This window comes from Streptomyces sp. UF-297, from assembly GCF_058245575.1.
Genome location: NZ_JBSIBZ010000022.1, coordinates 55,332 through 110,598 on the forward strand (window position 1 = coordinate 55,332; position 55,267 = coordinate 110,598).

The window sequence follows — 55,267 nt, forward strand, 5'->3', positions numbered from 1 at the left end:
GGTGGAGGGCAGCGGCGCGCCCTTCCGCCGTACGTCGGTCTGGTCGACCCTGACCGCGATCGTCTCCGAGCCCCTGCCCGCACCCAGACGGGCCGGCCCCCTCACCCCCGTACTGCACGCCTTGATGGCCAAGGACCCGACCGCCCGCCCGACCGCAGCCCAGGCACGGGCCATGCTGGAGGCGGTCGCCGAGGGCCGCGACCCCATGTCCAGCGGCGCGGCCCACGGCTCCCCAACGGCCCCGGACCTCCTCCGCACGGCCCCGCCCGCCCCCTCCTCCGCGCAGCCGCCTTCGCCCGTGCCTCAACCGGCGCCTCCCGCAACGGACTTCGGCCCGTCGGCGGGTGGCGGCCCATCGGCCGGGACCGGATCGCCGCAGTACGGCACGGGTGCGGGGGCCGTCGGCGGGCAGGCCGGTGCGGGGCCGCAGCCCGGCGGCGGGGTGTACGGAACCGGCCCGCAGCCCGGTGGCGGATCGTACGCAACGAGCCCGCAGCCCGAGGCCGGACAGGTCGGCGCGGGCTCGCAGCCCGAGGCCGGGCAGTACGGGGCCGGTCAGCAGTCCGGTGGCGGCCAGTTCGGCGTGGGCCAGCAGTTCAACGGCGCGTCGTACGGAACCGGCTCGCAGCCCGTCAGTGGTCAGTTGGGCGCGGAGTCGCAGACCCACGCGAGGCAGTTCGGGGCGGGTTCGCAGGCCGACGCCGCCCAGGTCGGCGCGGGCCAGCAGGCCGCCGCCGCGCCGTACGGCACCGGCCCGCAATCCGTAGGCGGGCCCGGTCCCGGTGGCAACGGGCGGGACGGTGCCGGGCTGAGTGGCCAGGAGACGGTGGCCGTGCTGGAGCCCGGGCGTGGGGGCGCCGCGGGGGCGTCCGGGCGGAAGCGTCGTAGGGCGGCGCTGGCGGCGGGGGCCGTGGCGCTCGTGCTGACGGCGGCCGGTGGTGTGACGTACGGGCTGGTCGGCGGGGGCTCCGGTGGGGGCGGTGCGGACGGCGTGCGGGAGCAGGCGCAGCCGGCCGGGCAGCCTGCTGGGACGGGTGGACAGGACCGTTCCCCGGACGCGGCGGGCAAGGATGGCGCGAAGAAGGACAAGGAGAAGGGGAAGGGCGAGGGGAAGGGCGAGGCGGAGGCCGGGGGTGGCGCCGAGGGGAAGGGCAAGGAGGAGAAGGCCGGGCGAGAGGACAAGGGCGACGGCAAGGGGAAGGGCAGCGCTTCGCCCTCGCCGTCGAAGTCGTCCGGACCGGCCTCCGGTGGCGCCGGCAAGGACCCCAAGCCCGGTGGCGCGGGCGGCGGGGACAACGGTGGTACGTCGGCGGGCTCCGGCAATGGCGGCACGGGCAGCCAGAACCCCGCCCCGCCGCCGTCCTGTTCGCCGATCGGCGGCGGTAAGCACAACTGCCAGGTGTGGCGTACCGCCGCCTCGTACACGGCGGCGGGCCAGCAGGTCGGCACGCTCAACGCGGGCACGAACTACTTCTACTGCCAGGCGAATCTGGGCCGCCGCGAGACCCACGGCGAGTGGACCAACGTGTGGTGGGCCAAGACGGACGACGACAGCGGCAACACCGGGGTCTATGTCAGCGTCGTCTACCTCAAGGGCGGCGCGAACGACCAGCCCGTGCCCGGCCTGCCCACCTGCTGAGGGACGGGCGGGGCCGGGCCGCGGGCCTCAACTCCCGTGTCAGCAGCGGAAGGTGGCGTTCGCCCAGTCCGCGTGGTCGTGGTCGATGCCGTCCCCGGCGTCGGTCACCACGAGCCGTACGGTGCGCGCGCCGGACAGCTGGGCGGACAGGGGCGTGGCCGCGCCCGCCCCGGTCACGGTCTCGCTGCGGGCGACGCGCGCACCGTCCGCCCAGACCTCGAAGCCGACCGAACCCCGCGCGCCCACCTCGTCGTCCACGCCGACCAGCGCCTGGAAGGCCGTGCACCGGCCGCCGGTGTAGTACATCACCTCGCTCGGCGCGTGCACCCCGAGCCCCTTGGCGTACGCGGCGCCGCCGACGCGTATCGGCCTGCCGTCGCCGCCCGCGCTCTCGCCGACGCTGGTGTCCTTCTCCACCGGGCCCCAGCCGTTGGCCGCGTCGAGCCAGGTCAGATCGCTGGCGTACGGATTCCCCGCGGGCGGCGGCACCACGACATGGGCCTTGCCCGGGAGTTCGGCGCTGACCCGCTCGCCGCCGGGGGTGCGGTAGGAGGCGGTCAGCGTCAGGTCGTACGTGCCGGAGGGCGCGCCGGGCGGGGCGGTGATCCGCCACCGGGTCACGAGGCGTTCGCCGCCGGGCAGCGCGGCGGCCCGGTTTGGGGACTGTGCGGTGGCCTGCCAGCCGGGTGCGCTCTTGAGGCCGACGCGCACGTCGCGTACCGCACTGCGGCCCAAGTTGCCGACGGTGGAGGTGAGTTCGGCGGCATGGCCGGCCTCGACGAGGGCGGTGGTGTCGGTGCCGGCCTCGACGGCGGGCGGGTACTGCGCCCAGTCCTTGTCCGCGGCGACGCGGTAGACCACCGTGCCGTGCGCGGGGACGGTCGCCGAGATGGTGCCCGCGGTGTGCGTGTCCTGGTGCCGCCACAGGTCGCGCAGCCGGTATCCGGGTGCCTGCGGCAGGCCCGCTTCCCTGGCGGTGGTGGTGATGCGCTGCGGCCGGTCGCTCTCGTTGAACAGGGCCACCGCCCGCTCCCCGCCCGCCAGTTGCTTGACGACGGTCCAGCGGCCCGCCTCGGACTTCAGTACGGTCCCCTGCTTGCCCAGCGGGTCCTGGTCCAGCGCGACGACCTCGCGGTTGCCGAGGATCTCGAAGGTGGCGGGCGAGGCCTTGCGCAGGTCGGAGCCGATGAGCAGCGGTGCGGACATCATCGACCAGAGGGTGAAGTGGGTGCGGTACTCGGTGTCGGTCATGCCGCCGTTGCCGACCTCCAGCATGTCGGGGTCGTTCCAGCGTCCGGGTCCCGCGTACGGCGCCAGCGGCAGGTTCTTCTTGAGGATGCCGAGCATGCTGGCCCAGTTGTCGCTGATGTCACCGGTGGTGCGCCACAGATGTCCCGTGTCCGCGGCCCACTCCCAGGGCTTGTTCTCGCCCCACTCGCAGATGCTGTAGACGATGGGCCGCCCCGTCGCCTTGAGCGCGTCGCGCATGGCGGTATAGCGCTTCTTGGCGTCCACGCCCTGGTTGTTGCAGTTGTCGTACTTGAGGTAGTCGACTCCCCAGTCGGCGAACTGCTGGGCGTCGGACTTCTCATGGCCCAGTGCGCCGGGGAATCCCGCCGGGTTGCAGGTCTTGGTGCCCGCGCTGGTGTAGATGCCGAATTTCAGTCCCTTGGCGTGGACGTAGTCGGCGACGGCCTTGATGCCGTTGGGGAAGCGCTTGGGGTCCGGTACGAGCTTGCCGCCGGCGTCCCGGGCGGGCAGTGCCCAGCAGTCGTCGAGGTTGACGTACTGATAGCCCGCGGTTTTGAGGCCCTTGGTGACGAAGATATCGGCGATGCCCTTGACCATGGCCTCGTTGAACTCGGCCCGGCAGTGGGTGGAGTTCCAGTTGTTGAAGCCCATCGGGGGTGTCTTGGCGAGGCCGTCGGGAAGCCGGGGCGCGGTGGCCGTACCAGGTGCCGCGGGGGCGGCGGTGGCCGTCCCTGCCGTGGCGGTGAGCCCGGCGGCGCACAGCAGCGCGGGCAGCAGCGCTGCGAGGATTCTTCGGCGGCCGTGGCGTCCGGTGCGGGGCGTGTGCTGGTGCATGAACCTTCTCCTGCGTCGTCGCGAGAGGTGCTGTGGAGTCATGTACCGGTCACTGGCGAGTGTTTACGGTAGGGCTTGTTGAAGTCTGTTGGAAGAGATGCGGTAACGGTTGGCCGTTCCCCCGCCAAAACCCTTGACTTGACCTGCTGTTGGGGGTGAGATCCCAGCACTCGCGTTCGGTTCTGTTTGGTTCCACCGCTGAGGAGGGGGACATGGTCCACTCGAGATTCGACGGTGCGGGCACGCCGCCGCAGGGGCCGGCCCATCGGATGTCCCGCCGCACGCTGCTGCGCGGCACGGCCCTCGGCGCGGGAGCCGTCGCCCTGCCGTCCGTACTGGCCGCCTGCGGCAGCGGTACGGGGGACGGCGAGTCCGTCACCCTGGGGTCCAACGCCTCCGACCCGGTGCCGAAGAAGGCCTACGGTGCGGCGTTCACGGCGTACGAGAAGAAGTCGGGCAAGACCGTCAAGGTCAACACCGTCAACCACGAGAACTTCCAGGAGAACATCAACCGCTATCTCCAGGGGCGCCCCGACGACGTCTTCACCTGGTTCGCCGGCTACCGCATGCAGTACTTCGCCAAGAAGGGACTGCTCACCGACATCAGTGACCTGTGGCAGGACTTCAAGGGGTTCTCACCGGCGCTGAAGAAGCAGTCGACGGGCGAGGACGGCAAGCAGTACTTCGTGCCGTTCTATTACTACCCGTGGGCGGTCTTCTACCGGAAGAGCGTGTTCCAGCAGCGCGGCTACCGCGTACCGAAGACCTTCGACGAATTCCGCGCGCTGGCCCGGCAGATGGACAAGGACGGCCTCGCCGCCATAGCCATCGGCAACAAAGAGGGCTGGCCCGCGATGGGCACCTTCGACTACCTCAACATGCGGGCGAACGGCTATGACTTCCATATCGCCCTGATGCGCGGACAGGAGTCCTGGACCAGCCCCAAGGTCAAGCGCGTCTTCGAGCTGTGGCGGGAGCTGATGCCGTATCACCAGAAGGGCGCCAACGGCCGTACCTGGCAGGAGGCCGCCCAGACGCTGCGGCAGAAGAAGGCCGGGATGACCGTCCTGGGATCGCAGCACCCGGGCCAGCAGTTCGGCCCCGCCGACAGCGCCGATCTGGACTTCTTCCCGTTCCCCGAGATCGATCCACAGTACGGGCAGGACGCCGTCGAGGCGCCGATCGACGGATTCCTGATGTCCCGCAAGGCCAAGGACAAGAAGGCGGCCAAAGCGCTGCTGGCGTTCCTGGCCACTCCCGAGGCGGAGGCCCAGTACCTGAAGACCGACCCGACCAGCATCGCCACCAACAGCCGTGCGGACATCGGCTCCTACACGCCGCTGCAGAAGAAATACGCGGCGCTGCTCTCCGGTGCGCAGCAGATCTCGCAGTTCATGGACCGCGACACCCGGCCGGACTTCGCCTCGACCGTGATGATCCAGGCGATCCAGCAGTTCATCAACAAACCGGAGGACATCGACGGGCTGGTGAACGGCATCGAGCGGCAGAAGAAGCAGATATTCGCCGCGCAGTGAGTCACAGCGAATCACGGGGGCCGAGCGCCATGCCGAACGCAGGGCCGCGACCGGGGTCGCGGGCACGTACGCACCGAGCGCGGCCGCGCCGTGGGCCGCGCCGCTACAGAGGCCGCGACCTGGCCGTACTCGGCGTGCTGCTGGGCCTGCCGGTGCTGCTGGACCTGGTGCTGATCTGGGGGCCGACGCTGGCCTCGATCGGCCTGTCCTTCACCACCTGGGACGGCATCGGCGACATCCGCTGGACCGGCGGCGAGAACTACGAGAACCTCTTCACCACCTACCCGCAATTCTGGCCGGCGGTCCGCAACAACCTGCTCTGGCTGGCCTTCCTCGGCCTGGTCGCCACCCCCTTCGGCCTGCTGCTGGCCGTCCTGATCGACCGGGGGGTGCGCTTCAGCCGCTTCTACCAGTCCACGCTCTACATGCCGGTGGTGCTCTCGCTGGCCATCGTCGGGTTTATCGCGCAGTTGATCCTCTCCCGCGACCAGGGCGCGCTGAACGCCATCATCGCCGACCGCACCGACCCCGTGGACTGGCTGGGCGATCCGGACCTGAACATCTGGATGGTGCTGCTGGCCGCCTGCTGGCGGCACACCGGATACGTCATGATCCTCTATCTCGCCGGGCTGAAATCCGTCGACCCGAGCCTGAAGGAAGCGGCCGCCATCGACGGCGCCAATACCCGCCAGACGTTCTTCCGCGTCGTGCTGCCCACCCTGCGTCCGGTGAATGTCATCGTCGGTGTCATCACCGTCATCGAATCGCTGCGCGCCTTCGACATCGTCTATGCCATCAACAAGGGCAGAAACGGCCTGGAACTGCTGTCCGTTCTGGTGACCGACAACATCATCGGAGAGGCCAGCCGCATCGGATTCGGCTCCGCCATCGCGGTGGTGCTGCTGCTGGTCTCCCTCGGATTCATCGTCACCTATCTCGTCCAGGAACTGAGGGGAGCGCAGAAGCCGTGACCGTACCCGTCGCGCGGTCCGCCCGTCCCGCGGGCCGGTCCGGTTCCGCACCCGCGCCGGGTTCCCGCCGCCGCGGCCGGTTCGGCGTGCATCTGTTCCTGCTCGCGGTCTCGCTGGCCTTTCTCGCCCCTCTCCTGCTGGCCGTCTACGCCTCCCTGCGGCCGTACGAAGAGACCGCCCAGCACGGCTATTTCTCCCTCCCGCGCCGCCTCTCCTTCGACTACTACCGGCAGGCGTTCGTCGACTCCGGCATGAGCAAGTACTTCCTGAACTCGCTGCTGATAGCCGTTCCCGGAGTGCTCCTCACGCTCTTCCTCGCCTCCTTCGTGGCCTTCGCCGTCGCCCGGCTGCGGCTGCGCGGCGGAATGATCCTGCTGATGGTGTTCACCGCGGGAAACCTCCTGCCCCAACAGGTCATCGTCACCCCGCTCTACGTCCTGTTCAACAAGATCCCGCTGCCTCACTGGATGTCGGACTCACTGACGATGTACGACTCCTACTGGGCCGTCATCGCCGTCCAGATCGCCTTCCAGCTCGGCTTCTGCGTCTTCGTCCTGTCGAATTTCATGCGCACCCTGCCGCAGGAGATCCTGGAAGCCGCCATCGTCGACGGCGCGGGCGTATGGACCCAGTACTGGCGCGTCACCCTGCCCCTGTGCCGCCCCGCCCTGGCCGCCCTGGGCACCCTCCAATTCACCTGGATGTACAACGACTTCCTGTGGGGCCTGGTCTTCATCTCCGACGGCGACAAACTCCCCGTCACCTCCGCCCTGAACAATCTGCGCGGCCAATTCTTCACCGACTACAACCTCCTCGCCGCCGGCTCCGTTCTCATCGCCCTGCCCACCGTCCTGGTCTTCCTCCTGCTGCAACGGCACTTCATCGCGGGGCTGACACTGGGTGCGAGTAAAGGGTGACTGAGAAGCGCGGTTCGGTGGTGTGTGTTCACACCCCGTGTGAACGATACGTACGCATATGACGTGCGCACACGCTCCCGCTGTGCGGCGTGCTGCGGTTGACTGCGAGGTGGTCCAGCGAGCCGCCGGGCCTCCCCGCTTTCGGCGGCCCGAGGCCGGACCGGCAGCTCTCCGCCCCGTACACGACGGGGGACGGGGCGGAGTTCGAGCCGGCCGGTACCGTGCCCGGGTCTGCCGGAAGCGGGGAAAATCGGCGGAGTCGCAGGCATCCCGCGGCGTAGCCTGCGCCCTATGCAGTCCACTGAGCCGCCCGCGCCCGCAGTGCACCAAGTGTCCGAAGAGTGCGCGCAGTTCGTGCGCAGGGCCCGCGCGGACCCCGCCGTTGTGGGTCTGGTCCTGAGCGGTTCACAGGCCAAGGACGGCATGGCGACCGAGCGCTCCGACCACGATCTGTACGTCGTCCTCGGCGGCGGTGGAATCGTCGAACTCGTACGGCAGAAAGCGGAGTTGGGCCCGGATGAGGCGCGTACCGCGGCCGACGCGGCGCTGGACGCCTACATCAACTACGCCTACCGCTCGCTGAAGAGCCACCGCGACGGGCGGCGCACCGCGGCCCGTCTCGATGCCGCCGAGAGCGTCCCGTTCCTGTTGACCGCGCTCTTCGCACTGCACGGGAGGCTGCGCCCGTACAACAAGTACCTGCAGTGGGAGCTGTTCGCCGACATCGAGCGGGCCGCCCGGCCCGCACACGAGCAGGTTCTCGACTCCTGGGGTGCGGATCTGGAACTGCTGCGGCCACCGGTCCATTGACGGGCGTACGGGGTGCCGCGACGCTCCCCCTACACCAACTCCGCTCCAAGGGAGGCACCGTGACGAACGCTCAGATGTGGGCGCTGATCGTGGGATTCATCTCGCCCCTGCTGATCTCGGTGGTCAACCGCCCGGAGTGGAGCGGCGCGCTGCGCACCGCCGTACAGGTGGTGGTCTCGGTCCTGGTGGGGCTGGGGACCGCCTACTTCGCGGGGGACTTCGCGGGCAAGGACATCGTCACCAGCATCCTCATCGCGGCCGTCGGCGCGATCACCGCGTACAAGGGGATCTTCAAACCCTCCGGTATCGCGCCGAAGGTGGAACGCGCCACGTCCCCGGCACCGCGCGGTTAGCCCGCGCGCCCGTGAGTTTCCGTGGCAGGGTGTTGCGGGCAACTCACAGGGGTCTAGGGACAAGGGGGAAACGTGATCGTCTGGCTGAACGGCGCGTTCGGCGCGGGCAAGACCGCAGCGGCCCAGGAACTGGTGGACCTGCTGCCGGGGAGCACACTCTACGACCCCGAAGTGCTCGGCAACGGACTGCGGCTGCTGCTGCCCGCCAAGCGCCTGAAGGAGATCGACGACTACCAGGACCTGCCGTCCTGGCGGCGGCTCGTGGTGGACACGGCCGCCGCTCTGCTGACGGAGGTGCCGGGTCCGCTGGTCACACCCATGACGCTGCTGCGGCAGGAGTACCGCGACGAGATCTTCGGCGGCCTGGCCGCGCGCCGCATTTCCGTACGCCATGTTCTGCTGCACGCGGAGGAAACGATCCTCCGCGAGCGAATATCCGGGCCGGACGGCAGGCCCGGCGACCCGGTGTCCGACCACCCCTTACGCGGCCGGAACCCTGGCCCCGCGTCGCCGCTGCACGGCGCGCTGGAGTGGATCGAGCAGGACGCGCACTTCGTCGACACCACCGGGCTGAGCCCCCGGCAGACCGCGCAGCGCATCGCCGAGGCCGTCCGCGACGGGGCCGGGGTCTGCGACATCGTGCAGACCCCCGAGCCGACCGCGGAGACCCTCGCCGCCGGGGTGCTGCTCTTCGACGAGGAGGACCGGGTGCTGCTGGTCGACCCGACCTACAAGCCGGGCTGGGAGTTCCCCGGCGGTGTGGTCGAGCGCGGAGAGCCGCCGGCCCGCGCCGGACTGCGCGAGGTCGCCGAGGAACTGGGCATCCGGCTGCGCTGCGCGCCGCGGCTGCTCGTACTGGACTGGGAGGCGCCCCAGCCGCCCGGATACGGCGGGCTGCGGCTGCTCTTCGACGGCGGGCGGCTGCCCCGCGAGCAGATACGCGACCTGCTGCTGCCGGGCGCCGAACTGCGCGGCTGGCGCTTCGTGACCGAGGACGAGGCGGAGGGGATGCTGCCCCCGGTGCGCTGGAACCGGCTGCGCTGGGCGCTGCGCGCCCGCGAACAGGGACGCCCGCTCAATCTTGAGGCGGGCGTCCCTGTGGGGTGAGGCGTGGCTGCGGGCCGGGGTCACGGGCTGCCGGTGACGGCTCCCGGTCCCGGCCCCCGCGTCAGGCCCGGCTCGCCGCGTAGTTCTGCAGGAACAGCGCCTCGGCGAGCGAGAGCCGCTCCAACTCCTGCGGCGAGACGCTCTCGTTGACGGCGTGGATCTGCGCCTCCGGCTCGCTCAGGCCGATCAACAGGATCTCCGCCTGCGGGTAGAGCGCGGCCAAGGTGTTGCACAGCGGGATGGAACCGCCCATACCGGACGTCTGCATCTCCACGCCCTCGTACGCGTCGCGCATCGCCGACGCCAGCGACGCGTACGCCGGGCTGTCGGTGTCCGCGCGGAACGCCTGGCCCTGCCCGACCTGCTCCACCTTGATCCGCGCACCCCAGGGAGCGGCGTTCTCCAGGTGGGCGGTCAGCAGCTTGGTCGCCTCCGCGGCGTCCTGGCCCGGCGGCACCCGCAGGCTGATCAGCGCCCGCGCACCCGCCTGTACGGAGGGGGTGGCGCCGAGCACCGGCGGGCAGTCGATGCCCAGGACGGTCACGGCCGGGCGCGCCCAGATGCGGTCGGCGACCGTACCGGAGCCGGTCAGCTCGACGCCGTCCAGGACCTTGGCGTCCTTGCGGAAGTCCTCTACCGGGTACTGCAGACCCTGCCAGCTGCCGTCGGCGGTCAGCCCGTCCACCGTCGTGGAGCCGTCCTCGGCGCGCAGCGAGTCCAGGATGCGGATCAGCGCGGCGAGCGCGTCGGGGGCGGCGCCGCCGAACTGGCCGGAGTGCAGATTGCCCTCCAGGGTGTCGACCTGGACCCGTACCAGCGTCATGCCGCGCAGCGTCGCGGTCGCGGTGGGCAGGCCCTCGCGGAAGTTGCCCGCGTCGCCCACCACGATGGCGTCGGCGGCCAGCAGCTCGGGGTGCGCCTCGGCGTAGCGCTCCAGGCCGCCGGTGCCCTGCTCCTCCGAACCCTCCACGATCACCTTGACGTTGACCGGGACGCCGCCGTGCTCCTTGAGCGCGCGCAGTGCCGTGAGGTGCATGACCAGGCCGCCCTTGCAGTCGGCGGCGCCGCGGCCGTACCAGCGCCCGTCGCGCTCGGTCAGCTCGAAGGGCGGGGTGACCCAGGCCGCCTCGTCCAGCGGCGGCTGCACGTCGTAGTGGGCGTACAGCAGCACGGTCGGCGCGTCCTGCGGGCCGGGCAGGAAGCCGTAGACGGACTGGGTGCCGTCGGGGGTGTCCAGCACCGCGACGTCCTGGAAGCCCTCGGTGCGCAGCGCGTCCACGATCCAGCTCGCCGCGGCCTCGCTCTCGCTCCTGGGGAACTGCTCGAAGTCCGCGACCGACTTGAAGGCCACCAGCTCGGCCAGCTCGGTGATGGCCCTGGCCTGCAGCGAGGCGACGGTAGCGGCGAGCGCTTCCTGGGCGGGCGGGCGGGAACCGGACTGCGACATGGAACGCTCCTTGTGGGCGCGGCGTTGTGTCCGTACGGAACCTCGGCGCTGTGGCCGCCGCGGGAGTCGTACGTACGGGCGATGGCGTACCCGATCTTCCCACAGGCCGCACCGTCTGGAGCGGGCCGTAGGATGCGGGCGGTACGCGAGGCAGCGACACGGGAACGGGAGCACAGGCACAGGTGAGCAGCGAGAGCGCAGCCCAGGACAACCAGCAGGTGTGGGACGTCGTGGTGGTCGGCGCGGGGCCCGCAGGCGCCTCGGCCGCGCACGCCGCGGCCAGTACGGGCCGCCGGGTGCTGCTCCTGGAGAAGTCCGAACTGCCCCGCTACAAAACCTGCGGCGGCGGCATCATCGGCCCCTCGCGGGACTCCCTGCCGCCCGGCTTCGAACTGCCGCTGCGCGACCGCATCCACGCCGTGACGTTCTCGCTGAACGGCAAGCTGACCCGCACCCGCCGCTCCAAGCACATGCTCTTCGGCCTGATCAACCGCCCCGAGTTCGACGCGGGCCTGGTCAAGCTGGCCCAGGACGCGGGCGCCGAACTGCGCACCGGCGCCACCGTCTCGCGCGTCGAACAGCACGGCTCCGCCGTCCCCGACCGGCGCACCGTCGCGGTCGTGCTCAGCGACGGCGAGGTCGTGCTGGCGCGGTCGGTGGTCGGCGCGGACGGCAGTGCCAGCCGCATAGGGGCACACGTCGGGGTGAAGCTCGACCAGGTCGACCTGGGTCTGGAAGCGGAGATTCCGGTGCCGCCGACGGTCGCGGAGGACTGGGCGGGCCGCGCGCTGATCGACTGGGGCCCCATTCCCGGCAGTTACGGCTGGGTCTTCCCCAAGGGCGACACCCTCACCGTCGGCGTGATCTCGGCCCGCGGCGAGGGCGCGGCGACCAAGCGCTATCTGGAGGACTTCATCGGACGCCTGGGCCTGGCGGGCTTCGAGCCGTCCGTCTCCTCCGGGCACCTGACCCGCTGCCGCTCGGACGACTCGCCGCTCTCCCGCGGCCGGGTGCTGGTGTGCGGGGACGCGGCCGGTCTGCTGGAGCCGTGGACCCGCGAGGGCATCTCCTTCGCGCTGCGCTCGGGCAAGCTCGCGGGGGAGTGGGCGGTCCGCGTCTCCGAGGCGCACGACGGGGTCGACGCCCGCCGCCAGGCCATGAACTACGCCTTCGCGATCAAGGCAGGGCTGGGGGTGGAGATGGGCGTGGGCCGGCGGATGCTCGCGGTCTTCTCCAAACGCCCGGCCCTGATGCACGCCGCGGTCACGGGCTTCCGCCCGGCCTGGCACGCCTTCGCGCGCATCACCCGCGGCTCGACGACGCTGGCGGAGATCGTACGGACCCATCCGGTGGCCCGGCGGGCGCTGTCGGCGCTGGACCGGGGCTGACGCGACCGGTCAACGGGGGCGGGGCTCGGTCCCGCCTCCCGGGAGTCACCTCCTTGGATGTCACCTCCTTGGATGTCACCTCCTGGGAGTCACCTCCTTGGATGTCACCTCCTGGGGGCGTCGGTGAGGCGGAAGACGGGGTGGGCGGGGGCCGCGGCCAGCAGCTCGGCGTCGCTGGAGGCGGCCGAGACCTCGCCGAAGAAGCCCTTGACCTCCCAGCCCCAGCGCTCCAGATAGGCGCGCACAACGGCCGTCGTCTCGGCGGGCGGCAGCTCGACGGCCGTGAACGCCCGCCTGCGGCGGCCCACCCGCAGCTCGCCCCCGCCCGCTGCCCGCAGATTGCGCACCCACTCCGACTCACCGCGCGCCGAGACCAGATAGCGCTCGCCCGCGAACGTCATCGGATTGACCGGGACGCGGCGCCACTCACCGCTCTTGCGGCCCCGTACGGCCAGGTCGGCGGTGCCGGCCAGGCTGATGCCGCGGCGGGCGAGCCAGCCGATGAGGCCGTTGAGACGGGCTGCGGCCCGGCCGGGCCTGAGGTAGCGGGACTCCTGCGGCGCGGTCGCGGCGGACGGGGTTGTCGGTGCTGAGGGCGCGGGCTGTGCTGAGGGCGCGGTCGGCGCTGAGGGTGCGGGCTGCGTGGATACGGATGACACGGCAGAAGATCCCTTCCGGTATTCCTTCCGAGAGCACTGCTCTCGCTTGAGAGCAGTGTGCAGCACCCTGCTCCGCCAAAGCAAGAGCAGTGCTCTCATCTTCAGAGCACTGCTCTCTCATCTCGATCGCCGCTCTCGACACCGGTCACCGCTCCACGGGCTGGCACACTGGCTGACATGACCGCGATCAAGGGGGCCAGGGAACGGGCCCGCAGCGAAATCACCGCCGCCATCAAGGACGAGGCCCGCAGCCAGCTCGCCGCCAACGGTGCCGCGAAGCTGTCCCTGCGCGCCGTCGCCCGCGAGCTGGGCATGGTCTCCTCCGCGCTCTACCGCTACTTCCCCAGCCGCGACGACCTGCTGACCGCCTTGATCATCGATGCGTACGACGCCGTCGGCGAGGCCGCCGAACAGGCCCTGGCCGAGACCGCGGCCGACCACCCGGCCACGCGCTGGCGGGCCGTCTGCCGCGCCGTGCGCGACTGGGCCCTGGCTCACCCCCACGAATACGCGCTGATCTACGGCTCCCCGGTGCCCGGCTACCACGCCCCGCGCGCCACCGCAGGGCCCGCGGCCCGCGTCGGCCTCGCCCTCTTCGCCGTCGTCACGGATGCACACGCCGCCCAGCAACTCGCCGAACCCGAACCCGAACCCGAACCCACCGGGCCACTGCCCGCCGCCGTCCTCGCCGACGCACAGGCCCTCACCGAGGAACAGGGCGTGCGGCTGCCCGCTCCGGTCGCGGTCCGGCTCGTCGGCGCCTGGGCCCAGATGTTCGGCCTGGTGAGCTTCGAGGTCTTCGGCCAGTTCAACCGAGTGATCGAGGCGCGCGAGGAGTTCTTCGACCAGGCCACCGCCCAGCTCGCCCGCAGCGTGGGGCTGCCTGCCGCGTAGGAGGCCGCCGTTCCGGGCGCCGCGGACCCGGGCTGACCGCCGCAACCCCTGGGGCCCTGGGCCGTACGAACCGACGCACCCCTACTCCCACAGGAGTACGGCCGGTCACTGCGCCGGGCGGACGCCGTCCGCCGCGCCGCGCACTAGCGTTATCGGCATGAACACCGGACGGCCGTCCCGGGCGCGGCGCTTGTTGGCCCCGGCGTGGGAGCGCTGGCTGTCGCCCCGTACCGAGCAGTCCGAAGGCGGCGCCGGCACCCGGCTGCCCTGGTTCTCCACCCTGGCCATGACCGTCCTCGTCCAGATCGGGCAGTTCCTGGCCTCCCGGGGACAGCCCGAGCGCATACCGCTGGACGGCTTCGGGCGGGCGCTGCTGTTCGTGGGATCGGCGGTGCTGCTGGTACGCCACCGCAATCCGCGCACCGCCGTGACCGTCTCGGCCGCCGCCTTCCTCCTCTACCTGGGCGCCGGTTACGCGTACGGGCCGGTCTTCCTGCCCTTCAGCCTCGCCTGCTTCTCGGCGATCGTCGCCGGGTACCGCCGCTTCGCCGGGGTCGCGCTCGGCACCATCTGGGTGGCGCACGCGCTGCTGGGCCACTGGCTCTACCGGTGGCTGCCGCCGGACACGGACGGGGCCGCCGACTGGGGGCAGGAGCTGTTCATCAGCGCCTGGATGGTGGCCATCGTCGCCGTATCCGAGCTGGTACGGGTCCGCCGGGAGCAGGCCGCGCGGGCGCGGGCCGAGCGCGCGGCGGCCGAGCGGCGCCGCGCCGACGAAGAACGGCTGCGCATCGCCCGGGAGTTGCACGATGTACTCGCGCACAGCATCTCCGTCATCAACGTCCAGGCCGGCGTCGGCCTCGCGCTCCTGGACAGCGACCCCGAGCAGGCCCGTACCGCCCTGACGACCATCAAGGCGGCCAGCAAGGAGGCGCTGGGGGAGGTGCGCCAGGTGCTCGACACGCTGCGCAGCCCCGGCGCCGCCCCGCGCTCCCCGGCACCCGGGCTGGACCGGCTGGCCGAACTGGCCGAACAGGCACGGAGCGCGGGACTGACCGTCACGGTGGCCGTGCACGGCACCCGGGCCCAACTCCCGCCCGGCACCGACCTCGCGGCCTTCCGCATCATCCAGGAATCCCTCACCAACATCGTCCGCCACTCCGGCTCGCGCACCGCCAGGGTCCGCCTGACCTACGCCCCCGACGCCCTGGAAATCCGCGTCGACGACGACGGCCCGGCCTCCGGCTCCCCTGGCACGGCAGGCGGCGGCAACGGCCTGGTCGGCATGCGCGAACGCGCCGCGGCCCTCGGCGGCACCGTCGAGTCCGGCCCGCGCCCGGACGGCGGCTTCCGGGTGCTGGCCCGCATTCCGCTCGAGCCGCCGCCGGGGCGGGACACCGTACGCGAGGATGCGGGTACGGACGCTTCGGACAGGCTGGGCTCCTTGGACGGGCCGGGCGGGCCGAACCGGCCCAGCGCCGCCGCATCGACACAACACCCCGTGAAACCAAGGGCCGCCGGGCAGGCGGGCGCCGATGAGGAGAAGCCGTGATTCGCGTACTGCTCGCCGATGACCAGCTGTTGGTGCGGGCCGGCTTTCGGGCGCTGCTGGCCGCGCAGCCCGATATCGAGGTGGTCGGTGAGGCCGCCGACGGGCAGGAGGCGCTGGCCGCGGTCCGCGAAGTGGGGCCGGATGTCGTGCTCATGGACATCCGGATGCCGCTGCTGGACGGACTGGCCGCCACCCGCCGTATCACCGAGGACCCGCGGCTGGCGGACGTCAAGGTCGTCATGCTGACCACGTTCGAACTGGACGAGTACGTCTTCGAGGCCCTCCGCGCGGGCGCCTCCGGCTTCCTGGTCAAGGACACCGAACCGGACGAACTGCTACGGGCCGTACGCGCCGTGGTCGACGGTGACGCCCTGCTCTCGCCCGGCGTCACCCGCCGCCTGATCGCGGAGTTCGCGGCCCGCTCCAAGGAGCCGGCGGCCGCCGACACGCTGGCCGAACTGACCGAGCGGGAGCGGGAGGTGATGGCCCTGGTCGGCATCGGCCTGTCCAACGAGGAGATCGCCCGCCGGCTGGTCGTCAGCCCGCTGACCGCCAAGACCCACGTCAGCCGCACCATGGTCAAACTGGGCGCCCGCGACCGGGCCCAACTGGTCGTCCTGGCCTACGAGTCGGGCCTGGTGCGCCCCGGCTGGCTGGGCTGAGCGCGGAACGCACGGGCACGGCGTGCGAAGCGCCGTAACACCGTCACCACCCGCCACAGGAAAGCGCAGCCCGCCGCGAAGGCGCTGCCCGCCACGAGGCCGCGGGTCCAGGCGGGCCCCGGGTCGCCGAGCCAGACCGGGCTCGTCCCCGCGGCGAAGACGGCGGCCGCCACGAGCGCGCCCGTCAGCAGCGCGAATCCCATCTCGACGGTCAGGGCGTCACGTTCGGCCTGGGAACGCGTAGGAGACATGGTGACAGTCTGTCAGTCTCCGGCCCGAGGCCGGAAAGGATCGCTCCCGGTCCAGGGTATGCGTACTGCATATGACGTACGGGGTAGCAGCTGATCGCAGGGTCGGTGCTCGGCGCGAGGCGTAGGGCAGTCGACGGTTACCGGAGCGAGGGGAGTGGTGGGAGATGGCGCGTGGTGATCTGCGGTCCGTGGTGTGGGGGATGCTCCGGGAGAGCGTGCACCGGCCGGGCCAGGGGAAGGGGACGCGGCTGAGCCGGCTCCGGAACATCGAGGATGTACGGCGGGAGGCGGGCCGACGGGACTGCCCGATGCCGCTGACGTACGTCGACGGCGGCGCCGAGGACGAGATCACCCAGCGCGCCAACCGCGCCGCCTTCGCGCAGGTCACCCTCAAGCCCCGCATCCTCGTGGACGTCTCGCGGCGCGATTTGTCCACGACCGTGCTCGGGCAGCGGGTCGACTTCCCGGTTCTGCTGGCCCCGACGGGCCTGCCGGGACTCCAGCACGCCGACGCCGAACTGGGCGCGGCGCGGGCCGCACACGCCGCCGGCACCGTCTTCGCCATCAGCACCGCCGCCAGCTACAGCGTCGGCGAGGTCGCCGCGCACTCACCGGGCCCGATGTGGTTCCAGCTCTACCCCTGGACGGACCGCGCCGTGACCGAGGCGTGCATCGACCAGGCCCGCGCGGCCGGTTGCGGCGCGCTCATCCTCACCGTCGACGCCGCCGTACCCGGCAACCGCGAGCGCGACCTGCGCGCCGGGATGACCCTCCCGCCCCGCCTCACCACCGACCTGGTCGCCGGAGCACTGCGGCACCCCGTGCGCTACGGCCGCTGGCTGCGCACCCTGGCCGCCGGGCCCGGCATGCGGCTGGGCAACGTCGCCGGGACCGTGGCACCGCCCGGCGGCGCGGTGGGCGTGGCGGGCTGGTTCGAAGGCCTCTTCAACCCGTCGCTGACCTGGAAGGACCTGGAGTGGATCCGCGAGCGGTGGCAGGGGCCGCTGGCGCTCAAGGGCATCATCACCGCCGAACAGGCACGCCAGGCGGCCGACGCCGGAGCCGACGCCGTCATCGTCTCCAACCACGGCGGCCGCCAACTCGACTGCCTGCCCGCCTCCTTGCACGCCCTCCCCGCCATCGCCGACGCCCTCGCCGACACCCCCGTCGAAGTCCTCCTGGACGGCGGCATCCGCCGCGGCAGCGACGTCCTGAAGGCCCTCGCCCTCGGCGCCCGCGCCTGCCTCATCGGCCGCCCCTGGGTCTGGGGCCTCGCCGCCGCCGGCGGCCCCGGCGTGACCCGCGTCCTGGACATCCTCCACACCGAACTGGACCGCTCCCTGGCCCTGATGGGCGTGTCCACGGTCACCGAACTCGACCGCTCCATGATCACCCTCCCCTCCGACTGGCCGACACTGACCTGACCGCGGCTTCGGCCCTCACGGGCCCTCTCACGGGTGTGAGGTGATTCTTTGAGAAAGGCGGCACTGGTGGGACCGAGCTCTCTGGCTGAGCTGCCCCAATGCGGAACCCGGACCGCGAGAATACGGAGGGTTCTCCCCCCGGCCCAGCCGCTACTCCTATGACGTGCTGCTCGTCATCCACGACGGCGGAGCCGTCCAGGAGCAGGTATTGCGGGGTGTGAGCCTGCGGGTCACCCGGCCCGGCGCAACAACCTCTGGAGTGCCTACTTCGACGAAGGTGTCTACGTCGACGAGATCAGCGCCGCCGGACTGGTCCGCTGGGACAGCGGTGGCAGTCAGCGGTGGGGGTACAGCGCTCCGGAGGGCGTCGAGTACATCGATACGGTCTACGCCTTCAACGTCGACGACGGGGTTGCCTGGGCCGCCTACTATCCGACCTTCCCGCTGCTCGAGGCCCGCGCGGACGGGCAGATCCGGCTGTGGAAGTTGCCCGTGGTCGCGCCATCGGGGATGGCCGTCCACGGCGAGGAGGTCGTCACGCTGGGCGGCGACAGCTGCGGGGACCGGTTGCACCGCTGCCATATGACGGGAGGGAAGGCCGTGTTGGTCGACGAGGCGTGTCTGTCCATGCCGAACGGCGCCCCGATCCGACGGTACGCGCATCCCGTCGGTCGGGGTCGGCACCTGTTCATGCGGGGCCTATCTGCCAAGCAGTGGTACGTGATGGACATGGCGGAGCGGTAGGCGGACCGGGCCCGGTCAGGTGGCGGACCGCTCGCGCCACAGCTGGGCGAGTGAGCCGTCGCCGGAGATGGTGAGGCTGTCCCAGGAGAGGCGGTTCCACAGGGCGAGGTAGAGGTCGGAAGCGGGGCCTGCGATGACGCAGTCCGCCTCCGACTCCGCCTCCGGGGCCGTGCGTTCGGTGCTGGGTGGGGCGTCGGTCAGGTGGACGGACCAGGCCGCCGATGGCATGTCCGCTGCCCGGATGAAGAGGGTTCTGGGGGTGTCCGTGCGGACCTTGCTGCGGTGGCGGGAGTGGAAACCGACGAGGAGTTCGTCGATGCCGTCGGCGGCGAAGGGAGCGTCGAAGGGGGTGGGCGGGGCGCCCAGCGCCAGTTCGGCGTCGACTCGGTGGACGGCGGTCTCGTGGGCCTGGCGGCGGGTCCAGAAGGCGATCGGTGAGGAGGAGGGGAGGAAGGTCCAGCAGGCCAGATCGGCCGGTGCGGCACGAAGGGCCTGGACGAGGGCGCCGTGCCCTGCGCGGAGCCACGGGACCAGGGCGTCGTCGGCCAACTCCGGCGCATCGGGGAGCGGGGCGCCCTCCGTCCGCTTTTCCGTGACGAAGCCCGCGGCCCAGCGGTGGACGCTGCCCATGTGGAGGAGCAGGTCACGCACCTGCCACTGCGGGCAGCTGGGCACCGGCGCGTCGGGCCCGGCCTTCTCCGCGACCTCGGCGAGCAACTTCCCGTCCCGCTCCAGCGCTTGGATGTACTCGGCAATGTCCATGCTTCGAGTCTGCCAGCCGCCACTGACAACCTGACGACACCCGCCCGGCCGCCCCTGCTCAGTGCCCCGATTCCGACGCCTGCTTCGGCGGGTCGTCGACCTTGAGCTCGTCTCCCGTATGCGAGATGAAGACCACCAGCAGCCTCGCCGGTTTCGTCCGGCTGGTGTTGTGCGTGGTGACGTGATGGGCGCCCGGCTGCTCGACCCAGTTCTCGCCCTGGTGGTACGTACGCACCGGCTCGCCCTCAAGCTTGCTGCGTACGGTTCCGTCGAGCACATAGGCGTACACGAAAGCCTCGCCGTGCCGATGCGGAGCGGCATGTCCACCGGGCGGGAATTCCACGATCCTTGAGGTGAAGGTCCTGCCTTTGACATTCGGCAGCGCCTGTTGAATCAGCGATGACTGCGCCTTGGCCGAGGGCTTCGACGCCGCAGGGGCAGCGGACACCTTGGCGGTCCCGCGTTCCGCCGCGGGGGCGCAAGCGGCGGCTGCCGCCACTGCGCCGACGGCCAGAAGGGCCGAAGCAATCCACTTTCGCGCCGCGAATACTCGCCCGATTCCGATTCCGATTCCGGCTCCGGCTCCGGCTCTGGCCTCGCTCCCCGTCCCGGCATGGCGATGGGCGTCACGCCCTCGATCGGTGATGGCTTGCATCGCAGGTCCTCCGTTGCGGCGTTTATGAATGCGCGCGCAGGGCCCACGGGGAGATGGTGCGGCCGTCCAGCGGTGGGCCCGTTGCCGTCATGATCTCGACGGTATGCGCCGAGCGGCCCACCCACATGGGCCACTTCCCCGGTGAATTACCGGGCCATTTCCGGAAGCTGCCGAACCCTGGAGACCGATCTGAACAACTCACCTGTCCGTCAAGGCCGTTCAGTAGCCGACAGTGAACCGGCTCCTTCGATGCCGCGGCCGCTCGGCCTCGTCCAGCAGCGCCACCGCCAGATCCTCCATCGAGATCTCCGAGTTGCCCTCGGTGTCCGTCAGGAGTTCGTCGGTGCCCAGCCGGTAGGCGCCGGTGCGTTCGCCCAGGGTCAGCAAGGCGGGCGGGCTCACGTACGTCCAGTCCGCCGTGGTCTCGGTACGGCAGGCCGCCAACTGCCGGGCACACGCGAGCGCTATGGGGCGGAGGGAGGCGGGGAAGTCCGGGGTGTCGACCAGGGCGGTGCCGTCGGTGCCCGGGACGGTCAGGGTGGCGGCGCCACCGACCAGGAGCAGGCGCACGCCGGTCTGCCCGAGCCCGTCCAGCAGCGACCGGGTGGTGGCCACCAGGTCGCCCTCGCTGCCGGGCGCCGGCCGGGTCGCGTACGACAGCGGTGACCTCATGGCCGCGCGCGAGCGCCTCGGCCACCACACGGCTGCCCACGCTTCCGGCCGCTCCGAACACAGTGATACGCATCGTTCTCAGCTCCTGTTAGGGCGATTAGGGTGACTGGGGTGACTGGGGTGAAGGGCTTGCGTGGCGACGCGGAGGTCAGGTGGCGGGGGTGCGAGGGGCGTTCTGAGGGCTCGGGGTATCCGTGCCGCCCGCTGCCCGCCGCTGCGCCCCCGGCAGCGGCACTTGGGCCGCGACAAGGGCGGCGAGTACGACGAGTCCGCCCAGGAGTTGGAGCGTGGTCAGCGCCTGTCCCAGGACGAGCCAGCCGAGGGCCGTGGCGACCACGGGGCTGAGCAGGCCCAGGAAGGCGACGTTGGTGGGCGGCAGCGCGCGGATGCCGCGGAACCACAGGGCGTAGGCGACGGCGGTGCCGAGGATCGCGAGGTAGCCGTAACCGGTCAGGTTCGCGGCGGTCGGCGGCGTGGGCGGCAGTCCCTCGACGATGAGCGCGACCGGGAGCAGCAGCAGGCCGCCCGCGGTGAGCTGCCAGCCGGTGGTCGCCAGCAGCGGCGCGGGCGAGACCCAGCGCTTGCTCAGGACGACCCCGGTGGCCATGACGGCCGCGCCGCCTGCCGCGGCGGCCACGCCCAGCACGTCCAGCTGCGCGTCGGCCCGCAGCACCAGCAGGCTGACCCCGGCGAATCCCGCGGCGCCCGCGGCCACCGTGCGCAGCGACAGCCGCTCGCCGAGCAGCCCGGCTGCGAGCCCCGCCGCCAGCAGCGGCTGGATCGCGCCGACGGTGGCCGCCACGCCACCGGGCAGCCGGTAGGCCGCGATGAACAGCAGCGCGAAGAACACTCCGATGTTGAGGGCGCCGAGCACCATGGCCCGCCACCACCAACTGCCCTTCGGCAGGCGCCTGGTGAGGGCGATCAGTACGAGACCGGCCGGGAGTGCGCGTACCACGGCGGCCAGCAGCGGGCGGCCGGGCGGCAGGAGTTCGGTGGTGACGAGGTAGGTGGAGCCCCATACGGCGGGCGCCAACGCGGTCAGCAGGACGGTTGCGGTCCGATTGTTTAGCACTAAGGCAATGTATCTCAGCGCTAAGAAAACTGGCGAGGGTGCGCAGCGTGATGTACCTCACCGCTAAGGCATCGACTAGGGTGAAGCGATGGCAGATCAGGTGGACCGCGTAGTGGAGCAGTGGGGTGCGCAACGCCCCGACCTGGACGTATCGCCGATGGCGGTGCTCGGCCGCCTCAAGCGGCTCTCGCGGATCGTGGATACGGAACTGCGCCGCACCTTCGCCGAGCACGGCCTGGACGCCGCGTCCTTCGACGTCCTGGCCACCCTCCGCCGCAGCGACCCCCCGCACCGCCTCACCCCCACCGAGCTGATGCGCTCGGCGATGGTCACCTCGGGGGCCATCACCCAGCGCCTGGACCGGCTGGCGTCCCGCGGCCTGGTGACGCGCACCTCCAGCGCCTCCGACGGCCGCAGCCAGGTCGTCGCCCTCACCGACGAAGGCCGAAAGCTGATCGACCAGGCCCTCCCCGACCACCTCGCCACCGAACAACGCCTGCTCGCCGCCCTCCCCGAGGCTCGGCGCGAGGACCTCGCAGGCACCCTGCGAGACCTCCTGGAGTCCCTGGGCGACGCAGCGGACTCATAATCCGTCGGCCGTGGGTGCGAGTCCCGCCCGCCTCATCCCGGCTCGTCAGCGGAAAAGCGGTCCTACCCGCGGAAATGTAACGACGAGGGCCGCCGCGGACGCCATGGCGGCCCTCGTTTCGCTGCCCGACCAAGATTCAGGGGCGGCTGCGCGCTGCGCGGTCGAGCCCGCAGGGCGCTGGGGGAGGGGCCCGCATCAAGCGCTTGGAGGCCGCCCAGAAGCTGGCCGCCCGGGGCGAGCGTGGCGAGTTCGGTGGCGCGGCCGCCGCCCATGACGCCGTCGGGCGCGGCCGTCGGGCGACCGCCGAGTGATCGCCTACCTTCTCGACGCCTCCGCCCTGTGGTACCTGTTCCGCACCCCGGAGGTGCTGCGTTCTTGGGAGGGGCACATTGTCCTTGGGAGGGGCACATTGCCGCCGGCATGTTCCACCTCTGTGAGCCCCCCCGCCGAGTTTCTGTACTCGGCCACGGGGCCCGCGCACAGGGGCGAACTTTCCGAGGGGCTGGACGCCCTGTGTCACCTGGCGCCTGTTCCGAAGAACGCCTGGCGTTGGGTGGACACCGCCGAGCACAAGCTCACGCAGCGTGGGCAGCATCGCGCAGCGGGCCCCATCGATCTCCTGGTGTGCGCGACCGCGGTCCATCATGGGCACACCGTGCTCCACGTAGGCAACGCCGCGTCACCCACCACCCTCCCGGTGCCCGCGCACTGAGGTGCCGTCAGGTTGTGCCCCCTTCGGTGTGGTCGCGGAGTGTCCTGTCCCGCCCGAAATGGGCGTACGCATTTTGTTTCACGTGGGCACAAAGCCAGAATGGGCACGTGACCCAGACACGGACAACCAGGTTGGAGCGGGGCCGCAGTGCCCTAGGGCCCGCACTGGAGCTCGTACACACCGGACGCGCGCCCACCCGGGCCGTGCTGACCTCCGAACTCGGCGTGACCCGCGCGACCGCGGGCGCGGTGGCCGCCGAGCTCGAAGCGCTCGGCCTCATCAAGGTTGATTCTCACCCGACCGCCTCGGCCGGTTCTCAGGGGCGGCCCTCCCACCGGCTGACCATCGACGAGAACGGGCCCGTCGTCCTGGCCGTGCAGATCCACGCCGACGGCTATCGCGTCGCGCTGGTCGGCCTGGGCGGCCGGATCGTGGCCACGGTTGCCGACTGCGAGACCGTCCCGGCCGACCCCGCCCACGTTCTGGCCGATGCGGTACGGGACGGGGTCGGCATGCTGCGCGAGACCGGGCGGCGCTGTCTGGGCGCGGGCCTGGCCGTCCCCTCCGCCGTCGCCGAACCGGACGGCGCCGCGCTCAATCCCCTGCACCTGGCCTGGCCCGCGGGCGCGCCCGTACGCGAGCTCTTCCTGCGCGCGCTCGCCGACGCGGACTTTCCCGCGGACGCGGGCTTCACGGGCAACGACGTCAACCTCGCGGCGCTGGCCGAACACCGCCACGGTGCGGGCCGCGGCGCCCGCGACCTGCTGTGCGTGGCCTCCGGGCACCGCGGTGTGGGCGGCGCGCTGGTCCTGGACGGCCGTCTGCACAGCGGTAGTTCGGGCCTGGCCCTGGAGGTGGGCCACCTGACCGTCCATCCCGAGGGCGCGCCCTGCCACTGCGGCAGCCGCGGCTGCCTGGACGTCGAGGCGGACCCGCTCGCCTTCCTGGCCGCCGCGGGCCGTGAGCCCGGGCCCGAGGTCTCGCTGTTGCGGCGCTCGGTCGACCTGCTGCGCGAGGAGTACGCCGACCCCGCCGTACGCGCCGCCGCCGAGCTTCTTATCGACCGCCTCGGTCAGGGGCTGGCGGGCCTGGTCAACATCCTCAACCCCGACCGCATCATCCTCGGCGGCCTGCACGGCGCCCTGCTGGACGCCGACCCCGAGCGGCTGCGTGCCGTGGTCGCCGACCGCAGCCTGTGGGGGCGCAGCGGCGGCGTACCGATCCTGCCCTGCACCCTGGCTCACAACAGCCTGGTGGGGGCGGCGGAGCTGGCGTGGCAGCCGGTGCTGGACGACCCGCTGTCGGTGGTTCCTGTCTGAGCCGGGCCTGGGGTGGGGCGTCGCCTTGGCCTGCGGGCGGGGGCAGGGAGAGCCGGTGTTGGTGGTTCCTGTCTGAGCCGGGCCCGGGGGTGGGGCGTCGCCTTGGTCTGCGGGCGGGGGCAGGGAGACCCGCTGTCCGTGGCCCCCGCCTGAGCCTCCGCCTGAGCCCCAGCCTGCGACGGGGTCTCACCCAGGCCAGGGAGCGGCGAAGGCGCGGGCCGGGTTGGCGGTCAGGGCCTGCTCCACCAGGGCCTTGCCCAGGGTGAGTTCGAGGCGGGGGCGCAGGCGGCGCAGTAGATACGGCAGGCCGGGGCCGCCGTGGGCCGAGCGGGCGGCGGCCGTGGTGGTGTCGCCGCCCAGCAGGAGGCGGTCGGCGTATCCGGCGTCCGCCAGGTGGGCCAGGGCCTCCGGCAGTCGCCAGTCGGTGGCGTGGTGCGCGCGGGAGGGGCCGTCGAAGGCCAGGTAGGCGCCCGCCTCGGCGGCCTGGCGGTGCACGGTGAGGTCGGGGGCGCGGTTGAGGTGGCCCAGGATCACCCGGTCCGGTGCGACGCCCAACTCCCCGCACAGCAGGTCCAGTACGTCCAGCGCCCCCGTGCCCAGCTCCAGGTGCACCCCGATCGCGGCTCCGGTGGCGTGGTGGGCCTCGGCCGCGGCGGCCATGGTGTGCCGGGCGTGCGCGTCCAGGCCGTGGAAGCCGCCGGCCACCTTGATGAGACCGGCGCGGGGTGCGCCCGTACGGCCAGCACCAGCGCCGATCCCCTCCGTGAGCTCCGAAACGAACAGCGCCGCCAGATCCCCGCGTACCCGGTCGAGTACCTCCGGCGCGTAGTGCGCCGCCTGGTGCAGCCCGGTCGCGGCGACGATGCGTACGCCCGACTCCCGTGCGAGCCGGGGCAGTTGACCGGCCTGGCGGCCCATGCCGTACGGCGTCCACTGGATCACCGTGTCGCCGCCCGCGGCCCGGAAGGCGCGCAGTTCCTCGGCGGCCTCGTCCGCGTCGGCCAGTTCCTGGCCGGGCAGTTGGGGGCTGCGCAGGAAGAGGTGGTCGTGGGCGTCGCAGACGCCGAGCGCGTCCGGGGTGATGTCGCCGAGGACGGTACGGACCCGGCTCACCACTGCCGCCCGGTGGGGAGCCGGTCCAGCCCGGGGGCCGAGAGGTGCAGCACCTGGTGGAGTTCACCGGCCGGTGCGGCCCCGGCGGCCGGCTTGTCCCGCCACAGTGTGAAGCGCACCAGTTCCCAGTGGCGCGGGTCCAGGCCCAGGGCGGAGCTGTGCACCCCGTCCGTTTCCGCCAACTGGCGCTGTTCGGACAGGGCTTGGTCGATCGCGGTGGCCGGATCCAGCCCCTCGGCGAGGCGTTCCGTACTGCGTGAGGCGTAGTGCGGCCGGTCAGTGCAGGCCGGGCCGCGCTCGAAGAACAGGCCTTGCCAGTGCTGCACCACGGGGCGCCCGAAGTCACGGATCACGCCCCGGAACCCGTCTCCGGTCACAAAGCGGTTCATCGCCTGCGGGTCGGCCCAGAGATAGAACGGCGCGTATTGGTTGACCGGTGAGCCGTCGACGCCGCGCTCTCGTATCGCGTACGCCTTCAGGCCGAGCCCTTCGAAGTCGTCCAGGAGGTGCCCCTTGCTCTTCACACGGTGGCGGATGATCTCCATGTCGTAGTCGGCGGGCAGGGTGATGGGGTACTGCATGGCGTGCATGTGACGGGTCTCCGAAGAAGGGAGGAAGGAGGAAAGGGAGGAAGGAGGAAAGGGAAGGGAAGAAGGAGGGAAGGCGAAGGCGGTTCAGGCGGGGTATTCGTCGTCGCCGACGTGTGCGTCCCAGTCGGCGGTGGTGCCGTCGGCCGCGGCCTCCACGGTCGCCAGATGGGTCATGAAGGTGCGCGGCGCGGCGCCGTGCCAGTGCCATTCGCCGGGGGCGATCCACACCGTGTCACCAGCGCGGATCGTCTCGACGGGGCCGCCTTCGCGCTGCACCAGGCCCTCGCCCTCGGTGACGTACAGGACCTGGCCGTGCGGGTGGCGGTGCCAGGCGGTGCGGGCGCCGGGGGCGAAGTGGACGCTGAACATGCGCAGCCGGGACGGTGCGGGCGGTGCGGCGATCGCGTCCAGCCAGACCGTGCCCGTGAAGTGCTCGGCAGCTCCCGCCGTGCTCTGCGGGCGGTCGCGGGTGATCTCCATGGTGGTGAACTCCTTCAGGGGCGCGGGGACTTGGTGTGGGCGGCGAGGAGGGAGAGGACGCCGTGCACGGCGGTGTCGAAGGGGGCCGGTGACTCGGCGGCGCGCGCCAGGACGTAGCCGCCCTGTACGGTCGCGACCACGGCGGCCGCGCTCCCCGCGGGGTCCAGCGCGGCATCGAACTCGCCCGCCTCGCGCCCCTCGGTGAGGATCTCGGTGATCCGGGAGCGCAGCCAGTCCAGGGTCTCGAACACCGGCTGCCGCAGCTCGGGGTCGGTGATCACGTCCGGGTCCATGGTCAGCCGGCCCACCGGGCAGCCGCGCAGTACGTCGCGCTCGCGCAGCAGGTAGGAGCGCACCCGCTCGTACGCCGTGCCGTCCCCGGCGAGCGAGGCCTCGGCGGTGGCGCGCATGTGCGTCGCGGTGCGGCGGATCGCGGCGAGCGCGAGATCGGACTTGCCGGAGAAGTGGTGGTACATGCTGCCCTGGCCGACGCCCGCGCGCTGCAGGATCGCCTTCGGGCTGGTGCCGACGAAACCGCGCTCCCACAGGAGTTCCTGGGTGCTCTCGATGAGCCGTTCCGGAGTGGTCATGACCACACTGTACATACTAGTAGTTACAAAGATCAATGAAGGAGATCGACTGCTACGGGAGCAGCGGCCCGCGCGCCCCGTACTTCCCGGGTGGTACGCCATGTGCCGCTGGCCGTACGACGACCCGCGGCCCCTTGGCGGCCAGGCTCGAAGGCACCACACCCATCGAGGAGTTGATCCCCGTGAACGTCCTGGCGCACCTCTGGGCCGGCGGCGGCCCCGGCCCCTGGTTCCTGCTCTTCCCGCTGGTCTGGCTGGCCGTCGTGGCCGGCGTCGCGCTGCTGCTGCGCCGCACCGTGCGGCGCCGGCGCGCCCCCTGGCAGCGCCCCGGCGCCCCGCGGGCCGCCTCCGGCGAGGACCGCTCGCCCGTGTCCGTACTGGGCCGCCGATTCGCCTCGGGCGAGATCGACGAGGAGGAGTACTGGCGGCGGATGTCCGTCCTGGAGGAGCACTTCGGCACCCGCGGAACGAAGGGCGGGAAGGCGTGAGGGCGGGGGAGGCCCGGGTCGCCGCCCAGGTCACGGACGCGGTCAAGGTCTACGGGAGGGGGGACGCCCAGGTGCGCGCCCTGGACGGCGTCACCGTCGCCTTCCCGGCCGGCCGCTTCACCGCCATCATGGGCCCCTCCGGCTCGGGAAAGTCCACCCTGATGCACTGCGCGGCCGGACTGGACACCCTCACCTCCGGCTCCGCCTCCATCGCGGGCACAAACCTGACGGCGCTGGACGATCGGCGGCTGACCCTGCTGCGCCGCGAGCGCGTCGGGTTCGTCTTCCAGGCCTTCAACCTGCTGCCCACCCTGACCGTCGCCGAGAACATCACCCTCCCGCAGGACCTGGCGGGGCGGCGCGGCGACGCGGAGTGGATCGACGCCCTGATCGATGTGGTGGGGCTGCGGGACCGGCTGCGGCACCGGCCCGCCGAGCTCTCCGGCGGCCAGCAGCAGCGCGTCGCGGTGGCCCGCGCGCTGGCGGGCCGCCCGGAGGTGGTCTTCGCCGACGAGCCGACCGGCAACCTGGACTCGCGCTCGGGCGAGGAGGTGCTGGGGCTGCTGGGCCGGGCGGTGCGCACCATGGGCCGTACGGTCGTGATGGTCACCCACGACCCGGTCGCGGCCGCCCACGCCGACGAGGTCGTCTTCCTCGCCGACGGCCGCCTGGTGGACCGCCTGGAGCGGCCGAGCGCCGACCGGGTGCTGGACCGCCTCAAGTCCTTCGAAACCAGGGCCGGTTCGGCGGGGGACGGGCCGAGGGGGACGGGTAGGGGCAGCTCCGGTGCGGCGCGGGCGGTGGCGCCATGACGCGTGCCGACGGCGGGAGCGAGGCGAGGGCCGCTGCCCGCCTCGGCCGTGCCGCGCTGCGCGCCGACAAGCGGCGCTTCGCCGGGACGTTCCTGGCCGTGCTGCTGGGCGTCGCCTTCCTCAGCGGGACGCTCGTCATGGGCGACACGCTGCGGGCGGGCTTCGGCACGCTCTTCGGCAGCGCGGCCGACGGTACGGACGCGGTGGTCCGCAGCGCCGATGTGATCACCGCGGAGGGGCGCGGGCGCGGCACCCGCGAGCCCGTCGCCACCGAACTGGCCACCACGCTCACCACGGTGGCGGGGGTGGCCGCCGCCGAGCCCGCCGTCCAGGGCGCCGGGCAGCTGATCGGCAGGAACGGCAAGCCCGTCGGCGGCACCGGCCCGCCCACTCTGGCGGGCAACTGGATCACCGACGCCCGGCTCAACCCGTACCGCATCGCCCAGGGGCGCCCGCCGCGCGCGCCCGGCGAGGCCGTCGTCAACCGCGGCGCGGCCGAGGAGGGGCGGCTGAAGGTCGGCGACTCCACCGTGCTGCGCACCCCCGACCCCGTACGCATCATGATCGTGGGGATCGCGACCTTCAACGGCGGGGACGGCCTGGCGCGCACCACCTTCACCGCGCTGACCCGCGCCGATGCGGAGAAGTACCTGACCGGCGGGCCGGGGCGGGCGGCGTACATCCAGGTACGGGCCGGGCCCGGCGTCAGTCAGCAGCAGCTCGTGGACGCGCTGGCGCCCGCGCTGCCCCGGGGGATCGAGGCGGTCACCGGCGAGCAGTGGGCCGCGGAGAACCTCGACCAGATCTCGGGCACCTTCCTGTCGCTGTTCACCACCCTGCTGCTGGTTTTCGCCGGTATCTCCCTGCTGGTGGCGACCTTCTCGATTCACAACACCTGCGCGATCGTGGTTGCCCAGCGCACCCGTGAGAACGCCCTGCTGCGCACCCTGGGCGCCTCCCGCGGACAGCTCACCGCCGCGACGCTGGCCGAGGCCGCCGTGGTGGCCGGGGCCGCGAGCGCGCTCGGCCTGCTCGCGGGTCTCGGCATCGCGGCGGGACTGCGCTCGCTCTTCCCCGCCCTCGGATTCCCTTTCCCAGAGGGGGAGTTGACGGTCAGTTGGCTCTCCCTCGCACTGCCGCTCGCCGTCGGCGTCGTGGTCACCCTCGCCTCGGCGCTGCTGCCCGCCGTGCGCGCCGGGCGCACCGCCCCGATGGCCGCGCTGCGCGAGGTGGCAATCGACGCCTCGGGCGCCTCGCGCACCCGGGCCCGGCTGGGGGAGGCCCTGGGCGCGGCGGGCCTGGTGCTCACCGCGTTCGGTGCGGCCGGCACCCGGGACATCTACCTGGCCGGCGGCGGGGCGCTGCTCACCCTCGTCGCGTTCGTGGTGCTCGGCCCGGTCGTGGCCTCCCGGGCGGTACGGATCCTGGGCGGGCCGCTGGTACGGGCGCGCGGCGTCACCGGCGCCCTGGCCCGGCGCAACGCGCTGCGCTCGCCGAGGCGCACCGCGGCCACCGCCGGTGCGCTGATGATCGGCGTGGCCGTGGTCAGCCTGTTCGCCGTCTTCGGCGCCTCCCTGAAAGCGACCATGGACCACAGCGTGAGCCGCGCTTTCGCAGGTGATGTCGCCATCAGCGCGGCGACCCTGGGGCCGGGCGGCAGCGGGCTGAGCACCGCGCTCGCCCCCGCCGTGAGCAGGCTGCCCGAGGTGGAGGCGGCGCTCGGGCTGGGCCGGGGCGTGGCCGAAGTCGACGGCTCCGGGCGGCAGTTGACGGTCACCGACCCGGCCGCCCTGGGGCGGGTCCTGGACCTGGGGGAGGTGCGCGGCTCGCTGGCGGGGCTGGGCGCCACCGGGCTGGCCGTCTCCCGGGACGAGGCGGCGCGGCACGGCTGGCGGCCGGGCAGCACCGCCGAACTGGCCTTCGCCGACGGCGCGCGGCAGCGCTTCACCGTACGGGCCGTCTATGAGCGCGCCGACCTCGCGGGCACGTACGTGATCACCCGAGGGGCATGGCAGCCGCACAGCGTCCAGGACGCCGACACCCTCGTCGCGGTCGCCTTCAAGGACGGCATCCCCCTGGAGCAGGGCAAGGCCGCGGTGCAGCGGGCCGCGGACGCCTATGGAAGCCCCCAGGTGCAGACCCGCCAGGAGTACGCGGCCGCGGCGGCGGGCGGCATCGACATGTTCCTCACCCTGGTCTACGCGCTGCTGGCGCTGGCCGTGGTCATCGCCCTGCTGGGTATCGCCAACACCCTCACCCTGGCCCTGCACGAGCGCACCCGCGAACTGGGGCTGCTGCGTGCCGTCGGCCAGAGCCGCGCCCAGCTGCGCGCCATGGTGCGCTGGGAGTCGGTGCTGGTGGCGGCCTTCGGCACGGCGGGCGGGCTGGCGCTCGGCGCCTTCTTGGGCTGGGCACTGGTACGGGCCTCCGACCGTGCGCAGACCGGCGTCTTCGCGCTGCCGGCCACCTCACTGGCGGTGGTGGCGCTGGTCGGACTGGCGGCGGGGGCGCTGGCCGGGCTGCGCCCGGCGCACCGGGCCGCCCGCCTGAACGTACTGCGGGCCATCGCCACGGAATGACGCAGCCCCGGCACCCGCCGCACCGGAGCGATCCGGCCGCCGCGTCCCGGGCTCCGCCCTCAGCCGACCTTCGCTCCCCGTACCCGGGGGTGGGGGTCGGCCGTCAGCGCAGTCCCTTCCAGTGCGGCGGCGCTCCAGCGTGAGGGAGGCCTGCGGGACTCCTCGTGCGTGTGGCACAGCGTGGGAAGGGTGAACCAGATGACTTTTCCGGTGCCCTCGGGCCGTACGCCCCAGCTCTCGCTGAGGGCCGCGACCAGGGACAGGCCCCGTCCGCTGGTCTCCATCGGTTCGGCGGGCCGTATGCGCGGCAGCCGTGGATCGAGATCGCGCACCGAGACCGTCAACTGGTCCAGGAGGACCGACAGTTCGACGGTGCACTGCTTGCTGGGGCGGGCGTGCTGATGGACGTTGGCGAGAAGTTCGGTCACCCCGAGTGCGGCAGGGTCTATCAAGGCGTCGAGACGCCAGTACCGGAGCTGCGCCGATACGATTCTGCGCACTTGACCGATCCGCGACGGCAGGGCCTGGAGCTCCACCGTGCAGTGTCTGCTGGGCTGCCTGATCACGACCGCGACTCCCTGATGAGGTCGGGCGCCCTCGAGCGTGGCGGGGGCGAAGATCGGATCCAGCGGCTGGGTGGCGCCGGGCCGACGTCACTCTGTCACCGCTGGTGAACCCTCAGTGATACGAGTCCAGGGTCGTCCCGCGAGCGCGCTCCCGCAACCGCACCGTTGCCCGCGGGACGCCGTCAAGCACGTTCGGAGCGTGCCTGCTGCACGGCGTCCAGGAAGCGTTCCGGGGCGCCCAGTCTGAGCGAGTAGCGGTGGCCGTTGAGGGTGGCCAGCGCCCGGTCGCGCGAGGGGAACCAGGGCCGGTGCGTGTGGACGGTCTGGACCGGCGCGCTGTCGATCTCGGTGCCGTAACTGGTCAGCAGCACCACCCTGCCGTCCCTGACCACCACTTGCCCCGCTCGTGTCAGAGATCGCGGCCAGCGCTCGATGCGCACCCCGGTCGCGTTGAATTCGGGCTCCGCCATGGTGCACCACCTCCTCGGCGTCACGGGCGAGTGGCCTGACCCGCCCCCTCGGTGGGAAGTCTGCCCGCGTGGCGGCCCATGCACCAGTGCCCATTGGCCAAAGCTCGACGAACAGCCGTCCCCACGCGCTGCCTTGGGGCTGCCCAAAGCGATGTTTATGCAGGTGAGAAGCGTGCGACGGGTGGTTATGATCGGAACTGGCCCGGCGGTCAGCGCGGGCTCCGTGCAACGGTGAGGAGCACGCCGATGAGCATCACCCAGCAGCCTTCGTCCCCCAGCGGCGCCCCCGGGGGCCCGCTGCCGACCGTGGACGTGGACCGCACCGATCCGGACTACCGCGGCTGGCTCAAAGAAGCCGTGCGCAAGGTCCAGGCGGACGCCAACCGCACCGCCGACACCCATCTGCTGCGCTTCCCGCTGCCGGAGGAGTGGGGCATCGACCTCTACCTCAAGGACGAGTCGACGCACCCGACCGGCAGCCTCAAGCACCGCCTGGCGCGCTCGCTGTTCCTCTACGGGCTGTGCAACGGCTGGATCCGGCCCGGCAAGCCCGTCATCGAGTCCTCCAGCGGCTCCACCGCGGTCTCCGAGGCGTACTTCGCCAAGCTCATCGGGGTGCCCTTCATCGCCGTGATGCCCGCGACCACCAGCCGCGAGAAGACCCGGCTGATCGAGTTCCACGGCGGCAGCTGCCACCTGGTGGACGACCCGCGCACCGTGTACGCCGTCTCCGCCCAGCTCGCGGCGGACACCGGCGGCCACTACATGGACCAGTTCACCTACGCGGAGCGGGCCACCGACTGGCGCGGCAACAACAACATCGCCGAGTCGATCTACCAGCAGCTGCGCAAGGAGCGCTACCCCGAGCCCGCCTGGATCGTGGCCACCGCCGGCACCGGCGGCACCTCCGCCACCATCGCCCGCTACGTCCACTACATGCAGCACGACACCCGCGTCTGCGTCCCCGACCCGGAGAACAGCTGCTTCTTCGACGGCTGGCTGACGGGAGACGCCGCCACCGGCTGCGAGACCGCCTCCCGGATCGAGGGCATCGGCCGCCCGCGCATGGAACCCAGCTTCGTGCCCGGCGCGATCGACCGCATGATGAAGGTCCCCGACGCGGCGAGCATCGCGGCGGTACGCGCCCTGGAGACGGCCATCGGCCGCAAGGCGGGCGGCTCGACCGGCACCGGCCTGTGGAGCGCCCTGAAAATCGTCGCCGAAATGGTCGCCGAGGGCCGCACCGGCTCGGTCGTCACCCTCATCTGCGACCCGGGCGACCGCTACCTCGACAAGTACTACTCCGACGCCTGGCTGGCCGAACAGGGCCTGGACATCGCCCCGTACGCCACCGCCATAGAGTCCTTCCTCAAGACCGGCCGGTGGCCGGACTGCCGGGCCCAGCAGGACTGAGCGCTCCGCTGTCGTGTCCGCTGGAGGCGCGGTCAGTCAACTGCGGGCCGGCGGGGTCCGTCCGCGCAGTTCCCCGCGGCCCCTATGGGACCCGGCCGTGACGGCAGCCCACCTTTCCCACTTTCCGGCCGAGGCGCCGGGCGGATGCCGCAAGGCGCAGCAAGGGGCTGGTCATCGCCGTGGTCATCAGGGCGACCAGGGCGAGGATCCCCAGCAGGCGCTCGTCGATGATGCCCGCCTGGTACCCGGCCTGAATGACTGCGGGCAGAACGCCCCGAGTGCGTACGGCTATTGACGCCGTGCTGCCACACGCTGCCGTGGTGGAGCCGCTCTTGGCGCCGGTGCGCCGTCAGGGGTGGCCCACCTGGGAGACGCCGTGGACGTTCAGCTTGGCCTGCACATCGTCCAGAAGCGTGCGCAGCAGTTCGGCGAGCGCCTCACGCTGCTCGTCGGACAGGCCGTCGAGCAGTTCCACTTCCCGGCCCAGGACCCGGTCGACGGTGCGCTCCACGAGGTCGTGACCGGCCTCGGTGAGCTCCACCAGAACGGCCCGGGAGCGCCCCGGGGCGGGGCGCCGGACGACCAGGTTCTCGCGCTCGGCCCGGGCCAGCCGCTGGGAGATCGCGCCGGCCGTCACCAAGGAGTGCTCGGCCAGCTCGCGGGTGCTCAGGGTGTAGGGCGGCCCGCTGCGGCGTAGCACGCTGAGCAGGTCGAGGGTGGCCGGGTCGACGTCCGCTTCGGCCAGCGCCCGGCGGCGGTCGTCGCCGAAGTGCTTGGCGAGCTGCCAGATGCGGGTGACCACGCCGATGGAGGTCACCGGGGTCTGCGGACGCTCCCGGCGCCAGGCGATGGCGATGGCCTCCACCGGGTCGCGGATCAACTCCGGCCCCTCGGCCCTGAACTGCTGCGAAGACTCCATGGATACCTCTCACCGCGTGCTACGTTTAGCTGCCAATTAAGATCTAAACATAAGGCTTCAGGGCTTCGATGTTACGCCGTCGGCCCGCTGCTGGGCATAAGCCCTGACCCCGTTCAGCCCTGACCCGCTCCGACCTACCAGTGGTGACCATGAGTGCCTTAGCAAGGGAATCAGCCAAGGAACAGAACCCATCGCGTGCGGCCGGGGCGGCTGGCGCTCCTCGCGGGGACGGACCTGCGGCCCGCGACTGGGCCGGGCTGGTGGTCGTGCTGCTCGCGATGTTCATGAGCCAGATCGACATGTTCATCGTCAATGTCGCGGCCCCGGAGATCCAGTCCGATCTGAACGCCGGATTCGGACAGATGCAGTTCGTGATCGACGGCTATGTCATCGCCTACGCCGCGGGCATGGTGGCGGGGGGCCGGCTGGGGGACCGCGTCGGACGCAAGAAGGTGTTCCAGTACGGCGTCGCCGCCTTCACGGTCACCTCCCTCCTGTGCGCCCTGGCCCCCTCGGCGAACACCCTGATCGCCGCGCGCGTCCTCCAAGGGCTCTCGGCGGCCTTGATGACACCGCAGGTGCTCTCCATCCTGCGGGCCGTCTTCGTCCACGGCCATGACCGCGCCCGTGCGGTGGGCGCCTACGGAGCGGCCATCGGCTCCGGTGTCATCGCCGGACTCGTAGGCGGCGGACTGCTGCTCAACCTGGACGTGGCCGGCCTGGGCTGGCGCATGATCTTCCTTGTCAACGTGCCGATCGGGATCGCCATCCTCGCTGCGGCGGTGCCGGCGGTGCCGGAGAGCCGCAGCGCCGACAACCCCCGGCTGGACTTCGTCGGTGTGGTCTTCACTGCCGTACTGCTGCCGCTGGTGCTGGTCCCGCTGACCATCGGCCCCGAGAAGGGCTGGCCATGGTGGACCTTTGTCTGCTTCGCGCTGGGCTTGGTGGTCGTCGTCGCGTTCGTCCGCTGGGAGCGGCGTGTCGAGGCTCGGGGCAGTGACCCGCTGCTCCCCGGCAGGCTGCTACGGGCCAAGGGTTTCCCCCTCACCATGGCCACCGTTCTGGCCTTTTTCGCGGGCAACGCGGGCCTCTTTCTGGTGCTCACCTACCACCTTCAGTCCGGCATCCGCCTGTCTCCGATGAACGCGAGCCTGGTGTTCGTGCCGCTCGGGGTCGGCTTCATCATCGCCTCCGCAGCCTGCCGGGCGCTGGCCGCCAGGTTCGGCATCCGCGTCTCCATCGCCGGCGGGGCCATCATGGCCGTGAGTCTGTGCTGCGTGCCGGCCGTGACCGGCGCGGAGCCGGACTCCCAGAGCCTGCTCCTGGCCGCCGTCATGGGCGTCTCGGGATTCGGGCAGGGGCTCGTGGTGGCACCGCTGATCGACACGGTTCTCTCGCGCGTCCACCCCGACGACGCCGGCGCCGGCTCGGGCGTGCTGAACACGGTCACCCAGGCAGGCATGGCCCTCGGCGTTGCTGCCATCGGCGCCGTCTACCGCGCCGTCCTCGGCGCCAACCCGCAGTCACCTGAACACCCCGTCAGCGCCTCCGACTTCGCCGATTCCTTCGACGTCACCAGCCTCGTACTGGCCGTACTGGCATTCCTCGTGGCACTGCTGTGCGCACTTCTCGGAAAGTCCCGCTCGGCCGACGACACCGCTCAGCCGGCGCCGTCCCGGGCCTGAACCCGGCACTGCCGCGCTCCAGCAGACCGGCAGCCGCTCCTGCGGGGGGTGCGCGCAGGACCCCGGGCATCGTGCTCGCAGAGCGGCGCCGGGACGACAACTCCAGCGCGGCCGACGCGGGGTGCTCCTCCAGGCGACTGACGACGTAGCCCGCACGGCCGCCCCAGGCGTCGCGGTTGCCGATGACGAACGGACGGCGTTCGTCGCAGCGGACGGCGGTGGTGAGGAGGCCGGGGCGTGAGGCGTCCCGGGCCCGGGTGCCGGGGCAGCGCGGATCACGGCCCGGCGACCGGTGGAGCTGCAGATTCCCACGACGCTTGTGCGGCAGGGCGGCCGGCTCCTCGTAGTGCGCTCGCGGTTCGCCAAGGGGGCCGGTGGGTGAAGGGACACCGCAGATGCCGTTCGCAGTGGCGGCGTTCCGCGGAATCCGAGTGGGGAGTCGGCGGGGCTGTCACTCCCAGGTGACAAGCGGCTCCGCCTTGCCGGTCTCGATCCATTCGACCCTCGAGGGCGCGCCGCCGCCCTTGTCCGTGACGAAGATGGAGCAGTCCTCGTAGCTCTCGCCCTTCGGGGCCTTGTCGAAGTCGGTGACACCGTCGGCGTCGGGGCACGGCGTGAACTCGCGCGGGGGCGGTGGGGCGGCCAGATTGCCACTGGCATCGACGGTGGGTACCACACTCTGTGCATCGGGCAGGATGCTGATGGCCGTCAGCTGGCCTTCGCTGTTGTAGGACACGAGGTTCGGGCGGCCGACCCTGCCGTCCTGGGTCTTCGTGACCTTGTAGTGCAGGTAGTACGGCGTCCTGCCCGCGTAATCCGATGCGCCCTTGAGGACGTCGAGATCGGCGTTGGCGCCCTCCTCGATACGGACAACGGCCACATCGATGCCGTTGGCGTTGGCCGATTCCCCGATCTTCACCTCCTTGCTCGATCCGGAGCATCCGGCAAGGGCCAGCATGGCTCCAACGGCGGTGACGACGACGGCAGTTCGTGCGGTTCGGCTGTTCACTGCATCCCCCCGAGCGTACGGTTCCCGGTCGCCGCGAGCATACTGTGCACCCCTCGAGGAAACTAGATAAATCTTCTAGAAAACAACTTCATGAAGTGCGCTCCCTGATCCATGCTCGGCCCACGGCGCAGGCGGGTTCGGTGCGCGCTGTCGCGTACCCGCAAGCATGGACGTGCGACGACGCGGCGGGAGGGGTGCGAAGTTGTGTGCCGCTCGTGCGTGGGCGCGGGGGCTGGCGGCTCTCCCGCTGATGCTCGCGGTCTTGGCCGGCGCGGCGCAGTCGGGAGCGGCCGACCGCACCCGGATCTCGCGGCCCTTGCCGTCCTGGGCGGGACGGCCGGGCGGGCACCATGCCTGAGAGGGTGTCAGATGTCTGTGGGGCAGGGGTGGTTGGGGAGGGGTGTGGCCGTCACAGGTCGGTGTCGTTGCCGCCCTCGCCCGCCACCAGCAGTTCCGGCGGCAGTTCGGCGATCTCCTCGCGGGCCCGTGGTGCCAGGCCGCCGTCGGTGACCAGGACGTCGACCTCCTCCAGGGAGGCGAAGGAACTCAGGCCCACCGTGCCCCACTTGGTGTGGTCGGCCACCACCACGACCCGCCGTGCGGAGCGTACGAAATGGCGGTTGGTCTCCGCCTCCGCGAGGTTCGGTGTGGACAGGCCCGCCTCCACCGAGATGCCGTGCACGCCCAGGAAGAGCACGTCGAAGTGGAGCGAGCGGATCGCGGCGTCGGCCACCGGGCCCACCAGGGTGTCGGACGGGGTGCGCACGCCGCCCGTCAGCACCACCGTCGCGGCGCCCGCGCGCGGTGACGAGCCGCCGCTGGCCGCGGCCCGCTGGGCGTTGTAGAAGACGTCCGCCACCCGTACCGAGTTGGTCACCACGGTCAGGTCCGGTACGTCCAGCAGCTGCTGGGCCAGGGCGAAGGCGGTCGTGCCGCCCGCCAGCGCGATGGCGCTGCCCGGCGCCGCCATCTTCGCGGCGGCCTTGGCGATGTCCTCCTTCGCGCTGAGCTCCAGCGCCGACTTCGCCTCGAAGCCCGGCTCGTGCGCACTGGGCTCGCTGACCGGCACCGCGCCGCCGTGGACCTTCTCCACCATGCCCTGCCGGGCCAGCGCGTCCAGGTCGCGACGGACCGTCATGTCCGAAACGTTCAGTTTGCGGGTGAGTTCGTTGACGCGTACCCCGCCGCGGCGTCTGACCTCGTCCAGGATCAGGGCGCGCCGCTGCTCCGCGAGGAGGTTCTGATTGTCGCTCACCACGGCCTGGCCTTTCTTCTTCGGTCCGTCCGGCACTTCCTGCGGCCGTCGTCGCCGGTGCGCGGCGCACATGACACCGCCCTCATCCTCGCATGCGGCGCGGGCGGTGGTCGCCCGGGCGGGGAGAACCGATTGGCCCGGGGTGGCTGCGGCGGCACCGGCGAGGGAGGATCCTGGTCGCACCGCATGGCGGGAACCATCGACTTCATCGCAGGGACCATCGGGGGAACGAGCGTGGACACCACGGACAGGACATCGCATTCTGTGCCAACTGGCAATGAGCAAGCGGAAGTTGGCGATTCGCGGGATACGGGGGAGCGGCGGCTCGCACTGGAGCTGCTGGTGCACGGGGTGGGCGGCACCACACCGGAGGAGATGCTGGACGACCCGCGCACCGCACTGATCACCGGCGACGCCACCGCCGCCTGCTACCGCCGCACCGACGACGCCGACGCGGAGGACCGCCCGCACGAGCGGCGCGAGGAACCGGTCAAGGAGGCCTACTGCTGGTGCAATCTGACCTCCGGCAACGGCGCCCGCGCCCTGTGGCTGGTGCTGCTGCCCTTCATGGTCGCCAACCTCGCCCACTGGATGCGCCCGGCGGCCCCCTCCCGCCACCCGGCCCAGCGCGTGTACGACGTCCTCGTGCGCATCCTGGCGCTGAGTCTGACGGTCCTGCTGGTCGCCGCGGCCTGCGAGGTGGCCCTGGACCTGACGGCCTGGCAGTGCGCGGGCACCGCCAGCTGCGCGGGCAGTACGTCCTGGCTGGGGTTCCTGGGCCCCGAGCAGGGCGGCTGGTGGAGCGTCCCGGGCCGCAGGCTCGCCCTGGCCTCGGCCGTACCGCTGCTGCTGCTCGGCCTGTTGTGGTGGCTCTCGCACCGCACCTGGAGCGCGTACGAGTCCGCCTCGCCGCCGCCGCGCCGCCCCGGCGTCTCGCGTGACACCGAGGCCCACGAGCGCCCCGCGCTGGCGCTGAACGGCTTCTGGTACGGCCGCAGGCTGGTGGCCCGGCTGCGCGCCGCGCACTCCACCGCCGGCGTCCTGACCATCGCCGCCGCGCTGCTGGTGGCCACCGTCGACTTCGACGGCAGCGCCCGCGGCGAGACGGCCCTGGCCGTGATCGGACAGGCCCTGATCGCCGTGGTCGTCGTGCTGGGCGCGATGTGCCTGTTCATCGTGTGGGGCACCGCGCGCAGCGAGGCCGAGCCCGACGAGGACTCCGACCGCTGGGTGGTGGGGGCCCTGCCGTACGCCTCACTGGGCGTGCTGGCGCTGGTGCTGGTGCACACCGGCTGGGCCCGCCCCGGCTGGGTCAGCGACGGCCGCCTGCCGGGCACCAGCGCCTTCGGCGGCCTCGCCGTCCTCCAAGGCGCCCTGGTCCTGGCCCTGGTGGTGACCTCGACCATCTTGTACCGCGCCGCCCGCAGGGCGGCCGCCGCCCGGCAGGACGGCGACGGACGCGAGGCCCTGAACGGTCTGGCCGGCGCCGCCGTATCGCTGCTGGCCTGCGCCCTGGGCGGCGTGCTGTCCGGGGGCGTGGCCCAGCGCATAGCGGACTGGCTGGACCGCGGCCAGACCCCGGGCCAGGCGCAGGCCGCCATGGCGGGGCCGCCCGTGGTGATGTCCTGGCAGGCCTCGGTGATACCGGCCCTGCTGCTGGCCGTCGCCGTCCTGGCGGTGCTGGCCGCCGTGCGCGTGGTGGTGGTGCGCCGCTCCGTGGCCAAGGACATCCCCGGCCTGTACGACAAGAACGAGAAGCCCGACGAGCAGCGCACCCGGCGCATCGCCGCCACCATCGCGCGCGCCGGACTCACCGACACCGCGCCCGTATTGATCGCCACCACCGCCCTGGTCACCCTCGTGCTGGGCGCGGGCGCGGTGATCGGCGCCTGGCTGACCGACCGCGCCCCCGGGCGGGCCACCGCCGGGGCTGCGCCGATCGTGCACGGCACCGCGCAGACCGCCGAGTCGCTGGGCTCCTGGCTGATGGGCGCCGGCGTCATACTCCTGGTCGTGATGGGCCGGCGCGCCTACCGCGACAGTTCGGCGCGGCGCACCATCGGCATCCTGTGGGACGTCGGCACGTTCTGGCCGCGGGCCGCGCATCCCTTCGCGCCGCCCTGCTACGCCGAGCGCGCCGTGCCCGACCTCACCTGGCGGATGGCGACCTGGACCGAGCGCTTCGACGGGCGCCTGGTGCTGTCCGGGCACTCCCAGGGCAGCGTGCTGGCGGCCGCCGCGGTGTGGCAGCTGGACCCGGTCACCCGCAGCCGTGTGGCGCTGCTGACCTACGGCTCACCGCTGGAGCGCCTGTACGGCAGGTGGTTCCCCGCGTTCTTCGGCCCGGCCGCGCTGACGGGGCTGCACAAGGAGATGGACGCCTGGCGCAACCTGTGGCGCTTCACCGACCCCATCGGCGGGCCCGTGCTGCTGCGGGGGAAGCAGGGCCGGGAGGTGGACCGCGGTCCGCTGCGCGACCCGGTGGCGTTCGGGCGCACCCTGTTCAACCCGCTGCCCGCGCAGATCCTGGGCCACGGCGACTACCAGGCCGACCCGGCCTTCGGCGCCGCGCGCGCCGAGCTGATCGCCCACCTCGCCCCGGCGGTACCGGGGCAGCGGGCGGACCAGGAGCTGACTCAGGGGAGTTCGGGCAGGTCCTCGGCGTAGAGGAGGGTGAGGTCGGCGGTGCTCGGGTCGGTCAGCTGCGCGACCCGGCCCGCGTGCCGCTCGACCATCGCCTCGAAGGTCTGGCGGGCGGTGCGGCCGTTGCCGAAGGCGGGCCCCTTGGGCAGCGCGGTGAAGTACTTCAGCAGCGCCTCGCCCGCCCCGTCGGCCAGCTGGTACTGGTGCTCCTCGCCCTGCTGCTGGACGATGCGCAGCAGCTCCTCGGGGGCGTAGTCGCCGAAGGTGATGGTCCGTGAGAAACGGGAGGCCACACCGGGGTTGACGGCCAGGAAGCGCTCCATCTCGGCGGTGTAGCCCGCCACGATGACCACCACCGCCTCCCGGTGGTCCTCCATCAGCTTCACCAGGGTGTCGATGGCCTCGCGCCCGAAGTCGCGCCCGGAGTCCTCCGGGGACAGGGCGTAGGCCTCGTCGATGAAGAGCACGCCGCCGCGCGCCCGGTCGAAGGCCTCCTGGGTGCGGATGGCGGTCGAGCCGATGTGCTCGCCGACCAGGTCCACCCGGGAGACCTCCACCAGGTGGCCGCGCTCCAGCACGCCCAGGGCGGCCAGGATTTCGCCGTAGAGGCGGGCGACGGTGGTCTTGCCGGTGCCGGGGGAGCCGGTGAAGACCAGATGGCGGCGTACCGATGCCGCTTTGAGCCCGGCCTCCTGCCTGCGGCGGCCGACCTCGATCATGTTGATGAGGCTGCGGACCTCGTGCTTGACGCTCTCCAGGCCGACCAGGGTGTCCAGTTCGCCGAGGACTTCGCCGGAGGGGCGGCTAGCCACGGTGTCGGGCGCGGTGGCCGGTGCGGTCTGGGTGGGCAGGCTGCTGAGCAGTCCGGCGGTCTGGGTCTGTACGGCGGGCGCCGTGGCCGGGGTGTCGGCGGCCTCGGTGGCGCGGGACTCGTCGCTGGTGCAGTCGGTGACGTGGGGCCCCTCGCCGTCGAACTCGTAGCCCCCGCGGGCACAGCGCTCGGTACGGCAGCGCGTCAGCGTCGTACGGCACCCGTCGATGACATGGAAGCCGTAGCCCGAACTCCCGGTCACCCGGCAGCCGGTGAAGGTGCCCCGGCCCTCCGCCGAGACGTAGAAGCCGGCCTCCACGGGCGAGGTGACGGTGCAGCGCTCCAGGGTGGGGTCGGCGCCCTTGGTGACGATCACGCCGGTCTGGGTGCCGTCGAAGGTGCAGCCCGAGAGCGTGCCGCCGCTGCCGTGGTCGCGGAACCACGCGCCGGTCGCCGCCTCGCGCACCCGGCAGTCGTCCAGCTGTACGGTCGCGCCGTCGCTGACCGAGACGGCGGTGTTGCGGACCTGGGACAGGTCGCAGTCCACCACGTCCGCGCGCGAGCCGCGGTCCAGGACGAACAGGGCGTCGGGCACGTCGTGCACGCGGGTGGAGTCCAGCAGTGCGGTGGCGCCGTCGCTGACCCAGACCGCGGGGTAGTCGCCCGTACTGTCGTGGATCTCGCACCCGTTGGCGTCCACCCGGGTGCCCGGGTCCCACACCGAGAGCCCGTTGCGCCCGAAGCGGCGTACCTTGCTGCGGGTCAGCGTCAGCACGGAGCGCGAGCGCAGGTCGACGGCGTTCTCGGGGATGTCGTGGATGTCGCAGTCGGCGAGGGTGAGCACCGCGTCGGTGTCCAGGGTGACGCCGTCGGCGGAGGTGCGGTGCACGGTGCAGCCGGTCAGGTGTCCGGCGGCGCGCGCGGCGACCTGGACGCCCGCGCCCTTGATCTCGTACAGCTCGCAGCCCACCGCTTCGACCGCGCTGCCCTCGCCGTTGAGGGACAGACCCGCTCCTGAGGCGTGGTGGATGCGGCAGTTCTCCAGCCGGGGGTGCGCGCCGCCGCGCACCGCCACGCCGGCCTGGCCCGCGGCCACCACCTCGCACTCCTCGAACAGGCCGCCGGCGCCGTCCAGCACGCTGATGCCGACCCCGCCGGGGTTGTCGACGGTGCAGCGGCGCACCGTGGGGCGGGCCCCGCCGCGCACCTCGATGCCGGAGGCCGAGCGGGTCACCACGCGCAGTCCGGTCAGCTCCGGTGCCCCGTCCTCCACCAGCAGGGCGGGGGAGGCGGAGTCCTGGGCCTCCAGGTGCAGGTCCACCACGCAGGCCGAGGCGCGGACGGTCAGTGCGACGCCGTCGGCGGGCGCGATCCGTACCGACCCGCGCGCGCCGTCGGGGGCACGCAGCGTCACCGAGCGTGAGACCACCAGATTCTCGCGGTACGTTCCGGCGGCGACGGTCAGCACATCGCCGTCCCCGGCGGCTTCCAGAGCTGCGGCGAGGGAGCTGTACTCGCCCGTACGGCGCCGCCACCGCGACGTGCCCGAGTGCGTCACCTGGACCGAGCCCTGTGCCATGGCGCTGTCGTGCCCCCACCTCGTACGGCATTGTCATCGGCCCGGCCGATGCGGCGCGCGGACCCCAGCGCGAGGGCTGGCTGCTCCACCGTAGCGTGCGCGGGCAGCGGCAGTTGACATGGTCAGTCGGCTGGAGGGGTCCGTGCGAAAACCCCGGTGGCCTGCGGGCGCACAAAGGTACTTCGAGCGGGAGCAAGGCGAGGTGCGGTGGCGGGTCAGCTGTCCGCGCCGGTGCGGCCCCAGTCCTGCCCGGCCCGTTCCCACTCCTGGTCCCAGCGCCGGTGCCGGGCGAGCGTGAGGCGCCATACGGTCAGCCGCCGGGCGCCCTCGACCAGGCCCGCCGCGGCGGCCGCGCCGCCGAGTCCGGCGATCACCGAGTGTGTCCGGGCGGTGTCGGCGTCCAGGGGCCGCGGCACGATGCGGCCGCGCTGATCGGTCCAGATGCGGAAGCGGTCCCCGCGCTGCACGCCGCGGGGCGCGGCGACGGTGTCGGTGTGCGTGCTGCCGTCGGGGGCCGTCCAGTTGGCGAGGGCCCGGCGGTGGGCCGCGCGGGTGCTGGTGGTCTCGGGGTCGGGGTTCACGGGGGCGCGCGGCAGCAGCCGCTGCACGGTCACCCACACGAGGTGCCGCTGGCGGTGCTGCTCGTCCACGGTGCGCAGCAGCGCGTCGTGCGTCGCGGCGGTGACCGCCCAGCCCGCTACGGCGGCGCCCAGCGCGATCAGTACGGCGGCGGTGAGGGCGACCCAGGCCTCCACGAGATCGGTGGTGCGCCGCAGGGGGTTGTGCCGCCAGCGCCACAGACCGGTGATGGCTCGCATGCCCACACCCCCTTCCGTTTCGTGAGTACCGCATCCTGCGCCGTTGATGCGCGGGTTTGGTGAAGAGAGAGCAAAATCACGGGACATAAGGGGCGGTCGGCAGGTGGCCGGTCCGTGTACGGTCCCGCGCGCGCCGCGCATCCGACATATGCCGGATGCGCGCCGTATCGCCGGTGACATCCCTTCAGCGCCCTCGATCGCGGCCCGACACTGTATCTCCGCGCGAGGGAGGGTGTCTCCGCGCGAGGGAGGCGACGATGGAGCACCGGTTGATCGGCCATCTCATGAACACCGAAGTCGTCAGGGCCCGTTACGGCACCTCGTTCCGGGAAGTCGTCAACCTGCTCGACAAGGCGCAGAAGACCGGGCTGCCGGTCGTGGACGGCGACGGCAAGGTGCTGGGCGTCATCTCCGAAACCGACCTGATGTTCCGTCAGGCAGCCCAGGACATGCTGCAGAACCGCTGGTACCACCGCCGCCGCCTCACCGGCAGCGCCCGGGCCTCCCGGGCCAGGGCCCGCAGCCTGCGCGCGGGCCAGCTGATGACGAGCCCCGCGGTGACCATCGGCCCGCACCAGACGGTCACCGAGGCCGCCCGCCTGATGATCACCTCCAAGCTCGACCGGCTGCCGGTGGTCGACGCCGAGGGCCGGCTGTGCGGCCTGGTCACCCGCAGCGACCTGCTGCGGGTCTTCCTGCGCAGCGACGAGGAGATCCGCGAGGAACTGATCACCGAAGTGCTGGTACGGACCCTGGGCCTCAAACCCGGCGCCATCGGGGTGACGGTGGAGGCCGGCGTGGTCCGCCTCTCCGGCCGGATGCCGCGCGGCAGCGAAGTCCCCCTGGTCCTGCGGCTCGCGGGCCGCATCGACGGAGTCGTCGCCGTCGTCGACGAACTGGGCTACGAGGACGACGACGCGACCGCCCAGCCGGACGAACAACTGGTGCGCGACCGCGCCCAGGAGTGGCTCAGGGACCTTTAGCGGCCGGGGCGGCGTTCAGTGCAGGCGTACGGCCAGCGTCACCACCGCGCCGGCCGTCTCCGGCCCCGCGGCCCCGTTGCCCCCGGCACCCACGCTGAAGCGGTCCGCCACCAGGCGCGCCAGCCACAGCCCCCGCCCCTTGGTGGCGCCGTCCAGCCCCGGCAGCAGCTCGGGGATGACCTCCTCGCTGAAGCCGGGCCCCCCGTCGCTGATCCTGCACTCCAGTTCATCGCCGAGGCGGCGCAGCAGCAGCCGTCCCGCGCCGCCCGCGTGCTCCACGGCGTTCCCGGCGATCTCGTCCACGGCCAGCACGAACTCACCGCGCCGCGGCTCGCACAGCCCCTCGCGCGCCGCGCACTCCTCCACCAGCAGCCGCAGCTGCGGCAGCAGCCGGGCGGTGAAGCGGCGGTGCAGCAGACAGCGCTCGGCGGGCTGCTCGGGGGAGGGCTCCTCGAAGCGGGCGGGTTCGGGCGTCAGCACGGCCGTGCCACCTCCGTCAGGGCCAGGCGGGGCACCGACCCGGCGCCGAGCCGCTGGAGCGTACGCGCCAACAGGCGGCCGCAGCGGACCTCGATCAGCTCGTGCCCCAGCGCCTGCGCGGCGAGGATGAGCAAAGTGGTCGCGCAGCCCACCGACAGGAAGTGCACCTGCGTCAGGTCGACGGTGAGGCGGCGGGTGTGCGCGGTGCGGGCCAGCGCGATCTCCAGGGCAGTGGTGAAGGAGTCCAGGGAGCGGGCATCGGCCTCGCCGACGACACGCAGCGTGCCGTCCGGGCCGGGGTCGGCGTGCAGCTCGCCCAGGCGCTCCAGCAGCGCGCGGGGGTGGGCCCGTTCCATGGCGGTGAGCACCTCGTGGTCGAAGCAGCGGCGGTCATAGGCGCAGATCTCGCTGTAGGGGCGCCCCTCGAAGAGCTCGTCGGCGTGTGTCTCGCGGTGCATGACGCCGCGGACGTCCGCGCCGGCGGCCGGTACCCACTGCATGTCGACGAAGCACCGTAACGCCGCGAACCCCTCGCGCCGGGCCCGATCGGTCTCCTGCTGCATCCGGCCGATCTGCCGCTCGGCGGTGAAGGGGACATCCGGGCCGATCAGCCCCAGGATGCTGCCGATCACCAACTGCCCCTGGCGGCGCGCCACGACGGTGCTGCGGCCCAGGAAGTCCAGCCGGGCCAGGACCTCCTCCCGGGACAGCCGCGGGCTGGGGAAGACCAGCACCTTCTCGCCGCGCGCCAGCCCGAGCCGCACGAAGGCCGTCACGACGTCCCAGCGCGCCTCGTCGTTGTCGTAGCTGACGAACGCGTGGTCCCCCGGCCGCATGTGCTGCACGGGGATGAGGTGGTCACCGCTCGTCTCCCAGCCAGGCATCGGCACACAACTCTCCCCGTCGGCTTTGCCGTTCGCACACTGTAGGCAGCCGGACACGCTGCCGCAATGTGCGCGCCGACCGCCGCACACGGCGCTGCGCCGGGGCGTTCCCGCGTGCCGTGGACGGCCGGGGCGGGGGTCAGTCCAAGATCTCCACGGGGTCGCCGACGCGGATCGTGCCGGGTCCTTGGGGGATCAGGTTGCGTCCGAAGACCAGCTGGTCACCGATGCGGTGGTGGCGGGCCAGGGTGCGCAGCGGCTCCTTGCCGCGCTCGGCGGTGCGCTGGTCGGTCGTGGTGATGACACAGCGCCCGCACGGCTTGACGGCGCGCAGCTCCACCTCACCGATGCGCAGCCTGCGCCAGTCGTCCTCGGCCCAGGGCGCGGTGCCCTCCACGACCACATTGGGCCGGAACCGGTTCATCGGCAGCGGGCCCTCGTCCGCGTGATCGCCTTGCGCGATAAGGGAGTTGAGGGCGTTGAGGGAGGAGGTGGCGGTGAGCAGCAGCGGGAAGCCGTCGGCGAAGCTGACGGTGTCGCCCTCCTGGCCGTAGTTGGGGTCCACGGGCCGCCGCCGGGCCGGGTCGTCCAGGTGCACCAGCGCGGCCGGCACCCCCAGGAACGTACTCACCCAGTGGTCCGCCGCGCGCCCCGCGGGCACCGCCTCGACCTTGTCCCGCCACACCTCCACGGGCCGGGTCTCCACCGGCTCGGGCACCGCGACGGTCAGCGGCTCCATGCCGGGAGCCGTCAGCCGGACGGCGCCGCCGGGCAGTTCCTCGGCGGCGGCCAGGGCCATCCGCGGGTGGGCGCGCTGGGTCATGAACCGCCCGCCCGCGTCGACGAGCATCCAGCGTCGGTCCCCGGCGAGCCCCCACGGTTCCACGACCGCCTCGCCGGGTCCTGACCCCGAGATGGACTTGACCGGGTAGCGGTGAATCGCTTGGAGAAATGGCGTCGGCATGCGTCCATCCTGCCAGCCGCGCCCCACGGCACAGCGGCGGCCCGGTCCGGCACCGCTGCCCGCTTCGGTGGACGCCGTAGGTGACGTCAGATCAGTCATTGACGATCCTCGCCCCCTTGCATGAGGGCGATTCCCTTCAGCTCGTGTGAACGGGCTTCGGGGTTTCACGCATCCGCCTCCGGCCGGTGGCCGGGACTCGCGCCTTGGGGACGCTGCGCGTGCTGTTGGTGACCGTGCCGCCCGTCCGGCGGGCACGGGCCTCGATCTCGATGGAGGCGTTGTGGTCGGCGTCGTCCTCGTGTCCGCAGTGGGCACAGGCGAACAACCGGCCGCATCCCTTGCGGGATTCGGGATCGACCCGGCCGCACGCGGCGCAGGTCTGGGAGGTGTGGAACGGTGGTACGGCCCGGAGTTCCGAGCCGTACAGGCGGGCTTTGTACTTCAGCTGGCGTCGCCGTTCACCGGGGGTGTTGTCCAGGATCGACCGGTTCAACCGGGCCTTGGCCCGGACGTTCTTCCCCGGCGCTTCGGCGGTGCCTTTGGCAGAGGCCGTCATGCTCTTCACGCGCAGGTCCTCGATGCCTACGAAGCCGTGGTTTTTGGCGAGGCCGGTGGTGAGTTTGTGCGTGAAGTCCCGACGACGGTTGGCCTGCCGGGTCTTGAGTCTTCCGATGGCCACGATCGTCCTGCGCAGACGGCCGCTGTATTTCCCGCGCTGGTGTTTCCTGGCATAGGTGACCTGGCGGGCCTTCTGCTGCTCCAGGTACGTGAGCCGGGCCTTCTCCGGCTTCGTCAAGGTTGGTGGCATGAGGCGTGGCGCGGTCTCGGTGGAGACATACGCGGAGGCGGCCACGCCGAAGTCCACCCCGCACCCGCGCTTGCCGTTCGGCTGGGCGGGCCGGGTCCCGGTGTGGATGCCGAAGGACACATGCCAGCCGTTGCCGTCCCGGGACACGGTGGCGTTGCGGATCGTTCCGCCGATCGCCCTGGACAATCGCAAGCGCAGCCAGCCCAGCTTCGGGATGCGTACCTCGGCCCACTTGCGATTTAGCTTGCGAACCTCGACGGCCTGCCCCGGGAAGGGGATGGACAGCCGATGCCCCCGCTTCTTCCGGACCGGATAGGTGGCCGGATGCTCTGGGTTCCAGAAGTTGTCATACGCCCGGTCGAGGTTACGCAGGACCTGCTGACCGGCCTGCGCCGGGAAGTCCCTCATCCAGGCCATGTCGGCGCGGGCCGCGGTGAGGTGCCTGCACTGCTCGGCGGATCGCATCGTGTACCGGCGCTGCCTGTACAGGTACACCCTCTGCTCCAGGGCCACGTTCCACAGAGCGCGCCCCGTGTGACCCCACCGGGTCAGGGCCAGCTCCTGATCCTTGGTGGGGTACGCACGGTACTTGCGCCCCATGTCCGCCTTCACCAGTTCACCGTAACCAGCCCCGCTGACGATGCCGGTCCACCTGAGGGTCAGTGCACTTCTCAGAAGCGCTTCACCACCGGGCTGAAGCCCCCGGTGCGCTGCGCCTAATCGTGGTAGCCGCGTGAGGGGTACTGACCGTTGTAGGGCTCCTGGTACGGAGTGGGCGCCGGGCGCGGCGCTACCGGGGCGGCCGGGCGCATCGCCTCGTAGCCGGTGCCCGCGCCGTTGCTCATCCCGGTGTTCAGCCCCGCGCTCATGCCGGGGGCCATGCCCGGGTTCATGCTCGCCCCCATCGCGGGCCGGGGTGGCTGGTACTGCTGCGGCTGCTGTGGCTGGTAGCCGCGGGTCCCCACGGACTGCTGGGGGATGTACGGCGCCGGGGTGTGCTGGAGCGGGGCCACGGGCTGGGCGGTGGCGGCGTAGCCCTGGGCGCCGGGATGGGACGGCGCGGCGGGCTGGGAGGGTGCGGCGGGGAGCGCGGGCAGCGCCGCAGGGAGCGCCGGCAGGTAGGACGAGCCGGTGTCATAGGGAGAAGCGACCCGGATCGGTGCGATCTGCGGGGTACCGCGTTCCGCGACGAGGCTGTCGTAGATCGGGGTGTCCGGGAAGGAAGGCGAAGCGTAGTAGCCGCCGCCGTAGTTAGAGCGGGGGGAGGTCATGCCACTTAAGTTAAGCCCATGATGTGCTGGTTGGGGAGCCTGAAAAGCGGGTTGTTTCGCGTGTTCACAGTGGTCTCTGATCCTCAATGTGAGCGAATTTGGGAAAATCGGTCGCGAACGGGCGTAGGGATCGTGTAAAGAACGCGCCCTGGAAGGGCCTTTCGGGGTGAACCGGAAGCCGCCGACGGCGTTTACGTTGGAGGGGAGCCGCCGCGCGGGCGGGCCGGGAAACACGGGAGGAAACAGCGCCATGTCGATGCCCAAGGGCAGCAACGTGATGGTCCAAGCGGAGGCGGTACGCGTCGAACTGGCCTGGAACGGCGGCCCCGGCGTCCCCGACGTGGACGCCTCCGCGCTGCTGCTGACCTCGGGCAAGGTGCGCGACGACGGCGACTTCGTCTTCTACAACCAGCCCCGGCACGCCTCCGGTGCCGTACGCCACGAAGGCAAACACCCCGCCGGCGGCCGGCTCACCGACACCCTCGCCGTGGACCTCGCCGGCATCGAGCCCGCCGTGGAGCGGGTGGTCCTGGCCGCCTCCGCCGACGGCGGCACGTTCGGCCAGGTCCCCGGCCTGAGCGTGCGCGTCCTGGACGCCCGCGACGGCGCCGAACTCGCCCGTTTCGACAGCCGCGACGCCAGTGTGGAGACCGCCTTCGTCCTCGGCGAGCTCTACCGCAGACAGGGCGCCTGGAAGTTCCGCGCGGTGGGCCAGGGCTACGACACCGGCCTCGCGGGCCTGGCCACGGACTTCGGCATCAGCGTCGACGAGCCCGCCCCGGCCGCTCCGCAGCAGCCTGCCCCGCCCGTACCGCCGTCCGCCCCGGCGCCGATGGCCCCGCCCGCCGGTCAACCCGCCGCGTCAATCCCGCCGCCCGCCCCCGGGTCGGCTCCGGCGCCCGTGGCGCAGCCCGTGCGCCTGTCGAAAGTCACCCTGACGAAGGACGCCCCGTCGGTTTCGCTGACGAAGCAGGGCGGTACCAGCGGCGCGATGCGGGTGAACCTCAACTGGAGTTCGGGCCCGCAGGGCGGGCAGAGCGCCCGTCCGGCCAAGAAATTCGGCTTGAAAGCGCTCCAGGCGCTGGGCGCCGCGCCGTCCTCCGCCGGCCTGGACCTCGACCTGTGCGCGCTGTACGAACTCACCGACGGCAGCAAGGGCGTCGTCCACCCCATCGGCAACAGCTTCGGCTCGCTGACCTCACCGCCCTACATCCACCTGGACGGCGACGACCGCACCGGCGCCGTCGCCTCCGGCGAGAACCTCACCATCAACCTCGACCACCAGGACCGCATCCGGCGCGTCCTGCTCTTCGTCACCATCTACGAGGGCGCCCGCAGCTTCGAGGGACTCAACGCCACCGTCACCCTCCAGCCGCAGCACGGCGCCCCCGTCGACTTCTCCCTGGACCAGTGCACCGTGCCCTCCAACGTCTGCGCCCTCGCCCTGATCACCAACACCGGCGGCGAACTCGTCGTCCAGCGCGAGGCCCGCTACCTGGTGCCCGCGCCCGGCGTCAGCCCGCAGCGCACCGTCGACCACGCCTACGGCTGGGGCCTGCAGTGGACCCCCGGCCGCAAATGAGCCCGGGGGGCCCGACGGGCCGGTGGGACCGCTGAGCCCCATGGGCCCGGCGGCTCACGGCGCCCCGTAGGTACGGCCCTTCCACGCCGCCCCGCGCCCCCGGTAGTGCTGCACGGCCGAGTCGATGGTCATCAGCAGATACAGCAGCGCGGTGAAGGGCAGCAGCAGCGCCGTCCACAGCGGCTGGCGGTAATAGCGCAGCATCGGCAGGAAGGTCCCGGTCATCACCGCCCACGCCGCCCCGCCCAGCACCGCGGCGAGCGTGCTGCCGCCCGCCAGCCCGGCCACCAGGGCGGCGGGCGGCGCCAGGTAGACCACCGCGAGCCCGATCACCGTCCCCGCCAACAGCAGCGGGGAGTGCAGGAGTTGGGCGTACGCGCTGCGCGAGACCATCCGCCACAGCTCACCCAGCCGCGGATAGGGGCGCACGCTGTCCACCCGGTCGGCCAGCCCCAGCCAGATCTTCCCGCCGCTCTTCTTCACCGCCCGCGACAGCGTCACATCGTCGATCACCGCATGCCGGATGCTCTGCGGAATGCGGGCCCGCTCGGCCGCCTCGGTGCGCAGCAGCACACAGCCCCCCGCCGCGGCCGCGGTACGCGCCGAGGGGTTGTTGACCCAGCGGAAGGGATACAGCTGCCCGAAGAAGTAGACGAACGCCGGGACGATCAGCCGCTCCCACACCGTCGCCACCCGCAGCCGCGCCATCTGCGAGACCAGGTCCAGATCCGCCGAGCGGGCCGCCGCCACCAACTCCCGCAGACTGTCCGGCTCATGCGCGATGTCCGCGTCGGTCAGCAGCAGATACTCCGCTTCGCTGCGCTCGCGGGCCAGCGCCATGCCGTGCCGCACCGCCCACAGCTTGCCCGTCCACCCCGCCTCGGGCTCGCCGGGCGTATCCACCGTCAGCGGCAGCCCGCCGCGCTCGGCCGCCAGCGCCCTGGCCAGCTCACCGGTCCCGTCCGAACTGCCGTCGTCGATCAAAAAGACCTCCGCCCGGCCCGGGTACTTCTGCGCCAGCAGCGACGGCAGGCTCACCGGCAGCACCCCGGCCTCGTCCCGGGCCGGCACCACCACCGCCACCGCAGGCCAGCGCTCCGGCTCCGCGCGGGCCGGCAGGCGTACGTCCGTACGCCAGAACATGCCCTGCCCCAGCAACAACCACAGCCAGGCCAGCAGGGACCCGGCACCGATCCACTCCATCGCAACCACGGCCCGAGTCTGCCGCACCCGCCCCGCGCCCGCCGGGCCCGTACACAAGATTGATCAAATACGGGATCGATTAAAGTTGCGGGGTGCTGTGATCCCGTAGGCCGCGCCACCAGCGGCGCTACCGCCGTGCGTCCACGGGCCCGCGGCCGCAAGGACACAGGACGTACCAGCAGCCGGGGCACCCGCACCGCCGGGCCGACGAGACAGACAAGGGCAAGGGCTCAGTGAAGATCGCGCTCATGGACTCCGGGACCGGACTGCTCGCGGCGGCCGCGGCCGTACGGCGGCTGCGCCCCGACGCCGATCTCGTGCTCTCCAACGACCCCGACGGCATGCCCTGGGGCCCGCGCACCCCCCAGGACGTCACCGAGCACGCCCTGGCCGTCGCCCGCGCCGCCGCGGCCCACCGCCCCGACGCGCTGATCGTCGCCTGCAACACCGCCTCCGTGCACGCCCTGCCCGCGCTGCGCGCCGAGCTGGAGCCAGCGCTGCCGGTGATCGGGACCGTCCCCGCCATCAAGCCCGCGGCGGCCGCCGGCGGACCCCTGGCCATCTGGGCCACCCCCGCCACCACCGGCAGCCCCTACCAGCGCGACCTCATCGCCCGCTTCGCCGAGGGCGTCGAGGTCACCGAGGTGCCCTGCCCGGGCCTTGCCGACGCCGTGGAGTACGCCGACGAGGACGCCATCGACGCCGCCGTCGCCGCCGCCGCGGCGCTCACTCCGCGTGACCTGCGCGCCGTCGTGCTGGGCTGCACCCACTACGAACTCGTCGCCGACCGCATCCGCGACGCCCTCCAGCAGCCCGGCGCCCCCGCCCTGGTCCTGTACGGATCGGCCGAGGCCGTCGCCGCCCAGGCGCTGCGCAGGATCGGCGCCGAACCCGCCCCCGCGGCCGCCCCCACCGGCAGCCTGACGGTCCTCCTCAGCGGCCGCACCGGCGACCTTCCCGCGCCGGCCCGCGCCTATGACGAGGGACGACTTCTCTGCGTCACCGCTGACCCCACGGGTTCGGGGCCGATGCCGGCCGGCGAACCCATCGGCCACTGACGGCACAGGACTTGTCCAACGCGCTGCCAGGGCGCCCAAAGACGCGTACGCTGCGTCCCATGAGGGACCACCCCCAGAACGGGGCAGCAGCCCCCGGCGACAACAACCACCAGGATGTTCCCGAGGTGTGGCACGGACGCGCCACCAACCGCGGTCAATGGATCCTGGCCGCCACCGGCGCGGCCTGCCTCGCGCTGGGCATCGAGCTCGCCGTCGACAACGCCTGGACCTCCGGCCTGGCACCACTGGTCATGTCCGTCGTCGGCTGCGTGCTGGCCGGACTCCTGGTGCTCTTCGGCACGCTCGCCTTCGTCCACGTCGCCGTACGGGTCGACAAGGACTGCCTGGAGGTGCGGTGCGGGCACATAGGGCTGCCACGCCGCCGGATCCCCCTGGAGCACGTCGTGGAAGCGGACTTCGCACCACGCGTCACCCCACGCAACTGGGGCGGCTGGGGCTACCGTTGGCGCCCCGAGCAGGGCACGGCCGTCGTAGTGCGCAGAGGTGAAGGCATGGTCCTCACCCTCGGCGACGGCCGCAGCTTCACCGTCACCGTCGACGACGCGGAAGCCGCCGTGCGCTGCATCCGCGGCCGCCTGGGCCTGCGCAACGGCCGCGCGGCCGGCGCCTGAGAGCGCCCTGAGGTTCCCTCGCCCGTCAGTCGGCCCCGCGCTCGTTAGGGTGCGGGGCATGGCAACTCCCGACTTCATCACAGACCTGCGCGCATCCATCGGCCACGACCTCCTCTGGCTGCCAGGGGTGAGCGCCGTCGTCTTCGACGACGAGGGCCGTGTGCTGCTGGGCCGCCGCGCGGACAACGGGGCCTGGTCGGTCATCGGCGGCATCCCCGAGCCCGGCGAACAGCCCGCCGAGGCGGCCGTGCGCGAGGTGTACGAGGAGACGGCGGTACGCGCCGTGGCCGAACGGGTCGTCCTGGTCGAGACGCTCAAGCAGGTCCGCTACCCCAACGGCGACCAGTGCCAGTTCATGGACATCACGCTGCGCTGCAGAGCGGTCGGCGGCGAGGCCCGGGTCAACGACGACGAGTCACTGGAAGTGGCCTGGTTCGCCCTGGACGAGCTGCCCGAGCTGGAGGAGTTCGTGGTCTCGCGGATCAAGCTGGCGGCCGACGACGCGGCGCCGACGTGGTTCGCGGGGGCGTCGACGCAGGCGGGCTGAGGGCTGAGCGGGGCCTTGGGGGCGGGCGCTGAGCCCCGGCCGGACGGGGGAGGCCGACCGGGGCGGTTCGCGGGTGCGGAGGCCGAAGACCTCGGCACAATTGAACGATAAACCATTCCGCGGTGGCCCTGCATCCCGGGCCGGGGTCGCCCGTTCGGGCGAATGCCTCCGGCCCGGCTCAGAGTCCCCCGCCCGGATCGGGCGGAACGCCGGGGTCGGTGAACTCGCCGGTTCCGTCGTTCTCGCCGGTTTCGCCGGCCCCGCGGGTCTCTCCGGCCCCGTCGTTCTCCCCGATTTCGCCGGCCCCGCCGGTCTCTCCGGCCCCATCGTTCTCGCCGGTTCCGTCGTTCTCCCCGGTTTCGCCGGAGTCCTCGAACTCGTCGGATCCGGGCCGGGGAGTGTCCTCGTCCGGCGCCGGGGTCCGGGGCGGCGGCTCGTCAGTGGGCGGCCGATCGGGCTCGGGCGGCGACTCGTCCTCCCGGGGCCGCCGGGAGTCCTGCGACGACAGAGGCTCCTGCGACTGACCAGACTGCTGCGGTTCCCGGGGTTCCCACGGTTCCCGGGACTTCTGCACTTCCCGGGACTTATGCGACGCAGAAGGCTGGTCGAAGCGGCCCGTCGGAGCCGGGTCGCCGAAGTCCCGGGTGTGCATGCGCAGCCCGCCCTTGTCGCAGAGCGTGACCCAGACGCCGCTGGGGCCACCGCCGTACCGGCAGGCCCAGCCCTGCACCCGTACCGGACCGCGGCGCCCGTCGTCCTCCTCGGGAGCGCGCAGAAAGTACTCGCTCATCACGTCGACGGCCTCGGTGCAGC

At 72.2% G+C, this 55,267-nt stretch carries 52 protein-coding genes and 2 pseudogenes (2 of these 54 only partly in view); 27 read left to right on the top strand and 27 right to left on the bottom strand.

Going from position 1 to position 55,267, the window contains the following annotated elements; genetic code table 11:
* Positions 1–1,639 carry the 3' portion of a serine/threonine-protein kinase gene (locus AC4IJH_RS15570; RefSeq protein WP_490852277.1) on the top strand. 731 nt of this gene lie to the left of the window's left edge, so only the last 1,639 of its 2,370 coding nucleotides appear in the window; its start codon lies off the left edge, out of view; the stop codon is at positions 1,637–1,639.
* 39 nt (positions 1,640–1,678) lie between these two features.
* Here AC4IJH_RS15570 and AC4IJH_RS15575 read toward each other — a convergent pair whose 3' ends face one another.
* A complete protein-coding gene (locus AC4IJH_RS15575; protein ID WP_490852278.1) occupies positions 1,679–3,724 on the bottom strand; it encodes an NPCBM/NEW2 domain-containing protein in 2,046 nt (681 codons plus the stop codon).
* 269 nt (positions 3,725–3,993) lie between these two features.
* On the opposite strand from AC4IJH_RS15575, the gene AC4IJH_RS15580 reads away from it, so the two are divergent.
* From AC4IJH_RS15580 to AC4IJH_RS15605, 6 genes are all read left to right on the top strand, one after another.
* Positions 3,994–5,259: an ABC transporter substrate-binding protein gene (locus AC4IJH_RS15580; RefSeq protein ID WP_490852330.1), complete on the top strand. Its 1,266-nt coding sequence runs from the start codon at positions 3,994–3,996 to the stop codon at positions 5,257–5,259.
* Positions 5,260–5,288: 29 nt separating this feature from the next.
* Positions 5,289–6,230 (top strand): carbohydrate ABC transporter permease, encoded by a 942-nt coding sequence (locus AC4IJH_RS15585; protein WP_490852279.1) that lies wholly within the window; start codon positions 5,289–5,291, stop codon positions 6,228–6,230.
* Positions 6,227–7,147, top strand: a complete 921-nt coding sequence (locus AC4IJH_RS15590; protein ID WP_490852280.1) for a carbohydrate ABC transporter permease — start codon at positions 6,227–6,229, stop codon at positions 7,145–7,147. Before AC4IJH_RS15585 ends, AC4IJH_RS15590 begins: the two co-directional genes overlap by 4 nt.
* 291 nt (positions 7,148–7,438) lie before the next feature.
* Positions 7,439–7,957 carry a hypothetical protein gene (locus tag AC4IJH_RS15595; protein WP_490852281.1) on the top strand — a complete coding sequence of 173 codons (519 nt, stop codon included), beginning with the start codon at positions 7,439–7,441 and terminating at the stop codon, positions 7,955–7,957.
* A 59-nt stretch (positions 7,958–8,016) separates the two neighbouring features.
* Positions 8,017–8,310: a hypothetical protein gene (locus tag AC4IJH_RS15600; RefSeq protein WP_490852282.1), complete on the top strand. Its 294-nt coding sequence runs from the start codon at positions 8,017–8,019 to the stop codon at positions 8,308–8,310.
* A gap of 72 nt (positions 8,311–8,382) precedes the next feature.
* Positions 8,383–9,417: an NUDIX hydrolase gene (locus AC4IJH_RS15605; protein ID WP_490852283.1), complete on the top strand. Its 1,035-nt coding sequence runs from the start codon at positions 8,383–8,385 to the stop codon at positions 9,415–9,417.
* Positions 9,418–9,478: 61 nt separating this feature from the next.
* Here the strand turns inward: AC4IJH_RS15605 and AC4IJH_RS15610 are convergent, their stop codons facing one another.
* Entirely contained in the window at positions 9,479–10,864 is a 1,386-nt protein-coding gene (locus AC4IJH_RS15610; RefSeq protein WP_490852284.1) for a dipeptidase, read from the bottom strand.
* Positions 10,865–11,046: 182 nt separating this feature from the next.
* On the opposite strand from AC4IJH_RS15610, the gene AC4IJH_RS15615 reads away from it, so the two are divergent.
* Positions 11,047–12,252: a geranylgeranyl reductase family protein gene (locus tag AC4IJH_RS15615; RefSeq protein ID WP_490852285.1), complete on the top strand. Its 1,206-nt coding sequence runs from the start codon at positions 11,047–11,049 to the stop codon at positions 12,250–12,252.
* Positions 12,253–12,356: 104 nt separating this feature from the next.
* Here the strand turns inward: AC4IJH_RS15615 and AC4IJH_RS15620 are convergent, their stop codons facing one another.
* Positions 12,357–12,755 carry a nitroreductase family deazaflavin-dependent oxidoreductase gene (locus AC4IJH_RS15620; RefSeq protein WP_490852331.1) on the bottom strand — a complete coding sequence of 133 codons (399 nt, stop codon included), beginning with the start codon at positions 12,753–12,755 and terminating at the stop codon, positions 12,357–12,359.
* A gap of 333 nt (positions 12,756–13,088) precedes the next feature.
* Here AC4IJH_RS15620 and AC4IJH_RS15625 point away from each other — a divergent pair, with 333 nt between their 5' ends.
* The 3 genes from AC4IJH_RS15625 (at position 13,089) to AC4IJH_RS15635 (ending at position 16,019) form a co-directional block, all read left to right on the top strand.
* Entirely contained in the window at positions 13,089–13,805 is a 717-nt protein-coding gene (locus AC4IJH_RS15625) for a TetR/AcrR family transcriptional regulator (RefSeq protein ID WP_490852286.1), read from the top strand.
* A gap of 157 nt (positions 13,806–13,962) precedes the next feature.
* Positions 13,963–15,357 (top strand): sensor histidine kinase, encoded by a 1,395-nt coding sequence (locus AC4IJH_RS15630; RefSeq protein ID WP_490852287.1) that lies wholly within the window; start codon positions 13,963–13,965, stop codon positions 15,355–15,357.
* Positions 15,354–16,019, top strand: a complete 666-nt coding sequence (locus AC4IJH_RS15635; protein ID WP_490852288.1) for a response regulator transcription factor — start codon at positions 15,354–15,356, stop codon at positions 16,017–16,019. Before AC4IJH_RS15630 ends, AC4IJH_RS15635 begins: the two co-directional genes overlap by 4 nt.
* Here AC4IJH_RS15635 and AC4IJH_RS15640 read toward each other — a convergent pair.
* Entirely contained in the window at positions 15,980–16,270 is a 291-nt protein-coding gene (locus tag AC4IJH_RS15640; RefSeq protein ID WP_490852289.1) for a DUF6332 family protein, read from the bottom strand. The genes AC4IJH_RS15635 and AC4IJH_RS15640 overlap by 40 nt on opposite strands.
* Before the next feature lie 164 nt (positions 16,271–16,434).
* Between AC4IJH_RS15640 and AC4IJH_RS15645 the strand changes: the two genes are divergently transcribed.
* On the top strand, positions 16,435–17,694 hold the full coding sequence (locus AC4IJH_RS15645; protein WP_490852290.1) for an alpha-hydroxy acid oxidase: 1,260 nt from the start codon (positions 16,435–16,437) through the stop codon (positions 17,692–17,694).
* A 759-nt stretch (positions 17,695–18,453) separates the two neighbouring features.
* On the opposite strand, the gene AC4IJH_RS15650 is transcribed toward AC4IJH_RS15645, so the two are convergent.
* The 5 genes and pseudogenes from AC4IJH_RS15650 to AC4IJH_RS15670 all read right to left on the bottom strand — a co-directional run bounded on the left by AC4IJH_RS15650 (position 18,454) and on the right by AC4IJH_RS15670 (position 21,602).
* Positions 18,454–19,200 carry a maleylpyruvate isomerase family mycothiol-dependent enzyme gene (locus AC4IJH_RS15650; RefSeq protein ID WP_490852291.1) on the bottom strand — a complete coding sequence of 249 codons (747 nt, stop codon included), beginning with the start codon at positions 19,198–19,200 and terminating at the stop codon, positions 18,454–18,456.
* A gap of 58 nt (positions 19,201–19,258) precedes the next feature.
* Complete coding sequence (locus tag AC4IJH_RS15655; protein ID WP_490852292.1) at positions 19,259–19,855, bottom strand: cupin domain-containing protein; 597 nt, start codon at positions 19,853–19,855, stop codon at positions 19,259–19,261.
* A 219-nt stretch (positions 19,856–20,074) separates the two neighbouring features.
* On the bottom strand, positions 20,075–20,527 hold the full coding sequence (locus AC4IJH_RS15660) for an NAD(P)-dependent oxidoreductase (protein WP_490852293.1): 453 nt from the start codon (positions 20,525–20,527) through the stop codon (positions 20,075–20,077).
* Position 20,528: 1 nt separating this feature from the next.
* A pseudogene (locus AC4IJH_RS15665) lies at positions 20,529–20,600 on the bottom strand (NADH-flavin reductase); the annotation flags it as partial.
* A gap of 75 nt (positions 20,601–20,675) precedes the next feature.
* Positions 20,676–21,602: an EamA family transporter gene (locus AC4IJH_RS15670; RefSeq protein WP_490852294.1), complete on the bottom strand. Its 927-nt coding sequence runs from the start codon at positions 21,600–21,602 to the stop codon at positions 20,676–20,678.
* Positions 21,603–21,690: 88 nt separating this feature from the next.
* Here AC4IJH_RS15670 and AC4IJH_RS15675 point away from each other — a divergent pair, with 88 nt between their 5' ends.
* The 3 genes and pseudogenes from AC4IJH_RS15675 to AC4IJH_RS15685 all read left to right on the top strand — a co-directional run bounded on the left by AC4IJH_RS15675 (position 21,691) and on the right by AC4IJH_RS15685 (position 24,222).
* Positions 21,691–22,191: a MarR family winged helix-turn-helix transcriptional regulator gene (locus AC4IJH_RS15675; RefSeq protein ID WP_490852295.1), complete on the top strand. Its 501-nt coding sequence runs from the start codon at positions 21,691–21,693 to the stop codon at positions 22,189–22,191.
* Positions 22,192–22,498: 307 nt separating this feature from the next.
* Positions 22,499–22,903, top strand: a pseudogene (locus AC4IJH_RS15680) (PIN domain-containing protein).
* Positions 22,904–23,010: 107 nt separating this feature from the next.
* Positions 23,011–24,222 carry an ROK family protein gene (locus AC4IJH_RS15685; RefSeq protein ID WP_490852296.1) on the top strand — a complete coding sequence of 404 codons (1,212 nt, stop codon included), beginning with the start codon at positions 23,011–23,013 and terminating at the stop codon, positions 24,220–24,222.
* 186 nt (positions 24,223–24,408) lie between these two features.
* Here the strand turns inward: AC4IJH_RS15685 and AC4IJH_RS15690 are convergent, their stop codons facing one another.
* The 4 genes from AC4IJH_RS15690 to AC4IJH_RS15705 all read right to left on the bottom strand — a co-directional run bounded on the left by AC4IJH_RS15690 (position 24,409) and on the right by AC4IJH_RS15705 (position 26,995).
* Positions 24,409–25,335, bottom strand: coding sequence for a phosphotriesterase family protein (locus AC4IJH_RS15690; RefSeq protein WP_490852297.1), 927 nt, complete (start codon positions 25,333–25,335; stop codon positions 24,409–24,411).
* Positions 25,332–25,925, bottom strand: coding sequence for a DUF4865 family protein (locus AC4IJH_RS15695; RefSeq protein WP_490852298.1), 594 nt, complete (start codon positions 25,923–25,925; stop codon positions 25,332–25,334). The genes AC4IJH_RS15690 and AC4IJH_RS15695 overlap by 4 nt, the downstream gene beginning before the upstream one ends.
* 84 nt (positions 25,926–26,009) lie before the next feature.
* On the bottom strand, positions 26,010–26,405 hold the full coding sequence (locus tag AC4IJH_RS15700; RefSeq protein WP_490852299.1) for a (R)-mandelonitrile lyase: 396 nt from the start codon (positions 26,403–26,405) through the stop codon (positions 26,010–26,012).
* Between the two features lie 14 nt (positions 26,406–26,419).
* Positions 26,420–26,995, bottom strand: a complete 576-nt coding sequence (locus AC4IJH_RS15705; RefSeq protein WP_490852300.1) for a TetR/AcrR family transcriptional regulator — start codon at positions 26,993–26,995, stop codon at positions 26,420–26,422.
* Between the two features lie 182 nt (positions 26,996–27,177).
* Between AC4IJH_RS15705 and AC4IJH_RS15710 the strand changes: the two genes are divergently transcribed.
* The 3 genes from AC4IJH_RS15710 to AC4IJH_RS15720 are packed head-to-tail and all read left to right on the top strand — an operon-like array spanning position 27,178 to position 30,874.
* A complete protein-coding gene (locus AC4IJH_RS15710; protein WP_490852332.1) occupies positions 27,178–27,483 on the top strand; it encodes an SHOCT domain-containing protein in 306 nt (101 codons plus the stop codon).
* Entirely contained in the window at positions 27,480–28,295 is an 816-nt protein-coding gene (locus AC4IJH_RS15715; protein WP_490852301.1) for an ABC transporter ATP-binding protein, read from the top strand. The genes AC4IJH_RS15710 and AC4IJH_RS15715 overlap by 4 nt, the downstream gene beginning before the upstream one ends.
* Complete coding sequence (locus tag AC4IJH_RS15720) at positions 28,292–30,874, top strand: ABC transporter permease (protein ID WP_490852302.1); 2,583 nt, start codon at positions 28,292–28,294, stop codon at positions 30,872–30,874. The genes AC4IJH_RS15715 and AC4IJH_RS15720 overlap by 4 nt, the downstream gene beginning before the upstream one ends.
* A 59-nt stretch (positions 30,875–30,933) precedes the next feature.
* On the opposite strand, the gene AC4IJH_RS15725 is transcribed toward AC4IJH_RS15720, so the two are convergent.
* Positions 30,934–31,440: an ATP-binding protein gene (locus AC4IJH_RS15725; RefSeq protein ID WP_490852303.1), complete on the bottom strand. Its 507-nt coding sequence runs from the start codon at positions 31,438–31,440 to the stop codon at positions 30,934–30,936.
* A gap of 182 nt (positions 31,441–31,622) precedes the next feature.
* On the bottom strand, positions 31,623–31,910 hold the full coding sequence (locus tag AC4IJH_RS15730) for a hypothetical protein (RefSeq protein WP_490852304.1): 288 nt from the start codon (positions 31,908–31,910) through the stop codon (positions 31,623–31,625).
* A 246-nt stretch (positions 31,911–32,156) separates the two neighbouring features.
* Here AC4IJH_RS15730 and AC4IJH_RS15735 point away from each other — a divergent pair, with 246 nt between their 5' ends.
* Both AC4IJH_RS15735 and AC4IJH_RS15740 read left to right on the top strand, forming a co-directional pair.
* Positions 32,157–33,323: a PLP-dependent cysteine synthase family protein gene (locus tag AC4IJH_RS15735; protein WP_490852305.1), complete on the top strand. Its 1,167-nt coding sequence runs from the start codon at positions 32,157–32,159 to the stop codon at positions 33,321–33,323.
* Between the two features lie 97 nt (positions 33,324–33,420).
* Positions 33,421–33,618, top strand: a complete 198-nt coding sequence (locus AC4IJH_RS15740; protein WP_490852306.1) for a hypothetical protein — start codon at positions 33,421–33,423, stop codon at positions 33,616–33,618.
* Positions 33,619–33,672: 54 nt separating this feature from the next.
* On the opposite strand, the gene AC4IJH_RS15745 is transcribed toward AC4IJH_RS15740, so the two are convergent.
* Positions 33,673–34,242: a MarR family winged helix-turn-helix transcriptional regulator gene (locus AC4IJH_RS15745; RefSeq protein WP_490852307.1), complete on the bottom strand. Its 570-nt coding sequence runs from the start codon at positions 34,240–34,242 to the stop codon at positions 33,673–33,675.
* 149 nt (positions 34,243–34,391) lie between these two features.
* Here AC4IJH_RS15745 and AC4IJH_RS15750 point away from each other — a divergent pair, with 149 nt between their 5' ends.
* A complete protein-coding gene (locus AC4IJH_RS15750; RefSeq protein WP_490852308.1) occupies positions 34,392–35,927 on the top strand; it encodes an MFS transporter in 1,536 nt (511 codons plus the stop codon).
* Between the two features lie 451 nt (positions 35,928–36,378).
* On the opposite strand, the gene AC4IJH_RS15755 is transcribed toward AC4IJH_RS15750, so the two are convergent.
* A complete protein-coding gene (locus tag AC4IJH_RS15755; protein ID WP_490852309.1) occupies positions 36,379–36,936 on the bottom strand; it encodes a hypothetical protein in 558 nt (185 codons plus the stop codon).
* A gap of 409 nt (positions 36,937–37,345) precedes the next feature.
* Positions 37,346–38,191, bottom strand: a complete 846-nt coding sequence (locus AC4IJH_RS15760) for a DeoR/GlpR family DNA-binding transcription regulator (RefSeq protein WP_490852310.1) — start codon at positions 38,189–38,191, stop codon at positions 37,346–37,348.
* 375 nt (positions 38,192–38,566) lie between these two features.
* Between AC4IJH_RS15760 and AC4IJH_RS15765 the strand changes: the two genes are divergently transcribed.
* Positions 38,567–40,858 (top strand): hypothetical protein, encoded by a 2,292-nt coding sequence (locus tag AC4IJH_RS15765; RefSeq protein ID WP_490852333.1) that lies wholly within the window; start codon positions 38,567–38,569, stop codon positions 40,856–40,858.
* On the opposite strand, the gene AC4IJH_RS15770 is transcribed toward AC4IJH_RS15765, so the two are convergent.
* Entirely contained in the window at positions 40,828–43,224 is a 2,397-nt protein-coding gene (locus AC4IJH_RS15770) for a right-handed parallel beta-helix repeat-containing protein (RefSeq protein ID WP_490852311.1), read from the bottom strand. The genes AC4IJH_RS15765 and AC4IJH_RS15770 overlap by 31 nt on opposite strands.
* Positions 43,225–43,439: 215 nt before the next feature.
* The gene (locus tag AC4IJH_RS15775) at positions 43,440–44,042 is read right to left on the bottom strand and encodes an Rv1733c family protein (protein ID WP_490852312.1); all 603 of its coding nucleotides are present in this window, start codon (positions 44,040–44,042) and stop codon (positions 43,440–43,442) included.
* Positions 44,043–44,299: 257 nt separating this feature from the next.
* Here AC4IJH_RS15775 and AC4IJH_RS15780 point away from each other — a divergent pair, with 257 nt between their 5' ends.
* A complete protein-coding gene (locus AC4IJH_RS15780; protein ID WP_490852313.1) occupies positions 44,300–45,025 on the top strand; it encodes a CBS domain-containing protein in 726 nt (241 codons plus the stop codon).
* A gap of 15 nt (positions 45,026–45,040) precedes the next feature.
* On the opposite strand, the gene AC4IJH_RS15785 is transcribed toward AC4IJH_RS15780, so the two are convergent.
* The 5 genes from AC4IJH_RS15785 to AC4IJH_RS15805 all read right to left on the bottom strand — a co-directional run bounded on the left by AC4IJH_RS15785 (position 45,041) and on the right by AC4IJH_RS15805 (position 49,432).
* Positions 45,041–45,505 carry an ATP-binding protein gene (locus AC4IJH_RS15785; protein ID WP_490852314.1) on the bottom strand — a complete coding sequence of 155 codons (465 nt, stop codon included), beginning with the start codon at positions 45,503–45,505 and terminating at the stop codon, positions 45,041–45,043.
* A complete protein-coding gene (locus AC4IJH_RS15790; protein WP_490852334.1) occupies positions 45,499–46,389 on the bottom strand; it encodes an MEDS domain-containing protein in 891 nt (296 codons plus the stop codon). The genes AC4IJH_RS15785 and AC4IJH_RS15790 overlap by 7 nt, the downstream gene beginning before the upstream one ends.
* A 139-nt stretch (positions 46,390–46,528) precedes the next feature.
* The gene (locus AC4IJH_RS15795) at positions 46,529–47,353 is read right to left on the bottom strand and encodes an MOSC domain-containing protein (protein WP_490852315.1); all 825 of its coding nucleotides are present in this window, start codon (positions 47,351–47,353) and stop codon (positions 46,529–46,531) included.
* Between the two features lie 136 nt (positions 47,354–47,489).
* Positions 47,490–48,773, bottom strand: coding sequence for an RNA-guided endonuclease InsQ/TnpB family protein (locus AC4IJH_RS15800; protein ID WP_490852316.1), 1,284 nt, complete (start codon positions 48,771–48,773; stop codon positions 47,490–47,492).
* Positions 48,774–48,877: 104 nt separating this feature from the next.
* Positions 48,878–49,432 (bottom strand): DUF6643 family protein, encoded by a 555-nt coding sequence (locus AC4IJH_RS15805; protein WP_490852317.1) that lies wholly within the window; start codon positions 49,430–49,432, stop codon positions 48,878–48,880.
* Positions 49,433–49,682: 250 nt separating this feature from the next.
* On the opposite strand from AC4IJH_RS15805, the gene AC4IJH_RS15810 reads away from it, so the two are divergent.
* Positions 49,683–51,014 (top strand): TerD family protein, encoded by a 1,332-nt coding sequence (locus AC4IJH_RS15810; RefSeq protein ID WP_490852318.1) that lies wholly within the window; start codon positions 49,683–49,685, stop codon positions 51,012–51,014.
* 54 nt (positions 51,015–51,068) lie between these two features.
* Here the strand turns inward: AC4IJH_RS15810 and AC4IJH_RS15815 are convergent, their stop codons facing one another.
* Positions 51,069–52,217 carry a glycosyltransferase gene (locus AC4IJH_RS15815; protein ID WP_490852335.1) on the bottom strand — a complete coding sequence of 383 codons (1,149 nt, stop codon included), beginning with the start codon at positions 52,215–52,217 and terminating at the stop codon, positions 51,069–51,071.
* Between the two features lie 233 nt (positions 52,218–52,450).
* Here AC4IJH_RS15815 and AC4IJH_RS15820 point away from each other — a divergent pair, with 233 nt between their 5' ends.
* The 3 genes from AC4IJH_RS15820 to AC4IJH_RS15830 are packed head-to-tail and all read left to right on the top strand — an operon-like array spanning position 52,451 to position 54,454.
* Positions 52,451–53,275 carry a glutamate racemase gene (locus AC4IJH_RS15820; RefSeq protein ID WP_490852319.1) on the top strand — a complete coding sequence of 275 codons (825 nt, stop codon included), beginning with the start codon at positions 52,451–52,453 and terminating at the stop codon, positions 53,273–53,275.
* A gap of 59 nt (positions 53,276–53,334) precedes the next feature.
* Positions 53,335–53,907 (top strand): hypothetical protein, encoded by a 573-nt coding sequence (locus AC4IJH_RS15825; RefSeq protein WP_490852320.1) that lies wholly within the window; start codon positions 53,335–53,337, stop codon positions 53,905–53,907.
* Positions 53,908–53,965: 58 nt separating this feature from the next.
* Positions 53,966–54,454, top strand: a complete 489-nt coding sequence (locus AC4IJH_RS15830) for an NUDIX hydrolase (protein WP_490852321.1) — start codon at positions 53,966–53,968, stop codon at positions 54,452–54,454.
* Between the two features lie 178 nt (positions 54,455–54,632).
* Here AC4IJH_RS15830 and AC4IJH_RS15835 read toward each other — a convergent pair whose 3' ends face one another.
* Positions 54,633–55,267, bottom strand: partial view of a hypothetical protein gene (locus AC4IJH_RS15835; RefSeq protein ID WP_490852322.1) — the 3' portion only. The gene runs 223 nt beyond the window's last position; 635 of the gene's 858 nt are visible here — the last part of the coding sequence; its start codon lies beyond the right edge, outside the window — the gene reads right to left on this strand; its stop codon occupies positions 54,633–54,635.

Excerpts from the sequence above, each read along its gene's own strand:
- AC4IJH_RS15735 (WP_490852305.1), top strand. The coding sequence starts at position 32,157 with ATGAGCATCACCCAGCAGCCTTCGTCCCCCAGCGGCGCCCCCGGGGGC.
- AC4IJH_RS15705 (WP_490852300.1), bottom strand. The coding sequence starts at position 26,995 with ATGACCACTCCGGAACGGCTCATCGAGAGCACCCAGGAACTCCTGTGG.
- AC4IJH_RS15655 (WP_490852292.1), bottom strand. The coding sequence starts at position 19,855 with ATGCAAGCCATCACCGATCGAGGGCGTGACGCCCATCGCCATGCCGGG.
- AC4IJH_RS15750 (WP_490852308.1), top strand. The coding sequence starts at position 34,392 with ATGAGTGCCTTAGCAAGGGAATCAGCCAAGGAACAGAACCCATCGCGT.
- AC4IJH_RS15805 (WP_490852317.1), bottom strand. The coding sequence starts at position 49,432 with ATGACCTCCCCCCGCTCTAACTACGGCGGCGGCTACTACGCTTCGCCT.
- AC4IJH_RS15775 (WP_490852312.1), bottom strand. The coding sequence starts at position 44,042 with ATGCGAGCCATCACCGGTCTGTGGCGCTGGCGGCACAACCCCCTGCGG.
- AC4IJH_RS15585 (WP_490852279.1), top strand. The coding sequence starts at position 5,289 with ATGCCGAACGCAGGGCCGCGACCGGGGTCGCGGGCACGTACGCACCGA.
- AC4IJH_RS15745 (WP_490852307.1), bottom strand. The coding sequence starts at position 34,242 with ATGGAGTCTTCGCAGCAGTTCAGGGCCGAGGGGCCGGAGTTGATCCGC.
- AC4IJH_RS15700 (WP_490852299.1), bottom strand. The coding sequence starts at position 26,405 with ATGGAGATCACCCGCGACCGCCCGCAGAGCACGGCGGGAGCTGCCGAG.
- AC4IJH_RS15575 (WP_490852278.1), bottom strand. The coding sequence starts at position 3,724 with ATGCACCAGCACACGCCCCGCACCGGACGCCACGGCCGCCGAAGAATC.
- AC4IJH_RS15770 (WP_490852311.1), bottom strand. The coding sequence starts at position 43,224 with ATGGCACAGGGCTCGGTCCAGGTGACGCACTCGGGCACGTCGCGGTGG.
- AC4IJH_RS15815 (WP_490852335.1), bottom strand. The coding sequence starts at position 52,217 with ATGGAGTGGATCGGTGCCGGGTCCCTGCTGGCCTGGCTGTGGTTGTTG.
- AC4IJH_RS15630 (WP_490852287.1), top strand. The coding sequence starts at position 13,963 with ATGAACACCGGACGGCCGTCCCGGGCGCGGCGCTTGTTGGCCCCGGCG.
- AC4IJH_RS15640 (WP_490852289.1), bottom strand. The coding sequence starts at position 16,270 with ATGTCTCCTACGCGTTCCCAGGCCGAACGTGACGCCCTGACCGTCGAG.
- AC4IJH_RS15675 (WP_490852295.1), top strand. The coding sequence starts at position 21,691 with ATGGCAGATCAGGTGGACCGCGTAGTGGAGCAGTGGGGTGCGCAACGC.
- AC4IJH_RS15720 (WP_490852302.1), top strand. The coding sequence starts at position 28,292 with ATGACGCGTGCCGACGGCGGGAGCGAGGCGAGGGCCGCTGCCCGCCTC.
- AC4IJH_RS15610 (WP_490852284.1), bottom strand. The coding sequence starts at position 10,864 with ATGTCGCAGTCCGGTTCCCGCCCGCCCGCCCAGGAAGCGCTCGCCGCT.
- AC4IJH_RS15825 (WP_490852320.1), top strand. The coding sequence starts at position 53,335 with ATGAGGGACCACCCCCAGAACGGGGCAGCAGCCCCCGGCGACAACAAC.
- AC4IJH_RS15695 (WP_490852298.1), bottom strand. The coding sequence starts at position 25,925 with ATGCACGCCATGCAGTACCCCATCACCCTGCCCGCCGACTACGACATG.
- AC4IJH_RS15795 (WP_490852315.1), bottom strand. The coding sequence starts at position 47,353 with ATGCCGACGCCATTTCTCCAAGCGATTCACCGCTACCCGGTCAAGTCC.
- AC4IJH_RS15625 (WP_490852286.1), top strand. The coding sequence starts at position 13,089 with ATGACCGCGATCAAGGGGGCCAGGGAACGGGCCCGCAGCGAAATCACC.
- AC4IJH_RS15650 (WP_490852291.1), bottom strand. The coding sequence starts at position 19,200 with ATGGACATTGCCGAGTACATCCAAGCGCTGGAGCGGGACGGGAAGTTG.
- AC4IJH_RS15765 (WP_490852333.1), top strand. The coding sequence starts at position 38,567 with ATGCTGGACGACCCGCGCACCGCACTGATCACCGGCGACGCCACCGCC.
- AC4IJH_RS15810 (WP_490852318.1), top strand. The coding sequence starts at position 49,683 with ATGTCGATGCCCAAGGGCAGCAACGTGATGGTCCAAGCGGAGGCGGTA.
- AC4IJH_RS15790 (WP_490852334.1), bottom strand. The coding sequence starts at position 46,389 with ATGCCTGGCTGGGAGACGAGCGGTGACCACCTCATCCCCGTGCAGCAC.
- AC4IJH_RS15830 (WP_490852321.1), top strand. The coding sequence starts at position 53,966 with ATGGCAACTCCCGACTTCATCACAGACCTGCGCGCATCCATCGGCCAC.
- AC4IJH_RS15660 (WP_490852293.1), bottom strand. The coding sequence starts at position 20,527 with ATGAGGTCACCGCTGTCGTACGCGACCCGGCCGGCGCCCGGCAGCGAG.
- AC4IJH_RS15645 (WP_490852290.1), top strand. The coding sequence starts at position 16,435 with ATGGCGCGTGGTGATCTGCGGTCCGTGGTGTGGGGGATGCTCCGGGAG.
- AC4IJH_RS15580 (WP_490852330.1), top strand. The coding sequence starts at position 3,994 with ATGTCCCGCCGCACGCTGCTGCGCGGCACGGCCCTCGGCGCGGGAGCC.
- AC4IJH_RS15730 (WP_490852304.1), bottom strand. The coding sequence starts at position 31,910 with ATGGCGGAGCCCGAATTCAACGCGACCGGGGTGCGCATCGAGCGCTGG.
- AC4IJH_RS15780 (WP_490852313.1), top strand. The coding sequence starts at position 44,300 with ATGGAGCACCGGTTGATCGGCCATCTCATGAACACCGAAGTCGTCAGG.
- AC4IJH_RS15595 (WP_490852281.1), top strand. The coding sequence starts at position 7,439 with ATGCAGTCCACTGAGCCGCCCGCGCCCGCAGTGCACCAAGTGTCCGAA.